Here is a 57,671-nt window from a genome sequence, read left to right on the forward strand (position 1 = left end):
TTTCCTGGAGAGTGCCTGGGATTATATGTCAGGTAATTATCTGGATCAGGAGTACTGGCTACGCAAGAGTTACCTGCGCCGTGGATATATGGCTCTTGAGTTAATTCTGCAACGCCTGTTAGTTGAAACGGCAAAAGAACTTAAAGCTCAGAATCGATATTTTCGCAGAAATAGTGAAGGTTTCTTTGAGTCCGGTGCCGATCACTATAAGTACTTTGTATATTTAATGGGAACCCAAGGCCGGGATGGTTGGCGAATCGATCTGCGGGTAAAACTTTGGGTTGAAGTTTTCCTGAGCGTTGTTCAGGCGCGACTCGACCTCCCTAAACTGGCAAACCGGATGGTTGTTCAGCAGGCTATTACCCTGCCTGATCTTTTACAAAAGCCAAATATGAATGGGGCTGACCTCAATTGGCTGCTTGAGAAGTTATCTATCAAGCTTACAGATCTAGTCAATGAGGATATGGCAGATCCAGTGAGCGTTATTGTATCGGAAGAGTCCTTCCACACAGATACGATTGAAGTTATGGATCTTGCGGGTAGCTACTCCAATAAAGAACTTGCTGAGGTTAACAAGAAAGCAAAATCTATCTGGGTGCAGACTCAGGAGTATATTGCGATCCCTAGTATGGTTCCTGTATTTCTTGCTTTTGCACGCAGTCAGCCGGATAACATAATGGATTCGGTCATTGACCAGCGTGAAGTTATGCGCACAGCTGAATTAGACTCTGCTCATGCGGATTCGGAGGTCGTGTGATTCAGGAGTTCTTTCAGGCGCGGGATGGAAAAAACCTTTCCTTTCGCTGGTTGCCTTGCGATGAATCTGACTTGGTGCTTGTCTGCATGCACGGGAGCACGTTCAGTAGCCAGTGGTATTTAATGTTCGGACGAATGGTACACCGGAACGGCATTAGTGTGTGTCTGCCGGACTGGCGAGGCCATGGCAAGAGCGAAGGTGTTCCGGGAGATCTCGATTATTCCGACCAACTGCAAGACGATCTTGCCGACCTATTAAAACACCTCAAAAAAAGAGGGGCTAAAGCCTTTGTACTTGGGGGGCACAGCGCGGGATCATTGGTTGCACTTAAATATCTGCACCTATATGGCAGTAAAGATATTGTAGGTTTTTTTGCGATAGCACCGCCGCTGACTCAGTCAGAGGAAACAAGAAAATACGATATTCCAGCATCTGGCTTTGAGTATTACATTCGTTACGGAAGGAAGCGTCACTATACGCGGCCTAGGGCATCGGCTGGTGATCAGAATCTGCCAAAAATAAAAATGCTGAAATATTGGCTGGCACTTTTGTTCCCCCCATTGAGAAAGCTATCAGTGCTTAGTTTTCCCCCGGTGGGATCAGCAGCGGGGAATCAGGGGAGAGTTCTGGACTGTACGTTTAACTTACTCAGCGCCTATAACGTAAAGAGATACGCAGATCTCTTTGCAAGTTTAAATGTACCCTGCCACTTTTTTGTTGGAGAGAAGGACGAAGTGCTTGATACCCACGTGCTCCACACCGTATTGAGCTGGTATCTCTCTCCCAATATTAGGGCTGGACTCACCGAGCTGCCCAGAGCTACTCATATGTCAGCTATTTCTGCTTCGGCGAAGCCTATTTCCAGCTGGTTGACAACTTTGGTGCGGCAACCTGAGGGAGCTGTTGCATGAGACCTAGCAAAGGCAAAACTCCCCTGATGAGAGAAAAAATGTTGCCCGTCGGTGGAGAGGTTTCACTGAGTTCATTTTTAAATGATGCCGATTGGGGGGCAGGGCATAGCGAAAATTGGACATCTTTAGGAACTATAAAGAGAAGTGATAAAAACACTTTTCACTTGCAAGTTGGCAATGCATTTCGATTTCCCCTTTATTATTACCTGAAGGACGATCGTCTATTTGTTGGTCAGGATTTATCACTATTTCCTGCTGTTGGTGCCGATACGGTAGATTGCCACTACTTAATTGAAATTGAGTATTTTGGTTTCTCCATAGAAAGAAAGAGCCTTTTGCAGAATGTTAAAATGCTCTTTCCAGAAGATGATGTTGTTATATCAGCCAGAGAACTGATTTGGCTCTCAGCTGAACATCATCAATCTGGGTCATTTGATGCCGCTCTGGTAATTCCTGAAGAAGCTACCGATAAACTCTACAACAGTTTACCTGAAGTAACCTCTAAGCTTTTCTCGCCTGTTGATACCACTTTTTATGCTCATATTGCCAATCGTTTGGCGGAGTCAAGCGGCACCAAATTAAAAGTGGGTAGACAAAGCCTGCCTTTAACGGTTGGCTATCAGGAGAAGCGGGCAAAGATCTTTAATAAGGCTCATAAAAATAGAGTCGTAGAAGGGATCGATCTACAAAGTTACACCGACATGGTGCAGGAAGAGTTGGATCGGGCTTGGCAGGACTCCGAATCAAGTCTCGATAGGGAAGATTATATCTTCCAAACTTTCTATCTGCCTTTTGCCCAGTTTTTACTCAATATACTGGCAATGAATACCAGCAAGATGGTGGAGATTGTTGAAGATTCGGGAGATGAGGGTGTAACTCCCCCGGCACTGTCAATAAGTGATAAACCTATCTGTAATATTTACGAATCTTTTCAGCGGGTGTTTTTTTATGGACACCATTGGCTTGCAAAAGTCTGGTTCTATATACCGCCCATGATCAGTTCTGCTGCCATAAAACAGCAGCAAAAATACTCAGAACGAGAGCAGCATGTTTGTGTTTTTACTTTAACATTGGACTACTTGCTGCGATTTAATAACTTAAAAACAGGAAATGTTACTGGAGAGTAATTATGTCTACAGCAGTTGTAGAGAACAAGGTACAAGAGCTTTGTGAGCAAATAGCTCTTATGCTGAATGTTGATGCTGTCGATGCAGATACACCCATTGCAGAACTCGGGGTGGATTCCCTGAATATTGTCGAGGTGATTCTAATTTGCGAGCAGTTATACCCGGGGGTGATGAGCCCTGAAAATCTTGTTTTCGACGAACACACCACCCTTAGGGAAATGGATGGTCAACTACTTGAAAACTCGGAAGAAGTCTAGCGTACTTCGGGAGCAGTCAATGTTTAAAAAAGTACTTACCATTCTTATCAGTAGTTTTTTTATTGGAAATGTTGTTGCCTGGTTTTCAGGTGCTGCTCCCATCGAGTTTGGCAAGATTGCCTATTCAGAAGGCGAGATGGAGCAGGTGGAGTTTCTCCAGCAGGAGATTGGTGAAAATAGTACAGACCCCGACTTGATGTTGGAGCTTGGGCAGTTATTTAGTCACCATAACGAGCTTGAAAAGGCTGCACACTTGCTGGAAGCCGCGTATCAACAGCGTCCAGACGACATGTTGATACGTGCAGCGTATTACTCTAATGAGGGCAAGCGCGCAGGTGCAATGTTTGATCCTGCGATGGGTCTTTACAAGCTCTACCGTCTACGCCATGCGATGGATGAGGTGGATCAGGCAGGTCTCAGTGCCGATTCAGACTTTAATGTGCGCTTGATACGGCTGATTACTTTTTCTTATGTAGGAGAAGTAAGCGGCCACTTTGAGCGGGTGTTCGAAGATGAAGCCTGGTTTAAGAATCTGATGGATTCAGAGCCCGATCTATTGCCGGCTGCTATGCAGCAGGTGGTGTATTTGTCTTTGGCTAATGCCTACTGGGTGAAAGCTGGAGAGGGCACTGAGGATTTGGCAGTGGCCAGGGATTACTACCAAAAAGCAATAGCAATGGCTCCTTGTCCTGCCACGATGCAAACCTCTTGTGAGCAACTGGGGCAAATGGCAGTCACCCTGGGTAAAAGTTAATGTTGGTTGAGCTTAAGCGTGTTTCAAAGCGCTATCGATTGGGCGATCTCTGGGTCGACGCCTTGCGGGATATAGATCTTGCCATCGATCGGGGTGAGTTTCTGGCTGTGAAAGGGCCCAGCGGTAGTGGTAAGAGCACATTATTGAATCTTCTATCCGCATTGGATCAGTGTGATTCCGGATCAGTTCATATTGATGGCGTTAATCTTGGGAGTTTGGGAGAGCATCAGCGCTCCCTGTTCCGAGGTCGTCATATTGGGATTGTTTTCCAGTCTTTTAACCTGATTCCCGTGCTTACAGCACTTGAGAATGTGATGTACCCGCTGACACTGCGGGGGGCTAACAATGCCAGGCAACTAGCGTTAGACGCTCTGGAAGCAGTAGGGCTTGCCAAGTTGGTTAATCAGCGTCCTACCCAGCTTTCGGGGGGGCAGATGCAGCGAGTGGCGATTGCCAGGGCAATTGTCAGTAAGCCGGATCTGGTGCTTGCGGACGAACCCACAGCCAATCTGGATTCGCGCACGTCGGAGAGCATTATGAGCCTTATGAAGCAGCTCAACCGGGAGCAGGGTGTCACTTTTATCGTAGCCACCCATGATGATTATGTAACCAGCTTGGCATCCCGTGTTATCACGGTACGAGATGGTCATTTGGTAGAGGATACAGCTTCGCCTCAAGGTATTGTTCAGGAGGCTATTGCATGACAGCAATCATAAAAATGTTGCTGGCTAGGGGCCCGCTAACTAGAGCGGCTTTGGCTATTTCAGTTGTATTCTTAATTTCTGCACCAGCTTTGGCTGAAGACTTCGTCTATCCAACTCCGATTCCATTCACCAATAGCGAAAGGGAAGCGCTGTTTGCTGCTGTCAATGGAGAAACGACCAGTGAGCAGAGAAAGCAGGCCTACTTGGCTCAGCTTGCGCGCCTTACGTCGATGGAAGATGCAGAGTTGCAGGATGTTGAGGAGTTAGAGGCTCTGATGCAGTCACTGGTGGAGAGTCTCCCGGATGACCCCGAACTCAATGCTGCATTGGGATCGACAACTTCCTTTAAATCCAGCTTCTACCTTGATCGATTGGCAAAACTATCGCTGTTCTCCAGACGAGGCAATCGCATGATGGATCGGGCTGTTAAACAATCTCCATTCAATCTGGGCGCCCGCCTTCAGCGGGGAATCAGCTGTGCCAATATGCCGGCCTTTCTAAAAAGAGCGCGCTACGCTGTTGAAGACCTGGAGCTGGTGAGGGAACAGGTGGGCTATCGGTTCGGTAAAGAATTTCTTGGCTTTGTAGAGTTCTACCTTGCCCAGGCTTACGAGCGCAATAAACAGCCCGATGATGCCCGGGTTCTTTGGGGAAAGGTGGCCGAGTCGGATACCGACTGGTCCGCTAAAGCCAAGCTGGCGCTTCGGAGTATTTAGTCATGGGCTTGGGTTGGAAAGTTGCACTGCTGAATATTATGCGTAACGGGCGCCGCAGCCTGATTACCTTGGCTGCGATCGTTTTCGGTTGTACCAGCCTGATTATTTTTGGCGGTTTTGTACAGTCGATGTATGAGGGGATGCGGGAGAGTATGATCCGCTCGCAGCTTGGTCATATACAAATCTATGCCAAAGGCTACAACCAGTTTGGCAAAGCGGAACCGGAAAAATACCTGATTGCTGATGGGGATCTACAAAAGATTTCCGAGCTGGTAGAAAACGAAACCGATACACTGGTGGTAGCACCACGCCTTAATTTCAATGGCCTGCTTAGTGATGGCAAGCAATCGATAGCCATCACTGGAATTGGTATCGATGCGGAGAAAGAAGTGATGCTTTCCTCTGCAATTCAGATTGTTCAAGGGGACGATCTATTTCCAGAGGATATTTCTGCTGCCCACCTTGGAGAAGGCTTGTTCAATGCTCTGGATGTTCAGATTGGGGACTACTTGACCCTGTTGGCAAGCACCCAGGATGGGGCAATCAATGCTGTCGATGTACAGGTGATGGGGGTAATCACAACCGGTGTTAAGGAACTGGATGATCGCTTGCTCAGGGTGAATTTGCCTCTGGCCCAGGAATTACTCTATACGTCAGATATTACACGGCTAGTGGTTTTACTGGAGGAGACCGAACTTACATCTACCTCAATTGCGACTCTGGCCAGTGTCTTTGAGCAGAACGATTTGAACCTAGAAATAAAAAGCTGGGAAGAACTGGCGGGTTACTATCATCAGGTTGTTGGCCTGTTTAACGGAGTTTTTGGTTTTATTACCGTAATTGTGTTGGTAATCGTCGCGTTGAGTATTTCCAATACCATGTTGATGGCAGTAATGGAGCGTACCCGTGAGCTGGGTACTATCCGAGCCATGGGCGGTACTCCCCGGCAGGTTGTAAACCTGATTTTACTAGAGTCGGTATTTCTCGGTTTGATCGGAAGTTTGCTGGGGCTACTGATTGGTGCACTGGCAGCCAAGGGAATTACCTATGCCGAATGGATGATGCCTCGGCCACCGGGCAGTACCCAGGATTATCCTATCCGTGTGTTTGTCGTGCCGGATATCTTATTGAAAACATTCCTGTTGGGTTTTTGTATTTCACTTGTTTCCAGCCTTTATCCAGCGATAAAAGCATCCCGGCTGCCGGTAGTAAAAGCACTTAGGTTTACTTGATTTGGGTCTTCTATGTATAAGTTGAATTCTTTTTATGGGTGGGTGTTGGCGATAGCCTGCTTGTTGTTTAGCTACTCAAGTTATGCATCGGTTTCGGCTGAGTCACTGGTTAATAAGCTGGATGACTTTCGCGGGTTCAGGGATCAGGGTTTTAGCTTTGATATCACCAATATCAGCTATAAAAAGGACAAGGAGCCCCGCACCAATAAGCTCAGTGTCAAAGTATTTAATGAGCAATCACTGATCCAATTTTTGGCGCCCGCCCGGGAAAAGGGCAGGGCAATGCTAAAAGAGAGCGCCAATATGTGGCTCTATATTCCCGGTACGCGCAGGGTTATCCGGATTGCGCCCTCACAGCGATTAATAGGCGAGACCAGTAACGGTGATGTAGTGGGGGCAAATTTTTCCCGGGATTACACGGCAGAGCTGCAAGGGCAGGAAACTGTTGATGGGGAAGATTACTGGGTGCTGTATTTATCGGCAAAATCCTCTGGAGTTGCCTATGACAAAGTAAAAATTTGGATGGCACAGGCTGAGGGAAACCTGCCTTTAAAGGGGGAGTTTTATACCCGATCCGGGCGCCTCCTTAAAACAGCGCACTATAAAGAGTTCAAGCAGTTTGAAGGCGAGCTGAAACTGCATAAATTACTCTTGGTGGATGCACTCATTGACGAGAGTTATACCTGGATGAAATTCGATGACTATCGTCTTGAGAGCCTGGACCCGGCAATTTTCCAAAAAGGCTCCCTTGGCAGGCTGAATTGAGGTGAGTCGGTAATGGTTATCAGAATCAGGACAATTCTCCCATTTATACTCCTTCCTCTCGCTTTTGCTGAAAAAGTTGCCGGTGCCGAAGGCTATCAAGATCCTTTCGAGACCAACTCGGAACTTTTCGATGAAGTGAGCACTGAGGAAGGGGTTTCTCGAGTTGTTTGGGATGTTGATGCTTCGCTACTCGGGTATCACCAGCAGAATGAAGTTAGGGATGATCCCTATTTCGATCCGGGTCTGTTTGTCTTTGATGAACAAGAGTCTTTACTTGCTCTGGATCTCAGTGGCCAGTTTTCCCTGGGAGCACACTTCTCAGTTTACTCGCGGTTTGCGGCGATAGAGCACTATCGGTCTAATGAGGCTGGAACATCTGAAAAAGAGACAGAATCCCATCTGCTAGAGGGGTATTTCTCTTCTTACACTGACAACCGAAGGTTTGGTATTAACGTCGGTCGGATAAAACCTCAGTGGAGCAACGGTTACAACTGGTCTCCAGCAAATCTATTAAAAGCCACTTTTGACCGCCCCAATCTGGATGCCGATGAACTTACCCAGCAACTGGGCTGGGATATGGCCCATCTCGATTTCCGCTATGGTCGCTGGAACACCGGCATTTATATGGCTCAGGTTGAGGACGATCTGGATGGTCACTTTGACACTAGCGTAAATGACCATGAGTTTCAGTACGCACTCGTGGTGAATCGTGAAGGTGACTTGGATACCCGCTTGGTACTACATCAGATAGAGGGGGAGGCAACCAATGTCGCTTTCGGGTTGAGTACTTTGGCTGGAGACAGTGCCACACTCAGGTTGGAGGGGGCTTGGGAACATCAGCGGGAGTTACCGCAGCCGGGCGAACTCTCCTATTTTCCAGCAGAGGACGATGGTTATTTGAAGCTGGTACTTGGTACTCAGCTCAGCTTCAACCAGGGATGGGATGTTACTGCGGAGTATCTGTATAACCAGCATGGATTCGATGATGACGAGTGGGGTTTGGTTCAAACGCAGGTAGATAGTGCAAAGAACGGATTGAACAGCGCGCAGATTTATGAGGCGATTTCTTTTCTGTCTGACAGTTTTAACCTTTTATCTACCGGACAACTACGGCAGGAGTATTTGTTCTTGATGTGGGGTAACACCCGGCTGGATAAGAAGTTTCAATATCGCCAGAGTGTGCAATACAACCTGGATGACAAGAGTCAGTACCACAACCTGGAATTGATTCAGAACTGGACTGAGCATTTTAGTACTCGACTGCAAGCCCAGTTTTTCCGGGGTTGTGAGTCCTGTGAATTTGGTCTGCTGCCTACTGAAAGGCTTCTTAGGTTAAGTCTCTATTATGATTTTTAGCGCTTGCTGGCTAAAAGTGCTTCATATTTTTGTGCGATTTCCCGCTTGCCGGATTCCCTGCTAATAGAAATTAATGCCCGCAAAATATCCAGGTCCTGCGGAAACTGGTGATAGCCGTCTTCTAGAATATCCAGGGCGAGTTCGCTGTTGCCTTCTGAGTGAACGGCTATGGCGTATACGTAAAGATACCGGCTCTGGGTTTGCTCATGCTCAGCCGCCGCCTTTAGAAAACCCATTGCCTCCTGGTGGCGGTTCTGACGAACCAGGGAAAGTCCTAAGGCATGCTGGATTACGGCGATATCCTCACTCTTCGAAAGTGCCCCTCTGAGTAATAATTCCGCATCGGTTTCACGTCCACTTGCCCGGTAAAGGTCGGCCAAGTTGATATAGGCGGGTGTGTAGTAGGAGGCCTTGGTTATTGCTCGGCGATAGAAGGCTTCCGCTTGTTGCGTATTTCCTCTCTGGAAATGGAGGTTGCCCAGGTTTACCAGGGATTCCGGTCGGTCGCTGTTGAATAATTCTGAGGTGGTATAGGTTTTAAGGGCCTTTGAGTATTGCTGATGTACTTGCGCGGGCATAGTCCCGATCTGAGCATCGGTAACGCCATTGGCAGCCAGCGACCTGGTCACGGCCATTTTACTGAAAAGCAGCGGTACACCGATCATCAGTCGTAATTGCTCCGGTAGTTCATCCAGAGACTGCGCAAGGGCCAGGTTTAATAATGGTTCTTCGCTCTGGGCAATTTGTTGGAGTAACTGAGCGGAATTTATCGTCAGGTAGCGCGGTAACAAACGGATTGCGCTGGCCCGAACAATCTCCGGTTGACTGCTGTCCTGAATAAGGTCCATTAACATCTTATCGGCCTCGCTATCCCCGCGCATAGCTGCGTGCAATGTCTGCCCGTAGTGAGGGGGAGGTGAGCCGTATTTGTCTTCCAATATCTTCGCTGCCCACTGGCTCGATTTATCTTGATGGCAGCTGTTGCAAGTATTGGGGGTGTCCAGCGCCTCGGAAAGGTCAGGTCGGGGAACGCGGAAACTGTGATCCCGGCGCCCATCCACCTGCATAAAATTTTTCGTCGGCATATGGCAGTTTGTGCAGCGGGCACCGGGGCTTTGAGTTGGGTGCAGATGGTGATCAGTACGGGCGAATCGCTCCGGCATATGGCACTGGGCACAAACTGCATCACCAGCTGCTCTCAGTTGTAGACTGTGGGGGTTATGACAGTGGCTACAGGTAACACCTGCAGCGTACATTTTGCTTTGCAGAAAAGATCCGTACACGAATACCTCGCCATCGGCCTGGCCATCTGCGTGGTAGAGAGGCTCTTGCAGAAGTGTGAGGTTGAAATGATCCAGTAATTCGCTGTTAGCCTGCGCTCCCGGTAAATGGGTACTCCGCCGAGAATGGCACTGGGCGCAAGTTGTTATTTCACGCTGGATGGCTGCCGATGGCGCAAGCTTGGCTATCCCCGTTTGCAGATCCATTCCCCGGAGCTGTTGGGTTGGGTCAATAAGATGGGGATCAAGCCCTTTATTCGGCAATGCCTCATTCTGTGTTTTTGCCCACTGAAGGTGTCTCGATCCCGGGCCATGACAGGATTCGCAACCGACACTGATTTCTGACCAGGATGTCTGGTAGCTATCGGTTTGTAGGTTATAGGCCTTTTGCAGATTGGTGGAATGGCAGTCGGAACACATAAAGTTCCAATTCTGGTTTATGCCGGTCCAGTGCAGGGGATGTTGATGGTCTATCGCTTGATCGGGATAGAGATGGAACCAGCGCTGGCCACCGATAGATTTGTCCCGGCTATCCCAAGCGATACTCAGTGCCTGAAGACGACCGCCTCCCAAATCAATCAAGTATTGCTGTAAAGGGTGGACACCAAATGTATAGGCAAGGGGATAGTCCTGGAGGTCTTCACTGGGCCCATCAGTGCGTACGTAATAGCGTCCTTCCTTTTGATAGAAGTGAGATTTCTGCCCCTGATATTCAAATGCCACCCCGGAGAAATCACCGAGAACGCTGTTGCTATTGGCGGCCTGCATTGCCAGCTGGTGGTGGGAACCTTGCCAGGCACTGGCCTCATCTTTGTGGCATAGGGCGCATTGCGCGGAGCCCACGAAAGTGGCTTCTGAGCTAACTGCTTCGTCCTGGCGCTTGAGAGGTTGGGTATCAACCGGCTCTTCGTTACCACAAGCCACCAGAACGAGACAGATAAGGCTGATTTGGAGGAGGCTAGTGCCAGCTATATTTATCACGGTTTTTTTATTGTGATGAGTTCTTATCTTAGGGAGTTATTCAGAGGCCCCCTAGGCCAAAAGATTAGTTCATGTGCCGTAAATGTCATTTTGTGAGAGGGCCAGAATGCTGGATTGGAAATTTAGGGTTGCCCTGAGCCGAGGGTGTCTATTGCTGGTTTTGGCAATCAGCTTACCGGCACTCAGTTCTCCCTTGCCATCCTGGCAAGATGGCGTTAAAGCCCAAATTGTGGACTTTGTTGACAAGGTTACCCGAAAGGACAGCGCCGACTTTATACCTGTCGGTGAACGTATCGCGGTATTTGATAATGATGGCACCCTCTGGTCCGAGAAGCCCGTGTATTTCCAGCTGCTCTATGCCGCCGATGAAGTTAAAAGGCTAGCGCCCCAACACCCAGAGTGGAAAACCCAAGAGCCCTTCGCTTCGATCCTAAAGGGCGATTTATCAAACCTGCTGGGGCAAGGCAGGGAAGGTTTGGAAGTAATGCTTACTGCGACTCATGCGGGATTGAGTACGGATGCCTTCCAGCGCTCTGTTGCCCAATGGCTCAGGAGCGCTAAGAACCCGGAAACTGGCAAGCACTACAGTGCGATGGTGTTCCAGCCCATGCTGGAGTTGCTGGAATACTTAAGAGCAAATGGTTTTAAAACCTACATTGTTTCGGGGGGCGGCACTGATTTTATTCGAGTGTTTTCCCAGGAGTTATATGGAATCCCCCCAGAGCAGGTTATCGGCAGTCGCCTAAAGTCCCGCTATGAAAATGGGGGTGGTCACCCCTATATCGTGAAATTAGATGAACTGGCCTTCCTCACTGATAAACAGGGGAAGCCTATCGCAATCAATGACGTGATTGGCCGGAGGCCGGTTTTTGCCGCAGGCAATTCCGATGGTGATTTACAAATGCTGGAATGGACCACCGCCGCCAAGGGGTCGCGTTTTGCCATGCTGATTCACCATACCGATGCCAAAAGAGAATGGGCATACGATAAGAACTCCTCAGAGGGGCGCCTGGACAAAGCGCTACAAGCCGCTAAGGCAAATAGCTGGTTAGTGGTAGATATGGCGAAGGATTGGCGGACGGTGTTTCCGCCAGAAGAGAAGGATCAATCAAGCCAGGGGCCGGTGATTCCTCAAGTTCCCGCCTACCAGGACTAGTCTTAAAGCGGTGTATTGAGCCTGCCAATATTGAGGTGTGTAATGCTCCTGATCTCCCAATCCCGTCTCCGACAGTTCCTTTTGGTTGTACTGGCTGCTGTATTCCTTTCCCCTGGTAGCCTCTTCGCGCAGACCAAACCCAATATTTTGGTGATCTGGGGAGATGATATTGGCATCTGGAATATCAGCTTCAACAGTCGCGGCATGATGGGCTACACCACGCCCAACATTGATCGGCTGGCGGTAGAAGGGCTCTCTTTTACCGATTACTACGGCCAGCAATCATGCACAGCAGGCCGCGCGGCTTTTTTAGCGGGTAATGTCCCAGTGCGCACTGGCATGACTAAAGTGGGGCTTCCAGGTGCCAAAGAGGGGTGGCAGAAGAGTGATGCCACTATCGCCACGGTAATGAAAAGCCTGGGTTATGCCACCGGCCAGTTTGGTAAAAACCACCAAGGGGATAGGGACGAACACCTGCCCATCAACCATGGCTTTGATGAATTTTTTGGCAATCTCTATCACTTGAATGCGGAGGAAGAGCCTGAGAACCGGGACTATCCCAAAGACCCTGAATTCCGCAAGAAGTTTGGCCCCAGAGGAGTGATTAAAGCCAAGGCCGGCGGACCAATCGAAGATACCGGCCCCCTTACCAAGAAACGGATGGAAACCATCGATGATGAAACCCTAGCGGCAGCTATCGACTTTATCGAACGTGCACACGCGGCTAAGACCCCATTCTTTGTCTGGTGGAACGCCACCCGGATGCACTTTCGCACTCATGTCAGAGAGGAGCACACAAACCTTGCGGGCCCCAACAGCAATGAGTATATGGATGGCATGGTTGAGCATGACATTCTGGTAGGAAAGCTGCTAAGTGTGCTCGATCGCCTGGATATCACTGACAATACCATTGTGTTTTACTCCACGGATAACGGTCCCCACTTCAACACCTGGCCTGATGCTGCAACTACGCCATTTCGCAGTGAGAAAAATTCCAATTGGGAAGGAGCTTATAGGGTGCCAGCCTTTGTACGCTGGCCGGGCAAATTTCCAGCGGGTACTACGCTGACAGGTATTGTCTCCCATGAGGACTGGCTGCCGACCCTCGCTGCGGCCGGGGGGAATCCGAATATCAAGGAACAGCTCAAGGACGGGGTCGAGCTCAATGGGCGCGAGTACAGAAATTATGTTGATGGCTACAACATGATGGATTACTTCACCGGCAAAGCAAAACTTTCACCAAGAAAAGAATTTATCTACGTAAATGATGACGGCCAAATTGTAGCTATGCGCTACGAACCCTGGAAGGCTATTTTCCTGGAAAATCGCGGGCGGGGTTTTGAAGTCTGGCGAGAGCCCTTTACTGAATTACGAGTGCCACTATTGTTCAATTTGAGGCAAGATCCTTTTGAAAAAGCCCAACACAACTCGAATACCTATAACGACTGGTTTATAGACAGGGCTTTTGTCCTGGTTCCCATGCAGCAACTCGCATCAAAATTTTTGCAAACTATGAAAGAATATCCACCCAGCCAGGTACCTGGGTCTTTTAATTTGGATAAGGTACAGGAGCAGCTGGAAGCTGGAGCGAGTGGTAGTAACTAAAAATGTAGATACCAACACAAGTATCAATAAAGGTAGGGCCCATGGATAAAATTCATATCGCACTGTCGACTAATCAGATAGAAGAGTCAGTTGCCGACTACAGTAGAAGATTAAATACTGCTCCCTGCGTGCATGTGCCCAATGAATATGCTTTATGGCGAACTGCCACTGTTAACTTATCGATTCGCCATGATCCAAATTGTGAAAGCGGCACGCTAAGGCATCTAGGGTGGGAATCGGATGGTGCCGATACATTTACCGCAGAAACTGACATTAATGGCATTACCTGGGAACACTTTAATGCTGAGCTTCAGGCAGATGAAATCAACAAGGCTTGGCCCAAAGCCAGCTACCACCCAAAGACATAGCTGCCGGGGGACCGAAATCAGTCAAGAGGGCTGGTAACACCGCGCTCATGTACGCCTATAACATGGGTGTAAATCATGGTTGTACTGATATCGCTGTGGCCAAGCAGCTCCTGAATATTGCGTATATCAGTACCAGCACGTAAGAGGTTGGTAGCAAAAGAGTGGCGAAATGTGTGGCAACTCGCCTTCTTACGGATATTGAGGGCTGAAACGGCCTTGGAAACCGCCCGTCTTACTTGTTGCTCACCAATATGGTGCCGTCGCATCATATCGCTGCGAGGGTCTTGCGATCGAAATCGAGCAGGGAACACATATTGCCAAGCGGCACTTGTAGCCGCGTGTGGGTACTTTTTTGACAGTGCGAAAGGTAAATAGACATACCCATAGCCTTCTGCCAAATCCTGCTGATGTAGAGAGAGCGCATGTGCAATCTGCACCTTGAGGGGCTTAATCAGAGACCGAGGCAGCAGTGTTCTTCGCCACTTCTCCCCCTTGGATTCCCGTACTATCAAGCATTGATCACTAAAATCAATGTCCTGCACCCTGAGCCGCACAGCTTCCATAACTCTAAGGCCTGAGCCATACATTAATGAAGCGGCAAGCTTATATGGGCCACTAAGGTACTCTAATACTGAAGTTGCCTCTTCATGGCTAAAGGTAACAGGCAATCGCTTAGGCCGATGGCTTTGTTCGAACTGTAGTTGCCCTAACTCAATATCCAGAAACTGCTTATAGAGAAAGACAACCGCATTCAAAGCCGTTCTCTGAGTGTTTGCTGATACATTGCGATTAGCGGCAAGGTGACTTAACCACTGATCTATTTCAGACTTTCCAAGGTCCTGCGGATGTTGCATCCCATGAAAGCGTATAAAGTCTTTCACCCAGAAACAGTATGTCTTCTCTGTTTTGTATGCCAAATATCGAGACCGAATAAACGTCCTAAAGCGGTCCATAAAGCGGGATGGCCGCTTGGGAAGCGGAATAGGGATGTCGTCCATCTCCACAGTCTCAATACTGTATGGATTAACAGTTTACTGAACATTTGGCTGGGAGTCAGCAGGATTTTCGATCAGTTTGACTGTTATTTTTGGCTAGAGGCAAAAATGATTGAAAACCTGATGTATTACAATAGGTTAGAGAGATCGTATAAAATGGGGATAGTAGGCAAAGTGATCGTTTTTACATTTGGAACAGTGGTTCTGAAAGTTGGATAACTTGCTGATTCTCCTTGGATTTTGAGTATTTTTTCGCTAGATTGATTCCAGGATAGTAATCAGGATAATAGTGATCAGAATGATTACTATATAACTGTTAAATACAGGGAATTAAATGAAGAAAGGAAACAAGACTACAAGACTACAGGAATACAATTGCTGATCTTATTGGGCTTGTTTGTTGCTTCTATCGTTTGGTGGAGGCTTTGGTTTTACCAAGGCTTTGTTGGTCCCATTCCTTTCTTACATTGGTTTATCCACGTGGATGGTGAGGCCTCGTATGACTTAACCTATTGTGAAATGTTTATTCAACTCATACTGGTTTGGTTATCATCTAATGTGTTTTACTATGTTAAAAAACGTTATGGTAAAAGCATTTAACCAGCTCAGGCACGCGACCCACTTTTCGTTCCGCCTTTCGGCTCCACAAAAAGCGCTCGCATGCTAAAGACGTTATTGTGGCGGTCATTTTTTAGATGGTTTGTAGTTGCTGCAAGTAACAATCTCTACCTGAACACGCTTCGCCAGAGAGTTCTCCTTCAAACTGGTACCGCAGTTTCGTTCAAGTGCCTTCGTTTAAAGCCAACAAGTTCTGCAAGCCAGCTGCACCATTGTGGAGTGCTAATCAGCTAGTTAACTGGTGGGAAAAGTATGGTATTTTTCCCTGTAAATTTATCTGGCAGTGGCCAGCCAAAGTTGGCTGGCAGAGAGCAAGTAGGTTGTTCAGTGCGCGCCAGCTATAACCAGGCCAAGCAGGCTCACCCAGCCCCTGTGGGGCTAGGCTGGACAGCCTACGCAGCGCGCTTCGCACGCAAACGCTCCGACTGCCCCTGTTGGCAACGTTATGTGAATAGCATGATCAAATATACCGTTATTTGCCTTGGCCTTTTTTGCTCAATGGTGCATGCCAAGGACATCGAAATTGAAGTAGACGATTGCGGCCCTCTTGCAAGAGGCGAGCTTGGTGTCGTTTTCAGCTTAAAGCCGCATGGCTCTGGTATTTCATATTTTGCGAAAGGCCCAGCCATGGAAGTTTGCACGAACTTAACTAAAGCAAAGAGGGTTATTGGCTACGTAGAACCTTATTGCAAGAACTTCGAGCCTATTCACCCTAAAGAATGTGACCATAGAAAGGTATTTGTAATTAAGGAGTATATTTTTGAGTAAATCACATAACAAGTTGCTCAAGTACACTCCGGTCGCAAAAAGCGCGGCCTCCGCGGGACAGCCTACACTACGTTTCGGCAGCCCCTTAGCAAGGCGTTATTGTGGCGGTCGGTTTTATTGATTTTTCGTGGTAACTGAAGATTTCGTGCCACTAAATAGCATCTGGTATTGAGCAATTTTACTGATTGCTATTCAGGCAGTTTCGCTACAAGAGTGTTCGCTCGGGTGTTGTAAAAAGAGGCAGTCCGCTGCAATTTCGCGGATTGCCAGTAAGATAGGAATTGGTTAGGGAAAGTGCGGTATTCTTCCCTCGTAAATATTGGGCAGCGGCCAGCCAAACTATGGCTGGCAAAGTGCTAGTAGCCGGTCCCGAGCGCGCCAGCCATAACCAGGCTAGTCAAGCTCGCCCAACCCCTTCGGGGCTGGGCTGGACAGCCTACGCGTTGCTTCGGCTGCCCTTGCTAGCGGCGTTAGGTTTAAGACTTACCCACGTTTAGTAGACACCCTGTATAGTTAGGTTTAGGCCTAACACGGAGGTGTATCATGGGTAAGAAAAGAACTCAGGCGTATACGGAGGAGTTCCGCAGAGAAGCAGTTAAGAGAGCGGAAAAGCCTGGAGCAACAACGGCTTCTGTGGCGCGAGAGCTAGGCGTCAGCGCACAGCAGATCTACAACTGGCGTCGTCAATTTAATCGACTGTCTGATAAGCAGTTCAATAGTTTAGACGGTGTCGACTATTCCAAACAGGAAAGCGCTGAAGTTCGCAAACTCAAGAAGGAGCTGCATGAAGCTCGTCAGGAGGTTGAGTTTCTAAAAAAGGCAGCTGCGTACTTTGCGAACCACCAAGAGTAAAGTACGCATTGATACAAGAGCATGTAGGGTCATTCCCGGTTAGCTTGATGTGTCGGTGTTTAGAAGTCTCAAGATCGGGTTATTATCGATGGCGGGGGCGATTGCCATCTGCTCGCACGATTAGAGAGATACGAACAATCGAGAAAATCCGAGAGACGTTTGCTGAGTTTAAAGGTCGTTATGGCGCGCCTAGAATTGCTTGCGAGCTTCAAGGGTTAGGTGAGCCACGCTCGCGGAACTACGTCGCTAAGCTTATGCAACAGGAACATATTAAAGCGAGAAACGGCAAAGGCTTTCGATATAGTCAGCCCGTGGAGGGGAGCATTAACGTCTCCGCCAACTTACTTAAGCGTTGCTTTGATGTGGATCGACCAAATTGCCGCTGGACCAGTGACATTACGTATATCTGGGTTCTGGATAGGTGGCTATACCTCGCGGTAGTTATGGATCTGTACTCTCGACGTATTGTAGGTTGGGCATTCGACTCGCAGATGACCGATGAATTGACACGTCGAGCATTGAAAATGGCCCTAGAGCGACGACCAATAAAGCCTGGACTGCTAGTTCACTCTGACAGGGGTGTGCAATATCGATCGCAGAAATACCAGGATCTCTTGTCCGAAAGCAAGTGCAAGCCGAGTATGAGTCGCCAGGCTAACTGTTGGGATAATGCGGCAATGGAATCATTCTTTAGCAGGCTAAAAGTCGAGCTGGTCTATGCCGGAACATTCGAAAGCGAAGAGCAAGCAAAATCTGAGGTGTTTGAATACATTGAGATTTTCTACAATAGGGTTCGTAGGCACTCTGCATTGGGCTATGTAAGTCCAGCAGAGTATGAGCGAAAATACGCATAGTTAGAGTGTCTACTTTTTGTGGGCAAGACCAGTGTCAATGAGTAGGAAATATGATTGATGTCATTGATGGGTTTAAAACAGGTGGTTGCGGTAAAATTTTTATCAGACACTTACTTAAGCTTATTTTTACATTGTGTGCCTCAATAGTTCTTGTAGGATTGATTCGCTTCTTACTTGGGAAAGATGAGATAATACCTCTTGGTGCTGAATTCATAGGCGTTTTAATAGCTTTGGTATTAGTGCACTTAGTTGATTTCATGCGTGCGGTAATTAAAAATGGCGAGCATTCTGATATACCTCCAACCACATAACCAGGCCAAGCAGGCTCGCCCAGCCCCTGTGGGGCTAGGCTGGACAGCCTACGCAGCGCGCTTCGCACGCAAACGCTCCGGCTGCCCCTGTTGGCAACGTTATATTTATTTATGACCAAAGTGCCAAGTGTTGGAATATTAGTCTTTGCTGACAACGGAAGTTGTTCAATGTATCTCGTTGAGCATTTTTTAGGAGATTTAAATTATCTTGAGATTGCCGAAGGTGTATTTAAAAAAGATTGCATACCAGAAAATGTAAAAATATTTGTCGAAGGAAAACCATGTGACTACGTAGGTAACCCATTGAGTTGGCATATTTGCTCAAATCGGCTTGCAAAGCATTTGGAGACTCATGCGTCCGCTTGTGTGCGTTTAATCGATATACCTTTGTACTACAAAAGTGGTGCTAGAATTGACGGCTACAGTTTGGTAATACCAACAAAAAATGTCGATTGCTTAAATTACGATAAATCGGAATTCCTCGATGGACAGGGTGGCCCTACATGTATGGAGCCAGTAATTAAGCGATCGTCGGTGAAAGATTTGCCGCCGCTATTTCTAGTAGAAGGTTGTCCCTGGACTGTCCTTTTTAGTCAAGGGCTAATCGCTTCATTGGTTGGCAAGGGGTTTACTGGTATTGGGTTTTTAGAGTGTGAAGTATCATAAATATAACAATGCAATCGTAGGGACTTTTGTTGCTACGCTCCGTTTTGGGGTGGCTTCGCCACTGTACCCCAAAACTCCACTACACAACAAAAGCCCCACATAGCGGCGTTATGATTAAGAAAGTTTCTAGATTCACGCTCTTAACTTACTTGGATTTCGGGGGGCTGATTGATTACATTTTTATACGTTGTCCTAATTATCATACTGGCTGTCGGTCTTGAGATGGTCTATGAAAAAACCAGTGGAGTTGATCGAATATATAAAGCAGATGATACAATGGAGGCTATGGCTAATAGCGGTATTAAAACTTCTCTCAGGCTAATTGGCTTTGGTTTGTTATCCATTATGATTGTTGTTGGTCTTACCCAAAGGTTTAACTAAGTGCAAAACATAACAAATACAAGCAGGTTGCTGCGGGTCTTTGACCCTTCGCGGGACGGCCTACGCTACGCTCCAGTCGTCCCTGTTGTAGTCGTTAGAAGGCTTTGAGAATGTCGAGAAAACTCAAAATCACGATCGTTATAGCGTGCGTAGTGGCAGCACTACTTACTGCCACATACTGGTTCCTGATTAAAGCGCTAGAACCTAAAATACCTGAACCAAAATCTGATGTACCCATAACGTATAAAATTGGGTGGTGGGGCTACCAAGACGACCTAGTAATCGACGTATTAGAAACCAAAGAAATATACTCCAACTTGTACTTATTTAATTCCAAGGCTGTTATCGAGTACAGATTGAGAGGAACTATCAAAAACAAACCAATGTGGAAACCTTATATAAAATCAGTATTCCTTAGTGAGCGCTGGCTTGGTAATCCTGAAAGCTTCAAAGGAAATACTGGGGAAGTTATTTTGACTCCTGTTGTAGGCGTGAAGGAAGATCAAGCGTATAGGGGAGAAAGAGTTTCTTTCGATCTTAAAGTACAAGACTATTTACAGGCCGGAGGATGGGGTACAAATACTTATCTGGTAAAAGCACAAGACAAGGAACAAAAAATTGTACTCCAGCAGCGTAAGTAGCCTTCTAACCAGGCCAAGCAACAGGACCCGCGCAAGCGCGGGCTTCTGTTGGCGGCGTGTGTGCCAGGCATGGCATTTAACTAGAGAGGTGAAAGTCCTCTTACCAGGTATTCGTGGAGCCGAAGGTTAGCGAAAGGGCAAGGTTAATGTCGCGAGGTATTGGCTGGAGGAAGCTCAACGCAAATTCACGGGGTGATGAACAAGAACTGGATATGAGGTGTGACGTAGGCGGAGCCAGTGGGCACGTGACCATAAAGCTCTCCATCCACAATTGGCCTACGTTTTATAAATCCAGCATCTACGTGAAGAAAGTTAAATGTCTTACCCTGGGAGGTCTATGGGTTGTTAATGGAGTAACTGAAAACTGAGAGATTGGTTTTGACCGACCCATAGAAGTCAGCAGAGGGCATAGTAGGTAGATTTCGTGCTACTGAAGGCCTGAACAATTCTGGACAGTATTATTAATGCAGAGCTTGATGACTGCATCTGACAAGTAACTGAGTTGCCAGGAAAAAAAAATATTTTTTTTCTGGGTGAACATCAAACTGGAAACTTAATCATACATTGTCCAATTTCCCATCTCTTTTAATGCAGCGAATTCTAGATAGGAATAATCTGTTTCGAGCATTACAACAAGTTTCTCGTAACCAGGGTGCGCCAGGTCTCGATGGTATGACGGTAAAACAGTTGCCGGAACATCTTAAGCAGACTTGGATTGCTACCCGACAAAAGGTGTTAAGTAGTATCTATCGTCCTCAACCGGTGAAACGCGTCTTTATACCAAAAGGCAATGGAGGCCTGCGTCCATTGGGTATACCCACTGTGCAAGATAGGTTGATCCAACAAGCTATCGCACAGATACTCAGTGAGCAATGGGAGCCGAAGTTTCATGCTCTTAGTTTTGGTTTTAGACCAAATCGATCGGCACACCAGGCGATTAGACAGGTCCAAAACTTTGTCCGGCAAGGAAAGCGCTGGACGATCGATATGGACTTGAAATCCTTCTTTGATGAAGTGAATCATGACAGGCTCATGCTAACACTGAAGCAAAGCGGAATACCGGCTGATGTGCTGGGGTTGATAAACCGATACCTAAAAGCGCCAACGGTAGTCGATGGCAAGGTAATAGCTACAACAAAAGGCGTCCCGCAAGGTGGGCCGTTATCTCCGCTTCTAGCGAATATTGTGCTTAATGAACTGGACTGGGAGCTGCACAAGCGGCAACTCAGTTTTGTACGATATGCCGATGATTTCCAAATACTGGTGGGAAGTCATCGGTCTGCAGAGCGGATAAAAGTAAGCCTTACGCACTTCATCAAATGTAAGCTGAAGCTCACAGTAAATACTGAGAAGAGTGCAGAGGATCACTTCTGGAAGCGGAGCTTTCTAGGATTTAGATTGCTGAAGAAGGATGCCCGGATAAAGGTATCAGAATCATCGATTAATAAATTGAAGGCAAAGATCAGAATGATCACCCGCCGAACACGAGGCCGTAAGTTTACTGAGATCATAGAAGAGTTAAAGAAGTCCCTGCTTGGTTGGAAAGCGTACTTTGACATCAGTGAAGTACTGAGCCCTCTGAAAGATCTGGACAAGTGGATAAGGCGGAAGTTGCGATGTTATTTATGGAAGCAATGGGGACGTAGTGGTTACCGCAGATTAAGAAGGCTGGGCGTTGATCGTTTTTTAGCGTGGAACACGGCCAAATCAGCACATGGACCATGGAGGCTAAGCAAAAGTCCTGCCCTTTACAGAGCATTGCCAAATAGATACTTTAGGAACTTGGGGCTGCCGGAATTGGCAGATAGGAAGGGGAATAGAATTGAACCGCCATGGTACGTGACCCGTATGCCTGGTGGTGTGGGAGGAGGGGCATCGTGAGGTGCCTCCCTATCCCGATTAGTTGCTCTTAATGAAGATAATGAAACATAAATGCCCACACTGTAATAAAAAGGTGATTTCGAATTGGGATAAATTCAATTCCAGCGCGTTGCACCCCGCCATTTGTCCAAATTGCGGTGGTTACTCTAAGCAGCACTACGCTGGTACAGCACTTGAGAGCTTACTGGTAACTTTTGGTGTTCCCGTAGTCTTGCTATGGTCTCTCCTCGCTAAAACCTGGTGGCCAGTCTTTGCCTCTGTGTTGATTGTTATATCTAGCGGTATTCTTAAATTCTTATACGTCCCGATGGTTGCGGTTGACCTACAGGCAGCCAAAAACTATCACTGGTTTGCTTTTGGGTGCTTAGTTATAGTTCTAGCCTGGGTCTCCTATGAGGCACTTGGAAGTTAAGCAACTAACAAATCAATTAACTACGCGCCTTCGGCGCCCGACAGCTTACGAAACCTTCCCCCATTGAGTAGACGCCTATCTTTTAAATAGGATAGGAAAAAATGCCGAAAATACTGAGTGAAGAGCGGGTTGTTGAATATTCAACAGAGTTCAAAGTTAGAGTGGTAGCTCTCACTAATCAACTGAAAGTAGATACGACTACTATCGCCAACATTATTGGTTTGCATCCAGTAATGGTGTATAGATGGCGACAGGAAAGTAGAGAAGGCAAGCTGGTCGAGAAGCCCAGTCGTAGAATAAGTATGACAAAAGCAACGAAAAATCGGTCTCAAACCGATGATAAAGAGATAAGACGTCTAAAAAAGAAAGTCGAGAAATTGCAAAAGGAGAATGATTTCCTAAAAAAGTGGGAAATGTACCTGAAAGATCCAAAGCCGAAAGATTCTCATTCATAGCTCTTAATCGATCAGACTTTGGTGTCAGGTACTTATGTAGATACTTGAATGTTTCACCCCAAGGGTTTTATAAATGGCTCAATCGAGATGAGAGCACTCGTGACATAGAGAATAGGCGAATTCTAAGGCGTATCGAAGCTATCTATACACAGCATGATGGTAATTATGGAAGTCCAAGAATTAGCGCAGAGCTGAAAGCTAATGGTGAAAGAATAAATCACAAACGCGTTGAACGCCTTATGAGAGAGGCTGGAATCGTGGGGAAAGCTGGAAGGATCTATCGTCGACGCCCTTTGCCTGGAAATCCTTGTATTAAGGTTGAAAATTTACAAAGAGAGCATGGTATGCCGAGTAAACCAGACTCTCAATGGGCTGGTGATGTAACCTATCTGAAGATCAATGGGCAATGGCAATATTTAGCTGTGATTATTGATCTTTACTCCCGGAAAGTGTTGGGTTGGGAGCTGTCGGATACTCGAACTGTTGAGCTAACACTGTCAGCGCTAAATAAAGCTGTCCGTCGCAGAAATATAGAATCAAATCTAATATTTCACAGCGACAGAGGTTCTGAGTACGGTGCTTATGCATACCAAAACCGACTCAGAGAGCTGGATATTGAGCCGAGCATGAACCGTCCAGGGTTTATGAATGATAATGTGTATGTGGAATCATTTTTTCAAACACTGACAACTGAGAGTTTCAAAGGATTTAATTTTAAATCCGTTGAGGAGCTAAGAACCAACTTAGCTTGGTATCTTGATAGGTACTATAACTTTAAAAGAAGACATGGTTCACTTGGGTTCAAAAGCCCAGATGAATATGAAAGAATGGCCGCATAAGATGAATATAAGGTGGCGTCTACTTTAAGGGGGGAGGCTTCGCCTGTTTGAGGGTTTAAATATTGAACTGCATAGTGGCCATTCTTACGCCATTGTGGGGCCCTCTGGAGTTGGCAAATCAAGCTTATTGCTGTTAATGGCGGGCCTTGAACGTCCGGTTTCTGGCGAGGTGCAGTTTCAGAAAAACGGTGAACCACAATTATTAAAGAACCTGCGTCAAAACTCAGGTTTTATTTTTCAACAGTTTCATTTGTTACCCGAACTTGATGCCTTAAACAACGTCGCTCTGCCTTTAAAACTAAAAGGTGACAAACACGCATTGTCCACAACTGAATTATGGCTCGACAAGGTAGGGTTATCTGAGCGAATGTATCATAAACCACAGCAACTGAGTGGTGGTGAGCAACAACGGGTGGCCATTGCCCGTGCTTTTGTAATGCAGCCGCAATTTATTTTTGCCGATGAGCCTACGGGCAATCTAGATGAGAAAACCGCAGAGCATGTCGCGAAATTGATGTTTGATTGCTGTCAGCAAAACGGCGTGGGGCTGGTACTGGTCACTCACTCGATGGAATTAGCACAGCAGGCCGATACTTTACTGCAATTGAGCCAAGGCAAATTAGTGGTCAAGGCGCGCAACAAAGCTGCGGCTATGGCAGGCCCATTATGCTGATTCTATTAGTGTGGCAATTATTCCGCCAGCAATATCACCAAGCGGATGTGCGCTTAATTCGCTGGACCCAAGCAACTTTGATGTTTTTCATTTTAACGCTCAGCTTAAGCAGCAGTTCCATTCAAACTTATTTAGCCAATAACTTGCAGCAAATGCTCGGTAGCGATTTGGTGATTTCTCAGAATCAAGCGCTAACCGATGCACAACTAAGCAAGTTGCACCAGTATGCACAGCAGTTGAGCGTGAGCCAGCTGGTGAATGTAACCTTGACCAATGATCATCATTGGCAAGCGATTCAATTAAAAGCAGTGGATGATCTTTATCCAGTGCAAGGCACAGTGCAAGTGGCATTTGAGACGGATGGACAAGGGCAATCCCTGAGCCATGGGCCTAAATCCGGTGAAATCTGGGTCGATAGCCGATTGTTTGCTTCGCTGCAGCTCACCCTTGGCCAATCCTTAGAAATAGGACATGGACAATTGAAGCTCACAGGTTTGGTACAACATGAACCCGACCGTCTGCTCGAAGGCCATTCCGTAGCGATGCGTGCATTGGTGCACCTGGATGATCTTTCACTGATACAGGCAGACAATGCCCGCTTTCGCTATTTACTTACGGGGGATGAAAGCGAACTGAACACCCTCAAACAGTGGGCCACTACTGAGCTAGTAACTGCACAGTTTTATGATAAACACAGTGGCCATCCGCTGGCGATGTTTTGGCAACGGGTTGAGAATTTTGTGGGTTTAGCATCGGTACTGTTGTTTTTGATGGCTGCCATTGCTATCGACCAAGCCGGTCGACGTCAGTTGTTATCCCAGCAGCGCTTTGCTGCGGTGTGTTTAGCCATGGGCAGCAATAAACCCCAAGTGTTTGCTTTATCATTTGGTCAATGGCTACTAACGGTCATTGCAGGGCTAATTCCGGCAACCGCCTTGGCATGGGGGGCGGAATACCTAATTTTGCAGCAAATGCAGATACAGTTTACGGACCTATCCGCCACCCGGGTATGGACGGATTTATTCAGCAATTACGCGCTGTTATTAGCCCTATTGGCGATATTCCAAATTCCCAATTGGCTAGTGATGGCCAAAGTAACCCAGGCACAGTTGATTCGCCAAATGGCGAGTCCGAATCACTTATTGCCACGATATGGATTTGCGTTAATCGGTGTGGCTGTGGTGGCCTTTGTTTACTCCGATAACGGTCTGCTCACGGCCATGACTCTAGCCGCTATGGCGGCCACCTTGATATTGATGGTGGTATTGACTTGGTTGGTATTGAGGTTGGGCTTTATGGTGACGAGCCGTACAACGGGCATCGTGGCTTTTGGTTTCTATATGATGAAACAGCGTTTGCTCAGCAAATCCATTCAAATTCTGGGTGTTGGCATGTGTGCCACTTTGTTGCTGTTCACCTTAAGTTTGATGAAAGACATTGGTCAAACCATGGAAGGCTATACCCGTGAGCACGATGGTAATCTGATGATCACCCAGGCCAATGAACAACAGGTGCAAGACATTCGCCAATGGAGTGCGCAAACTGGCAGTAAGATTCGCCAATTAAAGCCATTTTGGTACGGGCAATTAAGCCATATCAATGGTCAGTCCTTGGTGGAATTCGCCACCGGCCCCAGCGAAAGTTTGACTAGCTTACAAAAGCCTATCCGCTTGCATTTCAGTATTAAGCAAGCAAACAACAACCAAACCGTGATTGGCCAACGCTGGCAAGATCGGGATGCTGACTGGCAACAAGTATCGGTGGAGCAAGAAGTTATGACTGATATGGGGTTGAAGCTCGGCGACCAATTGCGGTTTGAAGTTGCGGGGCAATCTTTGAACTTTGAAATCATAGCTAGTCATAAATATGTACCAGGCAAAGGTTCTATCACCTTTTGGTTTAATGTGCCGCAAAGCACCATGAACCAGCTTCAAATATCGCCTCTTTATATGGGTAGCCTTGAGCTTGCTGACACTGCTTGGGTGCAGTTGGCAGAGCTTTGGCTGCGTCATCCAACTTTGCGGTTAATCTCGGTGCGCGAATTAACGCAACGCTTTGATGATACTTTGTCGATGGTCATTAAGTTGGTATCTGGATTTAGTTTGATGATTATTGTGCTGGCACTGTTGGTGATCAGTGCATCGGTCAAAGGCTATGAAGCTGATGAGCGTAAAAAGAACGCTTTACTGATCAGCTTTGGTCAATCACGCCTTGCATGCTGTAAACTAAGCCTGTTTGAGTGGTTGTTGACTTCTTTAATTGCTAGCGTGGGGGCCATTTTAGGTACTCACCTTACGGCTCAATTGATCTATCAGTCTCAATTTGGCATCAATTACAAGCCTGATTGGTTATGGATCATTGCTACTTTACTCGTCAGTGCATTGGTGGTGTGCAGCGCTGGTATGATTGCCAATCGCAGCAGTTTAAAGTTTTCCGTTGGGACCTTGTTAAGGAGCGCAGGGTGAATAACATTTCAATTTGGTGGTGGAGGACCAACAGGATTTGGCCATTAATATCACAGAATATTTTGAGCCAAAAGGTCCGTCGGTAGATCGCGCTAACTGTCTCAGGGGAAGACATGAACTTTGATCATCCGGGGGGCAGCATGGTCTTCTGAACAATACAGGCGAAGATATAGAGTTGCTTAACGATGGAGGTTGCATATTAATGGTGTGTAAATTGCAAAAATGTGAGTTGCGATACCTATAAAGAGTGTTCCATGCCTCTGGGCGCACTGTGTTCGGCATAGTGTGCTTCGCCGTTTACGGTGATATTAGCGAGTAAAAAAGGTGAAGATAATTATCGCTATAGTTAAATCTGCACATGATTTTAGTATTTACTAAGAGAATTACTCATGAAAAAGAGCCTTGATCAGCTAATAGATAATAGAGAAGACTGGCGAACAATAGCATTTGCTTTTTACTCCCTGGTTCACAATGATCCAAGTGATTGGGATAAGCTTTCAGACGAATTGAAAAATAGTGAAATAGGCAATATTTGTCAGAAATATATAGATACTAAAGATGTTCAGTACCTAATGGAGGCGGGTAAGATGCTTGCAGGTAAAAATTGGTACACAGCTCTTGGAAGAGCATTTTAAATGTTTATTATTTTAATTAATACATGGGTAAACCACCGCCTCTGGCGGTGAGACTTGACAAGGCTCTGCCGTTCCGGCGTGCAGAGTAAAAATATGGCCTCCATGAACCGGCAAGTTCTTTAAGGAGGCCATATGCGAGATTGGCAGTGCCAAGCTCACGTGAAACATTATTGCAGGTACCATGTGGTATTTGTGCCCAAGTATCGAAAGAAAGCGTTATTTGGGGCATTGAGACGTGAGATTGGAGCAATATTCCGAGACTTGTGTCGTCAAAAAGGCATTGAGTTGGTCGAGGGGTACGCAATGAGGGATCACATTCATATGTTGTTAATGATTCCTCCCAGGTTAAGTGTTTCCAATACGGTTGGGTTTCTGAAAGGGAAATCTGCGATCCGGATATTTCGGAAGTACAAGCATGTACAGAGAAATTTCACAGGAAGACATTTTTGGGCTCGGGGCTACTGCGTGAGTACAGTAGGGCTTGATGAGCAGATGATTCGAGAGTACATCAAGAATCAAGAGGTTGAAGAACGCCGGCAAGAGCAGATGCAATTGGCGGGATTGTAACAAGCCCCCTCTGGGGGCTTTCACCATACCACCCGCTATGCGGGTGGTTGCTGATTTGGTATAAAAGTTGTGGTGTGTCGAAAAGATGTTAAGTATTGCAAATTAGAGTGAAATTATTTTTCCTAGATTTAACGCTGCCCGCACTCGAAAGATAATATTTCTTGATTAAGCTGAATCCAATCCACTGTTGGTTGGCTTATTTCTGGAAATTGCTATAAGCGATTCTTCCAGAGCTTTTCAGATGTGTATGTAATATTTTCACCTTTATGGTTTCTTTTAACATTACATTGTGCTGCCAGGAATGACACTAAAGTATGAGGCTGTCGTTCATAAAGCTCTTCTCGCTAATTATTTTTACTCCCTTTGAGGGGATAGTTTGTTGTTCAGATCGACTCAGTGTGCTTGTTCAAGAAATGTCAGGTAAGTGCCTGTAATTTTCTAGTGAATACAATTCTAGTAGAATAAAATCAAATAGCTGGTGCTGTTATATATGGCAATGATGGCAGCTCCACGCTATCTGTATTTGGGTTAAGTGGGCTTTAATTATTTGGGTGCTCATAAAATAAGACAAATAAATTCGATATCAGTAGAAAGTGTAATTTAGGTAATTGAATGGAAATGTGTTGGATTTATAGTATTAAGTATTGCCGCATTAGTACTTTTATCACTATCTGTGTTGGACTAGCTCGTGTTTATAGAAAATATATGCTGAGATGACGCCCCTTTTAATCCAAAAAATATTCGCTAAAGTGTAACTTTTTTGACTTTGCAGTTTGTTAAAAGAAAAAATGGATTGTTGTCTTTTTAAAAGGGCTCGCCAATAATTTGAATCTCAAAAAATTACTGTTTCTGTGAGCTGGTATCTTTACAAGTAATTACTTTGCAAGTAATTTCATTAGCTTGCCTTAATTGTTGGTTTTGAATTTTAGGTTCTGATAATACAAGTGCTGTCGGCACTAAAAGAATGTCAGGAATTATGGTCATTTACAATTGAAATGGGGGGAGGAGCAGTCTGTTTTAAAGTGTTTTTAGGTGTTTATCATTAGAAAGTGATCGGTAGTTAGGATGCTACATTGGTCACATGGATATAGCAAAAAGGAAAATCCAATGCTAAAAGATGTAACTTATAAAAAAGCTTTAAAAAGTATTATAGGATTAGTATTTGTGTCAGCAAGTTGGCAAGCGCAGGCCATCAGTTGTCCTCAGTTAGAGGACGTTTCATTGCCTCCAAAATGTAGCTCTGAAGAGCTAGGAACTTGTAATGTTGCGGTACAAAATATAATCCCAGCTGCAGCCTGTGCAATCTTCGAAGTGTCTCCGGCTGCAAATGATGCGACGTTGGTACTCCGTTTTACAACGCTTATCACTAACTCCTGGTTTGATGCAACAGCACCTTATCATCCGACAGCAAAGGGCGTTTACTCAGATATTAGTCGAATGACAGAGCCGACAGATAATGCTGAGTTAAATATTGCATTGACCTATGCTTCCCACAAAGTACTAAGTGGTTTATTTCCCCATTTGGTATCTGAATGGGATGATATGCTAATTGAGCTAGGGTTAGATCCTGAAAATATTTCAGAAGATACGACGACACCAATTGGTATAGGAAATTATGCTGGTAGAAAAGTTCTGGAAGGACGTGTCAATGATGGGATGAATCAGTTAGGTAATGAAGGTAACCAGCTTTATCATCGCTTGCCTTATGCCGATTATACTGACTTTAAACCTGCTAATTCTGCCTACAAGCTGCGTTTTCCATCAAAATGGCAGCCGGCAGTTTTAATGGAGCGACCAGGCGTATTTCGGGTTCAGCAGTTCGTAACTCCTCAAATTGCATTGACTACGCCCTACAGCTACGAATCTCCTGATGAGTTTACTTCACCGATACCAATTAAATCCAAAATTTGGAACTACCCCAGTTACGTAGCGCAAGTAAATGATGTATTGGCTACATCGGCGAATTTAACTGATGAGCAGAAGATGAAAGCTGAGCTATTTGATATGAAGATATTCAGCTTAGGCTTCGCTGCCGTTTTTGCATCTGAATCTCAAGGTTTATCCCTGATGGATTTCATACACTATGACTTCCTAACTAATATGGCAGCTTTTGATACTGCAATTGCTATTTGGAAGGAAAAGCGTCGCCATAACTCAGTAAGACCTTTTTCTGCTGTTCGGTATATCTATAAGGATGAACCTGTAACGGCTTGGGGGGGCGCTGGAAAGGGAACTGTGGATGATTTACCCGCCAGTCAGTGGACTAGCTATCTGCCTGTAGCTGATCATCCCGAGTATCCCTCCGCATCAGCTAGCTTTTGTGCTGCGCATGCCGAGACAAGCCGCTTGTTTTTACCTCAAGGCGATACTTTGGGATATTCTGTAACTGCGCTGTCTGGCAGCTCCCAGATTGAGCCTGGTGTAACACCACAAACTGACTTGAATCTATATTTCCCTACCTGGACTTCATTTGAAGAGGACTGTGGTAACAGTCGTGTATGGGGAGGTGTACACTTTGAGCCTTCAGTACCTGCAGGGCAGGCGATAGGTCATCAAGTGGCACATCGTGCTTTTCAGTTTTACCTCTCAAAATTAGAAGGTAACTAAGAGAGATGACGTGGGGCAGAAGCATCACTAATTGATAAGCTCTGATCCAATTAGTATCTTCTGCCTCATTTATAAGTTAGATGTTTCTATTCTGGGACCTCTGTTCATCAATGTTTAAAATGTGAGCTAAGTTGTCATTAGATAATCTTTTATCTCGATACTTGGGAAATCTAGAGTGGCTTCCGGTCACAAGAAATGTGAACCTAAGAACCCAATAATAAGTTCACTCAAGTGACTGAAAAAGCCATATAGATAATGCAGCCTATTGTACCATAAGTTAAGAAGTGGAATACTTGACAATCATTTTTGACAGAGGAGCCTGAATCTCAGTAGGGAACAATATCCCGTTGATGTGTTTCTGCAGTTTTTAGATGTTTTACAGGACTTAACTTTAATTAAAATATAATTCAGTCCTGTTTCTCTTATGCTAATTACTTTACTTATAATAATTGGATTGTTATTGCCTGCAGTATGGCAGGTATTGTTAGGATAATTGTGATGAAGCGAATCCCTGAACCCTTCCGTATAAAAATGGTTGAGCCGATCAAGATGACAACCTATAAAGATAGGGAGGTTGCACTCAATAAGGCTGGATTAAATCCGTTTTTACTGCGCAGTGATGATGTCTATATTGACCTATTGACAGATTCAGGCACTGGTGCAATGAGTGATAATCAATGGGCGGGTTTGATGCTTGGTGATGAGTCCTATGCCGGTAGCCGAAACTACTACAATTTGTGCAATGCAGTAGAGCATTTTTTTGGGTATAAATTGGTTGTTCCTACACATCAGGGGCGAGGGGCAGAACAAATTTTGTTTCCTGCTCTGATTGAGCGTATGCGTCAAGTGCGTGGAGGGACGGAGCCTGTATTTATTTCAAATTATCATTTTGATACTACTGCAGGGCATATAGAGTTAAATGGAGGAAAAGCAATTAATGTGGTGGATAAACGTGCTTTTGATACCACGACAGCATACGACTGGAAAGGTAACTTTGATTTACAACGCCTGGTTTCCACTATTGAGGAGCACGGAAGCCACAATATCTGTGCGATTATAACTACTGTGACCTGTAACAGTTCTGGTGGTCAGCCTGTGTCCATGAAAAATATGCAGGCAGTTTATGAAATTGCTACTAAGTATGATATCCCAGTGGTAATTGATTCAGCTCGATATTGCGAGAATGCTTACTTTATAAAGCAGAGGGAAGAGGGGTATCAAGAAAAATCGATTTTAGAAATTATTCGCGAGATGTATCAATATGGGGACATGTTAACAATGTCCGCAAAAAAAGACCCTATGGTAAATATTGGTGGCCTTTGTTGTATTCGAAACAATGAGGAACTGTTTCAAGCCGTACAAACCCGCTGTGTCCCTATGGAGGGTTTTGTGACCTATGGAGGGATGGCTGGTCGCGATATGGAAGCGCTGGCCCGGGGGCTCTATGAGGCTGCCGATGAGAGCTATTTGAACTACCGAATTGGCCAAGTGGCCTATCTGGGAGAGCGATTGAGATCTGCTGGAGTACCCATTCAATATCCCACAGGTGGGCATGCGGTTTTTGTAGATGCATCGAAGATTCTTCCCCATATTCCATCAGAGCAGTTTCCGGCACAGGTGTTAACCAATGCGCTGTATCTAGAAGCGGGAATCAGGGCTGTGGAAATTGGCTCTTTACTTCTTGGGCGGGACCCGAATACCGGTGAACAAAAGAAAGCAGATCTAGAATTAATGCGGCTTACTATTCCACGTAGAGTCTATACAAATGATCATATGGATTATGTAGCAGATGCGATTATCGAACTTAGCTCGCGGGCCAATGAATTGCGGGGGTTAGCTTTCGAGTATGAGCCACAAGTTCTACGGCATTTTACTGCAAGATTTACAGAGATTTGAGCTATAAATAACTATTTTTTCTATTGTAGTGAGACCATTCTTTAGTAGATTTTATAGCCAAAATAAGGTGGATACATTGGATGTTTGTATCCACCTGATTTTTTCTAGAAATTATCTTGTTGTCTTACCTGGTTCCAACTGGCCCCTAAGTCTGTCGATTCATAGAAATCACCATTGGCACCATCGCAGGAAACTAATAAACGATCGGCAACCAGAGGAACTATAGAGGTACAATAGTCTGTAGGTGGTTTATTGTCTGTAGATATCCAGCTTTTTCCGCCATCCGTTGTTGTTAAGATTCTGGTTTCTGTTTCACGATTCCTACCGGAAAAGTTACTTTGTGAAAAACCAACAATCGCAACGGCTTCATTGTCAGTTGAGAACCAGGGAACGGATCGAAATGTGAAATTTCTATTTATACAGCGATTTCTGGAAGATTTACTCTCTTTACATTCTTTAATATATGTAGTTATTTTATCCTGGTTGCCATTTTTATCAATTTTGTAATAGGTTGGCTTTCCTGTCCAGGACCAGAAGCCAGCTTCCTCGACACCTAACTGAACTGCGCCTGCGTCAACAATTGCATTTAGGTCAAAATCATCTACTGTTTTTTCGATCATCCAACTTTCAGGATCATAGATGAAGATTTCGCTGTTGATTGGCGAAAATATAATACTTCCATACGTTGATTGCTCACGGACAGTTATGTAATTCTGGCCGTTGAATTCAAAAATAGTTGTATTGTATATATGTTGGTCACTTTTGGTGTGGGCTTTCATTTCCCCTATTTTTACTTCTGCAATATGCTCCCATCCTTGACCTGATCTTGAGGAGTATTGATTCAAAAGTTTCCACTTTACTTGTGAATTTGATACTACTCCCCTAAAAATATTCACTTCAAAGTCGCGAGTAACTAGAAGTTCTATCTCTCCTGTATCTAGAAGTCTCAGGTTTTCAATGTGAGTATCATGCTCCAATGATATGTCTAGCCAATCCCCTTTAGCAGAGCGCCAGAATAGAGCGCCTTCACTCCCCCCGACAACTAGATCACCATGATTGTTTTGGGCGATAGCCGTTAGTTCATGATTGGTGTCAACAGCATCAAGCTCCCATCCCCCGTCGGGAGTACGTTTCATAAATACGCCGACCTTTCCAAGAAAGTAGATGGAATTATCAGGAGAAATATACTCTTCGCTGTATGTCAGAGGATTCTGTGCAATGGATATATAAGCTGACTCACGCTCTTCATCATTTTCATCGATATGCCACCCGTTGATTGATTGAGGATCGTATTTTATGAATGGAAAGTGCTTTGCAATTACCTCCCCTTCTTTTGATTCAGGCGCGCGAATCAAAAGGTCAAGGTATCTGTCACCTTGTGGCTTTGGATAATAGATCAAAGTACCAAGATCAGTGACCTCACCCTGCGTAACTGAAAAGGTCCCCAGCTTCTCATCTGCACTTACGAAACGGCTGTACCATCCATTACCGTTTGAATAGAACGCCCGAATACTACTAATAGAGTAATTCCCTGGTTTGACAGAAGAGGCAAATACCGTTGTACCATTTAGCTTTGGTCGATCCGCAAGGAGACGTTCCGGTTTTATGGATTTAGACTCGTTCAAGTTTTCCGGGTTAATTGTGAGTTGATTAAACGGCAGGGCAACTCCAGAGGCGTTAATGATTCGAGCGACAACAATTCCATCTTGTTCGCTAATAGGGACGTCTTCTTTCAATGTTGGTAGCATATTAACTTGCCCCGCACAACCTTGTAGAAATAATAAACAGACTGCTAAAAGAAGTGGGCAAGACTTAACGTACCTGAGAGGGTTCATCCCTGACATATTATTCTCCATAATTTGGACCAAAGCTTGCCAATTGTATTGCATTTGGCTCTGAGATAGTATTCAAAACGTTGTCACTCATTTATAAATAAACATATGGAAGTGTTATTTTGACACTAAATTTTAGAAGCGTGATGCCGGTAGGCTATCAGGTAAGTGGAGTAGATACTCTTCTTAAAGGCATAATATTTGCGGCAATCCTTGTGTCTGAATCAGTAATTGCTCGGACGCTATCATTGGTACCCTATGATAGTCCACCTGAGTTAGAGGGCGGGCGTGGGTATGTTTTGGTTAAGCTAGATGTAGGAGGTACTGCGCCCTCAATTGAGTTTGCTAAGATGTACGCTAATGGAAATAAATACCTGCTGAGTGGGCAAAAATATAAACTGCGAAAGAAAGGTCGTTATAAAGTCAGCCTCAAGGATAAGTCCGAAGGTTTTTACCTGATGACAGTCCCAGCTGGCCTGTACCAAATTACCCAAATAAATGCACCTTACTTCAATCTCCCCTACAAACTAGATACTGCTAAGCAGCGTACTTGGCGTTTTCATGTGGAAGCTAAAAAAACAAATTATATTGGTAGCTTGTTTATAGGTAAGCAAAGAAAGTCAGATACAGTAGAAGTCTATTTCAAAAATCGAATAGCAACAGATTTAGATGGAATTCAAGAAGCTATAAATTCATTAACTGAGTTGTATCCTCTAGTATCTGGTGCGGGAGTGCAAGATGAATTCTTGCAAAGTTGGTTAAGTCCTTTGGAGATAAACCAATGATTGTTTTTTTTCGAGGGACTTTATTGGTTTTGTTGTGCATTCTGGTGAAAATTGGTCCAGTAGTAGCAATGCCAGCAGAAAGCTACTTTAAATCGATTGATACTATAACAGCACAAGTCAGTCCAGATGGAAGATTGGTAGCGTCCATTAAGCAGAGTGATGCTAGTCAAAAGTTAGATATTTGGAGTCGTGAAGATGGGTCTAGTCATACCCTGATTGATCTCGAAACATTGACATCCAGGGATGCATCAATTCAATTTATCCGTTGGGTTGGCCCAAAGTATCTTGTTGCCCAGTTTAAGGAAGTCAAGAAGGGTGTTAAAAATTTATTAGATACCAAGCCTGCTTATCGACTATTAGTGCTTGATGTCTCAGGCTCCGAAGGCCAGCCTCCAGAAATATTTGAGGTAAAAACACCAGGATGGTTGGTCCATGCGTTGCCAAACAGGCCGGGCCATTTTCTGTATGCAAAAAGTGGGATTTACTCCAAGGTATACAGTATTGACGTATCTAAGCTGAACCGATTTAAGCAGAAAGCAAGTAAACTTTTACGAAAAGATGGAGGCCAGTTTACAGTTCAGAATGAAGTGGCTTCAGTTGAAGGGTATGCGATACGCTGGTTTTTTGATCCATCAGGGCAGCCAAAGTCAGTTTTGTTTTTCAATGACAGCAAGCTTCATTTGAGTAAAATTGTTGATGGACACTCTACCGCCCCAATAAAGAGTTGGTCTGAAGAAGAGTTGGAAGAGGAGCCCGCCCCCGGAGCAGAGCATGGAATCCTTATACCGGTATCTATAAGTTCGGAGTCTGGAACTTACTTTTGTTTAGATACTAATTCGGAGAAAGATCGGGTAGTTTACCGCTGCAATTTCACTAGTGGAGAACAGAGCATAGTTTATCGATCTGATAGCTACGATATTATCGATCTGATAATAGAGCAATCGACAGGGGAGTTGATTGGTGTAAAAGTCGTTCATAATGGACGGTTAGAATATCAATATATTGATGAGGATAGACAAGAAAAAAATGGCATGGAGAGTCTACTGAAAACAACAGTAGGAAGAAGCCTCGATAGTACTATAGAGCTTTACTATAGTGAGAGCCACGGCCAGCCAGGACGTTATTTCCTTAGCAGGAAAAATCAGAAAATTGACCAGCTAGTGGCTTCAAAATTTCCACATTTAAATGATCAACTTGAGAGTCGCCAATACCACGACCAGGTTAAAGTGGAGGGATTGGATATTCCCTATATATTGACCATGCCAAAAGGTAACGGGCCATTCCCTCTTATAGTTATGCCACATGGTGGTCCTCTTGGCGTTTTTGACCATCAGTATTTTGACTACTATACACAGTTCTTTGTGGCGAATAATTATGCCGTTTTAAGGGTAAATTATCGAGGATCGAGTGGTTATTCAACTGAGCTGGAAGAAGCGGGTGTTCAGCAGTGGGGTAACTTAATGCTTGAAGATATATTTCAAGCAACAAAGGTGGTAAGTGACCGAAGCGATATTTTGTCTTCGGAAATTTGTTCTGTTGGAATGAGTTATGGTGGATATGCTGCACTAATGATGGCTATCAAACACCAGCAATTGTTCCGCTGTGCAGTCAGTGTGGCCGGTATCACAGATGTTAACCTCTACCTGAACTCACCCTATGCAACTGAGGCTCAAAGTAAGTGGTTGCTGGAGAATGTTGGAGATACTGTTAAAGACTATGGCAAACTGAAGGACATTTCACCGGTATATCTGGCACAAAACCTTCAAAGGCCTGTATTTATTATTCATGGTGAGAAGGATGAAACTGTTGATGTTGAACATATGTACCGCATGAATATGATGTTAAGTAAGTTTGATAAGGACTATGAGTGGAAACTATATCCAGAAATGGCTCATGGTCCTACTGATAGTGAGCACCGTAGAGCTATTTTTGGATCGATCATCAGCTTCCTTGAAAAGAACATGTAGGTTTCTGGGGTTATGGAGGCTCGGAGTAATTTCATAGCTGTATTTGTGGGATTACTTAGAGCCATCTATTACCCAATTAGAGAGCTAGCTGAGACTTTAATGCTCTCCTTTAAGATGGATAGAAAACTGCGAGATACTGGGATAAGTGTATCTGTTCCGGAAAGCCGGACAAAATGGCGTCGTGACTGCAACTTTAATTCAAGGATTCTATGGCTGTTAATGATGTAGCTTCGATGTAATCGGTAAAAAGTTTCCTTAGGTAGCTGCTCACTGAAACTGTCAAGAGTCATATCTGAAATAATGGTATTTGTATTGTGAGATTTAACTCCTGTCTCGGTAAGGTGGATGCGACGATAACGACCGATACTATCGATATAGTTAATTTGGTCATATTCAAATATCTTCATTTGATTGTAATCACTCAAAACCAATCGGTTTCCGCTTGTCGAAGACGTCTGTTGCCCTAAGGCATACATTTCTTGCCGTAATATCTTGCGAATGCTTTTCTTTATTAATTCTGGATGAGCAGGCTTTGTCAAATAGTCAATTGCATTTGTGTCGAACGCACGCAGGGCATAGTGCTGATAGGCTGTTAGGAAGACAAGTTGATAGTTTATATGTTGAGTTGCATTGGCCACATCAAAGCCATTCACCTCTGGCATTTCAATGTCAAGGAATACGATATCAGGGCTTTTGGTTATGATCTGCTTTATTGCTGACTTCCCATCAGTTACTTGCGCCACAACTTTCAATTCATCGAAGGTGTTGATTACTTCTATTAGATTGGATCTTGCTGCAGGTTCATCATCGACAATAATTACTTTTTTAGTATTCATTTTCGCCATTTTCAACCTGCGGGGTTATGGATGAATTTACTTGTGGGAAGCGAATTTTCAAACTTGCTCCTTCACCGCTTGAATTTAGCTTAAGGGCGTGGTTGTCACTGAAGTTGACTCTTAATGTTTGAGTTAGAATACGTAATCCTTCACCATAAGTGATGTTCTTGTCATCAAAGCATGCCCCTGTATCCTGAACTTCCACTTCTATGTAGCTATTATTTAGTTCCACATTTACACTCACATGCCCACTTTTGGCGTAGGGTGCAATACCGTACTTTATGGCATTTTCCACAGCTGGCATTAATAGTAATGAAGGTATATTCATTCCATTCAAATTTTGTGGGCAGTCAATATCAAAGGTGAATCGATCCTCAAAGCGCTTTTGCTGCAGCAAGAGGTATAACTCGATTAATCTTAGTTCTTCCTCAATAGTTATCCATTGGGTTTTGGTTAAGTTGATTGTGTCGCGCAATAAATCGGAAAGGCTGTAAATGAGCTCTTTAGCTTTTGATGGGCGCTGAATGACTTCTGATGCAATCAAATTTAGAGTGTTAAATAGAAAGTGAGGATTTGATTGCATTTTAAGTATTTGTAGCTCTGCCTGTTGTGCATGAATCTGCGAGCGATAGAAGAAACTTTGCTGTTGAAATATATATATGGCAAAAATATAAACTGTCGATTCAAGTAGCATTATCGCCAATGGTAATATTTTAATGTCAGGTACTTTGAAAGTTAATGGGGGTTCTACGATCGGTGCAATGCTTATAAATAGAAAAATAACTACAATTGGTCTAAGTAAGTAAATGTGTTTTTCTTTTAACAGTCGTAGAGGGCTGTTGGGAAGGTTTTCAATAAAAATGAAAAGAAGGTGACATAAAATAAATATTCCCCATATTTTAGCTGTAGCCAACAGGAAGAAGTGGGGGGTTAGTGACTCAAGTGAATAAAGTGTAGCAGAGACGATAAAGATATTCACCCATGGCCATATTAGAAGAAATATCCATGCTTGGATCTTATTTATTTTGCGAAATTCAAACAAGGTTCCTTGCCTATATTGCATTCAATATCGATTTTATATATCAAAATATCAACAGTGAATGATATAGGTAATCTCATATGAAAGAAACTTGCCATTTGCTCCATTGAGCTTGAAATATGCACCGCTCATACAAAACATTCTCGATTGCAAGCAAATTTTTAAGTATCTAAGCATAAGTTTATGTATCTCTGGTTTTTAAATTGGCGGAAGTTAGTCATGTACTTTTTTATAGAGTTTTCCCTGTTTAATTAATGATAAAACTTCCAACAGTTCTGGTCGTGCGGAGATTTTCACCATCCGCACAATTCTGTCATAGGTGGATGCTCTGATGGTGATATGAATATCCTCTCCAGTTAAAGGAATTTTTATTTAATGTAAAAGGAAGGTTTATATTATGAATTATTCTTTTGTCTCTATATCTAAAACTCCCCAATATATCTCTCTATTCCGGTGTCTGTTCGGTATCTGCTTTTTGGGTTCCCTATTGGTTGCTTGTGACTCGGATGACTCTGAAGATGTCTCAGGGACAGAGATTCCCTTAGTTACAGGCCCAAATAGCGATGCTTGTAAATTGTCTGAAAGTGAAATACATGCAACCGCTACGGGTTTGGAATACATTGTTACTCCCGATGCCTGTTTTGACTCCCTCTCAGGATATGAGTTTGAGCCAAGTTACGTAGAAATTGACGGCTTAAATATGCATTACGTGGATGTTGGGCCTGATAATGGTGAAGTTATACTGTTACTACATGGTCAACCCAGCTGGTCCTATTTATACCGAAAAATGATCCCGATCCTTGCTGATGCCGGTTACCGAGTGATTGCACCAGATCATATTGGAATGGGAAGGTCAGACAAGCCGATCGACGTCACAGTACATCAATATGAACAACATGTTGCTTGGACTAAGGCGTTTATTGATAAGTTAAATTTAACTGATATTAATCTGTTTGTACAAGATTGGGGAAGTGTTATTGGTCTTCGTATTGCAGGTGATATGCCACAAGTTATCGGAAGGCTAGTTGTCGCGAATGGTGACCTTCCGGTGATTCCATTGGGGGGAAATCCTTATATATACCCGACTTTTGAGATTGATGAATCACTGGGTGATGCAGAAACATTCTTTACTTCAAAATCGACTGACAGGGTGGAGGGATTCCAACAATGGATTAACTATGCCTCTAGTGTACCGGAATTAATTGCTGGAGATGTGGTACAAACATTGACTATTAACCTGCTAAGTGATGAGGAAGTAATTGCGTATAACGCCCCCTACCCAAATATTGAGTATAAAGCGGCAATACGAGCATTTCCTGCGATGATGGTAGGTATTGAAATGCAGAATTTTTCTGCCTGGAAAACACTTGGAGCTTTTCACAACCCTTTTATGTTTAATGCCGGTGAGTATGATATCAACTTGGGGAGTATTGAAACGCAACAGAAGTGGGTGGAGCATGTACCCGGTTCGGATGATGGTGATCATAGGCGCTTTGCTGCAGGCCACTTTATTCAAGACGATGTAGGCGAGGAATTGGCCATACACTTTTTAGATTTCTTGCGAAATACTACGGTTGAGGAACCATTGCAAGCTGGCGGTCCACTCTTTAATTTTCGCTATTGTGAGATATTACTGTCTTATCTAGACGGAGCTGAGGAGTCAACAGAGATTTGGGGTACCCCGGGTGTTAATTTTTGTCCCCAAAATCAGTGGGATGCTATCAACTTCAGCGATATAGAAATTGAGTATGGTGCGCTTTTTGCAATCCCTAATGGGCCGCGTTTTTTTGTGGTGGATGAAATTTTAGGTGGCGATATTGTCTCACCTAGTCCGGATGATGAACACCGTTTTTTCGGTGACTTAGAAATGCGCTTATTGACTACCATGAATTATAGTTCTGATCTCGGAGAGAGTGTTTCCTATATTCCTGGACAAGTACTAAGGAATAATACTTGGTTGTTTTATGAAGGCCGTCGTGTTTATGAGCTAACTGATATCAATGGGCAGGTGTATATTATGCAATCATTTAGTCGTATTGAGGTCTCTGATCTTCAGTTTGACGATTTAAAAGACCTGGGAAGTCGCCTCAATCTGCCAGAAGGCTGGACATTTAGAAGTCGCATTCTAAGTGAGCCATTAGAAGTCTCCGCCATCGATGGTATTGCTGAGGTGGTACAAGACGACTTAGGTAATAGCTACCAGTTAGTGCCGTAATATAAATGAAGTAACATTCATCGGTGTTATAAGGAATTACTGTTCTTTAAGAAGCCCATTTTTATTAAAGTGGGCTTCTTATGCATCGCCATACCCTTCAAGTGCATAGGTTAATGGAGGCTTAGGTGGTCTCTATGTCAAGTTGCTAGCGCTTGTTACTTGTGACTCTGTCAATTAAACGAGTTCCGCGCTCTATCTCTGGGATTTATCTATAAATATCCTCGCTTCGCCGATATTCCGCATTTGAGGTGTTGATACTCATTTTGTTACAGTGCCTACTATAAAACAGGAAGTTGAAGTTTTCTTTGTAGAAACCTTTTTAATGAGTTTTATGTTGCGGTCTTATAAGAATGATTAATGTAAAAAGAGCGGGTTTAGGTGTATTGGTAGTTTCATCGGTCCTAATGGGATGCTCAGTTGCTGATAACCAAACTGATGTGGCCGGTAGGGAAGCTATTGACAACTCGGCGCTACTCCATGATCTAGCGGATCAATATGCCGAAGCTTATTTAGAAAACTTCCAGCCGTACGCTTACTTCTCAGATATGGAGCTGGACAGGCACAACCTTTTTTTAAGTAACTCCCCCAGTAACGCTGCCTCTCTAGCGGCATCTGAGGACAGAATACTCAATAAACTGGCAGAAATAGATATTAATGGTCTAAAAAGTGATCAAGAGAAGGTATTCTACTTCAAACTGAAAGAGCGATTAGAGTCCAATGTTGGCCTAAGGGTGTGTAAGACTGAACTCTGGTCTGTTGATCATATGTTTGGGCCTCATATCATTCTTGGCTTTTTGACCGAGGTTCAGCCGGTTGAAACAGCCCAAGAAAAGGCAGATGCGATTGAACGTTGGCTTGACTCGGCTCGTTACTATGAGCAAGAAATAGCCAATCTCCGCCGGGGGTTAGAGCAAGGTTACTCCGCACCTCAGAGTGTGGTTAAGCGAGTCATTCAGCAAGTTGATGGCTTGACCCAAGTACCTATCGATGAGCACCCCTTCTTGGGTTTAGCGAAGAAAGCTGGGGACCCTGAGTTTGAAGCTGCATTTAAACAGGTGCTTTCAGATCACGTTATCCCCTCAATGGAGAATTACAAGAATTTTCTAGAGTCTGCCTATTTACCTGAAGCCAGAGCCGAGCTTGGTATCCATGCGATTCCTAATGGCCGTGAATGTTATATGGCTCAGTATCGTTCTTATACGACATTGCAGAGAACACCTGAAGAAGTTTTTGAACTAGGCTTAAGCACTGTAAACGCTAATAAGAGTGAAGTGGTTCGTTTAGGTAAGGAACTTTACCAGGTCGATTCCTATTCTGAGTCGGTGGCAAAGGCCAGTGAGGATAAAACTCAGAAATTTAATAGCGCTGATGAAATGCATCAGTTTTATGAGCGCCTGGTAGATAAGTCTAGAGATTTAACTGTTGATTTCTTCCATGAAATGCCTTTGATCGAAATGGAAGTAAAAGCCATCCCTGAGCATGAACAGGGCTCAGGTCGCAGCGCACACTATATTCCGGGCACCAAGGAGCGCAAGGCGAGATTTGGATATGACCCGACAACTTACAAGGATGAGTCTTACGCTTCTGCAGAGAAAGTTACTATCCATGAAGGGTACCCGGGCCATCATATGCAAATTGCCCTCGTACAAGAGCAAGAGAAGTTTCACAAAATAGAAGATGCTTTGTCTAACTCTGCTTTTGCTGAAGGTTGGGGTAGGTACTCTGAGCATCTAGCGGAAGAAGCGGGAATGTACCAGTATGGGTCAACCAAGATCCTAAGGAGAGCATGGCCTGCGCGAGGAATGGTAGCGGATACCGCAATGCATGTACTTGGTTGGAGTGATGAAAAAGTTGCGGAATTTTTGCAGGATTCTGGAGCTTCATTTGCTAAAGGCCCGAGGACTCTGATGGACCGAATGGCAGTAATGCCGGCCCAGCTTACCTCTTATGATTCTGGTGCCCTCGAGATTTTCGCCTTGCGAGAACTGATGCAAAATGAACTGGGCGAGGACTTCGATATTAAGGACTTCCATGAAATCATTCTTAGAAATGGCAATGTTCCTATGGCCGTACTAAGTGAGCAGGTAAGGGATTTCATTCAGGATAAGAAGCAAGGGTAGCTGCGTTTAAGTCTGATCTCGGGCTCGTGTTATTGCGAGCCTGAGCTACAAAGTTGGGTGCCAATTAATTTTTGACTAAGTGTCAGCGCTATATAAGTTGGGTTCCCGAATTGGGCTATGTTTAATTTTTTTACTATAGTGGTTTTTTCCTTCCCAGTTACGATTTTAATCAGTCACCTAAAGTTATCTGATCTGATTAAGTACCAATTTGAGAGGTACCATGAAAAATGGCTTAGGGATGGAAGTCCGATGGCTTTGTTTTTCAAACCGAGGGGTTCTTCCTCGTATGCCTTTCATGCTGTATGTAACAGGTTGGCTCGAGGGGAGAGGCCGGATTGGATCTTTGGTGATCCTTATGCAGAAATACTCTTTGGGAAAGTGAATTTTTGGGATGAATTTTCTAAATATCACACAATTCTCTTCGCTATCTCTATATTTTTATTCCTCTGGTAGTTATTAAGGTGGTTATAAAGTGGGTAGTTAATTGTTCTCTTAAGAAGTTGCTGCTGCCTGAGTCAAAGTAACTACCCCAAATAAAGCTTCGTAATTATTAATATGAATGTTTTCAGGGGGCCTTACACTTACTAAATCCCCATTTGCCTGGAAGCCAGATCCCGCATAATTTCTTCAGATCCGCCACCAATCGCATTCACCCGCACTTCACGATAGATACGCTCAATACGGCTGCCGCGCATATAGCCTGCGCCGCCCAACACCTGCATAGCCTCCCGAGCGCAGAACTCAAGGGTTTCTGTGGCTTGGACTTTGAGTAGTGCGATATCCGCTACTTTGAGCTGATGTTGTTGCTCTGCCCAGGCACAGAGGTCCAGATAGGCTTGGGTGGCATTGATGCGTTGAAGCATCTGGGCAAATTTGTGTCGAATCACCTGGTGATTGGCGAGACGCTTTCCGAAAGTCTGGCGCTCCTGGGCCCACTCAATGGCGTCCTGCAAACAGACCCGGCTGAATTCTACACAGGAAGCGGCAATGCCCAGGCGCTCGCGATTGAAGTTGTGCACTATGGGCAAGAAACCTTGGTTCTCACCGCCAATTAGATTATTCGCGGGGACGCGCACCTGATCAAAAAAGATACTGGCCGTATCAGAGCACCACCAGCCCTGCTTTTTATCGAGTAGCTGCCGGCTAACGCCTTCGGCATCCGCCGGGATTAAGAGCAGGGAGATACCGCCGAAGCCTTCCTCGCCAGTGCGCACGGCAGTAGTAAACCAGTTAGCGCGCATACCGCCGGTGATATAGGTCTTTTCGCCGGTAACGATATAGTCATCCCCATCACGGTCTGCGCGGCACTGGAGATTGGCTACATCGGAGCCTGCGCCTGGCTCGGTAACAGCCAGGGAAATATGCTTTTCGCCACGTAATACCGAGGGAATAACCTGATCTTTTAGGGCCTCACTGCCATAGTGCAGTAATGGGGGCAGGGCAATGCCGTGAACCATTAGGCTGGCGTAGAGGCCACCAGCGCCGGGGCGGGCTAACTCCTCTGCGGCAACAATCATATGGAAGACATCGGTTTCGATGCCGCCGTAGTTTTCCGGATAACTCATCTGCAGAAGGCCAACTTCTGCGGCTTTTTTCCAAAGCTCGGCGGGTAGCTGGCCGTCTTCGTCCCATTCAGTAATGTAGGGAGTAATCTCACGTTCGACAAAGCGGCGCAACTGGGTGCGCCATTCCTGATGGCCTTCGTCATAAAAGGGGCTTGCCATACGGGAGGCATCAATATCGTACATGCTGATCTCCTTTAGGAGGTGGCGTCGCTGGGGATTTTGGCGGTTTCCGTGGGAGCGGCTTCGATCTGAACTAACAGCTGGCCACCGCGTACCTGGTCTCCTTCACAGGCGCCCAGTTTAATTACGGTACCGTCGCGGTCTGCGCGCAGGGCGTGCTCCATTTTCATGGCTTCCATTAAGGCGATAGTGTCTCCCCGCTGAACTCTTTGATTGGGCTCAACCAATACCTGCACCAGGCAACCGTCCATAGGAGCCGTGATGCGGCCACTGCCTTCGTTAAGGCTCGATTTGGTCGGGGCGTGGGTGATATCGACAAAATGAAATTGCCTGCCGTCTAACAGGAGGTGCAGATTGCTTTGGTTGGCTAGAAACAGTCTCTTTTGGCTAACGCCATCCAGCAGAATTTCAGCGCTATAAACTCCAGTTTCTTTTTGTGATTTCTCAAAATGGACCCACTGAATCAGGAACTGCTGGTCGCCTACTGAGATTTGATAAGAATTATCTACTAACGCCAGCAGCTCACAGTTTAGGGTTTGTCCTGCAATTTCCAGTCGGTAGTTGATCGGCACGCTGTTGTCACCACTGCGCCAGTCACTGCGGCCGCTACGCCGATCCTGAGGGTTGGCTTGGTGCAAGTGATTAAGTAATGTGGCTTGGGCTGCGATTACTGCTGGAACTGGTTCTGCGGATGTCAGCGTGCTGTTTTGGTCGAGAAAGCTGGTATCGGCATCGCCAGCGATAAACTGTGATTCGGCCAGGATCTTCTGCAGGAAATGGATATTGTTTTTGGGGCCGATAAATTCCAGCCGGGTTAGGGCCTGAGTTAGCTTGCGCCGAGCTTCTTCTCGATCCTGCCCCCAAGCAATTAATTTGCCGAGCATGGGGTCGTAAAATGGCGTAATTTCGCAACCATTTTTCAAAGCGTGGTCGATACGGATTCCTTGCCCCTTTGGCGCTACCCAGTGGAGTACTTTTCCGGCTTGGGGCAGGAATTGTTGTTCCGGGTCTTCGGCATACAGGCGGACTTCAATGGCGTGCCCCTGCTGGGAGACTTGCTGCTGGGAAACGCATAGGGCTTCGCCGCGTGCTACTGCCAGTTGCCAAGCTACCAGGTCAAAACCGGTTACCATTTCTGTTACCGGGTGCTCTACTTGCAACCGGGTGTTCATTTCCAGGAAATAGAATTCGCCGTTGGGGCAGAGTAGAAACTCTACGGTGCCCGCGCCTAGATAACCGCAGGCTCGCGCGGCGTCGACTGCGGCTTGCCCCATTCTTTCCCGTAGCTGGGTGTCGACCGCTGGGGAAGGGCACTCTTCGACCACTTTTTGATGGCGTCGCTGTACGGAGCAATCCCGCTCCCCCAGGTGAATACAGTTGCCATGACGATCCGCAAATACCTGGATTTCGATATGGCGAGCGTTGACCAGTGCCTTTTCCAGAATTAACTCGTCGCTGCCAAATGCACTCATGGATTCACTGCGGGCGGCGCGTAACTGGGAGGCCAGCTCGTTGTCTCCGTGAGCCAGGCGCATGCCGCGCCCACCACCGCCTGCGGCGGCTTTGATCATTAATGGGAAGCCAATGCGCCGCGCCTCGGCGATCAGGGTGTCGTCGTCCTGGGCACCCTGGAAGCCGGGAATACAGGGTACGCCGGCTGCGGCAACAAACTCCTTGGCTTTGCGTTTGTTGCCCATCAGTTCTATGACTTCGGCACTCGGGCCAACAAAACTCAGTCCACTCTCTTCGCAAGCGCTGGCAAATTCCGCATTCTCAGCGAGAAAGCCGTAGCCGGGGTGGATGGCGGTGGCTCCGGATTTTTTAGCCGCGTCGAGAATTTTTTGGATATCCAGATAGGACTCCGCCGAAGTCTGCCCGCCAATGGCTACGGCGATATCGGCAGCTTGTGGGTGAAGTGCATCGCAGTCCGCATCGCTGTAGACGGCGACTGTGCGATAGCCTTCCGCCTGAGCAGTACGCATAATTCGCAGTGCGATCTCGCCGCGATTGGCGATTAACAGGGTCTCTGTTGTCGACATCAGTGCTGCCACTCCGGTGATCGTTTTTCCAGAAATGCACGGGCGCCTTCGCGCCCTTCATGGCCTTGAATTGCGCGGGAAAACTGTTGCGCAGCGCCGTCGAGCAGTTGGCTGAGGGCAGTCTCATCACTCACCCGCGCCGCATCCAGCAAGATTTGCTTGGTCGTTGCCAGAGCGCCGGGAGCGCAGGCATTGATCGCGCCCAGGTGTTCCTGCAGCGCGCCTTCAAGGGCTTCGGAATTATCGAGTAACTGATGGATTAACCCAATTTCCAAAGCCTGCTGTGCATTGACCTTTGCTCCGCTGAGGGCCAGGCGCCGGGCCTGGGAGAGACCGACCCGTGCCACGACAAAGGGAGCAATTTGTGCAGGCGGTAAACCCAGGCGGGTTTCCGGAAGGGCGAAGCGGCAACTGCGATCGGCAATGGCAATATCGGCACTGCAAGCGAGCCCGAAACCACCGCCCATTACGGCACCTTCCAATACGGCAATGACTATTAAAGGGGTGCGATTAAAGCGTTCCATCAGTTCACCGAAACGACGGTTTAGGTGAAAAAACACATCACTATTTCCATCGCTCGCGCCCTGCTGAGCATTGAGCATATCGGCAATATCGCCACCGGCGCAGAAGTTGTGTTCTGCACCCCGCAGTACCAACGCTCGCACCTGCGGATCTTCTTCCGCTTCTGCGAGTTTTTGCAGAAGCTCATCTACCATTTGCAAACTGATGGCGTTGCGCTGCTGCGGGCGATTTAGCGTGAGATAGCGGGCGATGCCGATGGTTTCATCAATAATTGTCTCCATGGCCTGACCTCACGCGGTGGGTTTGCGTTTGCTGGGCAGTATGCCCATCAGCTTACAGATAATGCCGAGCATTACTTCATCTGCACCGCCGCCGATAGCGGTGAGACGGCTATCCCGGTAAGCGCGGTTGATTACAGTCTCCTCGATATAGCCCATGCCACCCCAGAACTGCAGGCACTGATCGGGAATAGAGCGGGACAGGCGACCAGCCTTGAGCTTGGCCATTGAAGCAAGGGTAGTGACATCTTCACCTGCCACATAAGCTTCCACCGCGCGCCAGGTTAGAGAGCGCAGGCATTCCACTTCGGTCTGCATTTCTGCGAGGGCAAAGTGGATAGTTTGATTGTCGATCAATGGTGCTTTAAAGGCATGGCGTTCGCGCACATAGTCGATGGTGCTGGTTACACAGTGCTCCAGGCCTTTTAAGTTCAGCGCGGCGCCGGCGAGGCGTTCTTCCTGGAACTGAAGCATCTGCAATAGGAATCCGGCACCTTCATCGCCGATACGGAAATGTTTGGGCACCCGTACATTGTCAAAAAAGATGGGAGCGGTTTCCGATGAGCGCATACCTAATTTGTCGAGTTTTTCGCCGATGCGTACACCAGGCGTTTTCGCCGGAATAATGACCAGGGATTTGTTGCTATGGGCTTTGCCCTCACTGGTATTGACCAGGGTGCAGAAAAAATCGGCGCAGGGGGCGTTGGTGATCCACATCTTGCTGCCGTTAATCACATAGTCGTCGCCATCGCTCTTGGCGGTAGTCTTAATCGAAGCAACATCGGAACCGGCGCCGGGTTCGGAAACGGCAATTGCACCGATCATCTCGCCACTCACAGCGGGAATCAGGAACTGTTCTTTCAAATCCTGGCTGCCAAAATTAGCCAGGGCCGGGGTGCACATGGAGGTTTGTACTGAAATTGACAGGGGTACACCACCACAGTGAGCGCTGCCCAGCTCTTCCAGGAAAACGGTTTCGTAACTGAAGTCGAGACCCAGGCCACCGAAGTCCGTGGACTTACTGATTCCCAGCAGGCCCAGGTTGGCCAGTTGTTGGAAAATTTCGTGGATAGGAAAGCGGCCGGCCTTTTCCCATTCCGCCACATTGGGATTGATTTCCTGCTGTACAAAGTTTTGTACAGTGCGCTGCAGTTCCCGGTGTTGATCGCTAAATATCATTATTGTTTTCCCTGCCTTGAAGTGTGAACCCGGTGATTGTGTTAATGGGCAACCGCACTTCCTTGTTGCCCCGGTTTTTCGTTAGAACCTAGCTACGCCAAAGGTATTTTTATTGAGTTTTCTCTGCTCGGCCTCATTGCAAATTTCTAGCAACATGCCTAAAAGTTTGCGTGTATCGCGGGGATCGATAATGCCGTCATCCCAGAGGCGTGCACTGCAGGCGAGAGCATCGGAATTGCCATCCATAAATGCGCTGGTGTCATTTTCCAATTTGTCCAATACAGTCTCATCCACATTGCCACTGCGTTGCATTTTTTGCTCGGTGACGATGCGCATTACCTTGCCGGCCTGGGCTGCGCCCATAACTGCGGTGCGGGAATTGGGCCAGGCAAAAATAAAGCGGGGATCGAATCCGCGACCGCACATGGCGTAGTTGCCGGCCCCGTAGGAACCGCCCACGACAATACTGAGTTTTGGTACGCTGGCATTGGCCACGGCCTGAATCATTTTGGCCCCGTGCTTGATGATGCCGTTGCGCTCCACCTCGGTACCCACCATAAAGCCGGTGGTGTTATGTAAAAACAGCAGTGGCGTGCCACTCTGTTCGCACAACTGAATAAACTGCGCGGCCTTGTTGGCCCCCTTGGGGGTGATCGGGCCGTTATTCCCAATAATTCCTACAGGAAAGCCTTCAATACGAATATGGCCACATACGGTTTGTCGATCGAATTCCGGCTTGAAATCCAGCATGGCAGAGCCGTCGGCTAGACGAGCGAGAATTTCGCGCACGTCGTAGGGCTTTTTACTATCTGCTGGAATCAGGCCGAGCAGGTCGTCGATAGGATGCAATGGGTCTCGGTAGTCTTTTTGTACTGAGCTTTTAATGGGTGAGGGTAGGGTGGCAATAATTTCCCTTGCTATGCGGATACCATCGGCGTCGTTCTCAGCTAAGTAATCGCCACTGCCGGATTCGGTACAGTGCATTTCCGCTCCACCGAGGCTTTCCGCATCGGCAATTTCACCGGTGGCTGCTTTCAGTAGCGGCGGCCCAGCCAGATACATACCGGTTTGCCCGCGTACCATGACCACATAATCTGACAGGCCTGGCTGGTAAGCACCGCCAGCAGTAGCGCCGCCATGTACCACGGTTACTTGCGGAATACCGGCAGCGGACATTCGAGCCTGGTTAGCAAATCCGCGTCCACCGGGAGCGAAAGTGTCGCTGGCATACATCAGGTTGGCACCACCACTTTGTGCCAGGGCGACAATCGGCAAATGATTCTCCAGAGCGATCCTCTGCATTCGCAGGGCTTTATCCATCCCGGCTGGTGAGATGGTGCCACCTTTTACGGCATAGTTATCCACCCGAACCATGCAGCGTTGTCCGCTGACCTGGCCAATGCCACAAATGGCTCCGCCACCCGCACCGGTACCATCCTGGTCGTCAAAAAGTTTATAGCCGGCAAGGGAGCACAACTCTACAAAAGGCGCGCCGGGGTCGAGCAATAAATTAAGGCGCTCCCTTGGCAGCAGCCAGCCCCTGTCACGATAGCGCGCAGCCTTACTTTTCTCTGCCTGTACCGGACGTTGCTCAGCTTCACGAAAATGGTTGATCTGTTCCAGCATGGCAGCTTGGTTGTCATTGAACTCTGCCGAGCGGTTGTCGAGCTGGGAATCAATCGGCTGCATTAGAGCTTGCCCTCCGCTTCCAATTCTTCCACTACCTGCGGCCGGCGTTTGCGATGGAATCCGTTGAAGCGTTTAGAGTTACGGGCCGCCTGTGGCTGCCAAAGGGGAGAGTGATGTTTGAGACTCGAGCCACCATCGATACGCAGCGTTTGTCCGGTGATATAGCTGGCGGCATCGGAAAGCAGGAAGCACACGGCCCCACTAATTTCCGCTTCCTCTCCCAATCGATAGAGGGGAATACTGTCTCGGAAGCCCGGTAATAGCTCGCGCAGGAATTTGGGGTCGTAAGTATCAAAACCGCTGGAGAGAATATAACCTGGCGCCACGGCGTTGACTCGAACCCCAAAAGGCGCCCACTCTAAGGCGGAGGTTTCGGTAATATTTTCCATGCCTGCTCGAGCGGCACCGGAATGGCCCATCATTGGCATACCGCCGGCGTTATCTGCGGTGATATTTACGATACTGCCGCCGTGCTGTTTCATAGATTGAACAAAAACTTCTCGGGACATTAAAAAGCCACCGAGCAGGTTGCTGCGTACAACAGCATCAAAACCTTTTGTGTTGATCTGCTCAAGGGGGGAGGGGAACTGGCCACCGGCATTGTTCACTAATCCGTGAATTTGGCCCCGGGCCTGGACTATTTGCCCCACTGTCTCCTGCACGCCTTCTTCATCGCGGATGTCCAGGCTGAATAAGCTGCACTCGCCAGCATCGTTGTTGATCTCGCCGGCAACCCTTTCCAGCTTGTCCAGTTTGCGCCCGATCAATACTACATGGGCGCCGAGGCTGGCCAGTTCGTGGGCGATGCAGCGTCCAATACCGCTGCCGCCGCCGGTGACGATATAGGTTTGCTCGCTAAAGCTGCCGGAGCGCAGCTGGCTTTGATAGCGCATGAAAGTTTCCTTTTTTACGGCCTTACGGCTTATTCAGTTTTTATTGTTCTTGTCGGCGCTTGCGCCTGCGTGTGGGAAAACGCAGAATAGCTTAACGCTACCAAGCAAGCGCTTGGTATTCAATACTTGGCGCCTATTTGATTAAAAATTCTCAGGGCCGTTAAGATGCTTGACTCAAATTGATCAATACGGGGAGTGGTTCGTGATTGAAAGTGGGCAGGATTTAGTGAGAGTTCCCGAAGAGTTATCGCCGCAGCAGCTGGTAGGTGCTTTGGTGGCAGAGGGAGTGCTAACAGATCCTGAATCTGCCCGTGGACGTTTGCTGAATGCTGCAGCGCGGTTGTTTGAGCAAAAAGGGTTCGCCCGGACAACAGTGCGGGATCTCGCTGCTGAAGTGGGTATTTTGTCTGGCAGTATTTTTCATCATTTCTCTAGTAAGGAGCAGATTCTCTGCGAAGTAATGCGGGAGGTGACGATATTTGCCGGTGCGCGAATGCGAACCGCAGCGGAACAGAGTCGAACACCGCAAGAGAGGCTTCAGGCCTGTATTCAGTGTGAATTAGAGGCTATTCATGGGTTGGCAGTACCGGGTTTTTCTATCCTGGTGGTGGAATGGAGAAGCCTATCCGAAGAGAGTCAGCAGGAGGTTTTACGCCTAAGGGAGGAGTATGAGCAGATATGGCTGGACGCTATTGAGGCCGCCGAGTGTCCCGGTGGTGATCCCGCTCTGGTAAGGCGTTTGCTGGTCGGTGCCTTGAGTCACACATACAGTTGGTATAAGCCGAGAGATAAGGGGTTGTCTATTCCAGACCTGGCGGCGCGTGTTCTAGCGATATTCACTCCCTGAATTCTTCCTAAATTGGCAAAGCGTGCCATAAAAACTGTGAACTTTGCCTTCTTTCCTGCCATTTTTGTTTTTGAACTGGCTTGGTGAGAACTGGTGCGCAACTGATTTTCTCTGAATCTTTTACTCTCCGCGCAAGATGTAATAAATGTGACAATTTGCGTCACTTGGTGACAGGAGAGGGAGATGGCGGGCCAGGATTTGTACCAGGTGGTTTCCACGGGAAGGACACTTCACGCCAAAGAACCGGGTCCGGTTATCCGGGATGTGGCGAAGTTGTTCTCTATCTCGGAGCCCCAGGCGCGCAGGCTGCTACTAAAAGGCTGGGTAATTAAAGATCGGTTGGTTTCTGACCAGGCGCTGGAGTTTCGCACCAGTCTGCAGAAAATTGGCCTGCGAGTGGAGGTTTGTCCGGCGGGACGGTTTGATAACCGCGAGTTGATTGCAAAGATAAAAGTCGCCCAGCGGCGCAAGGCCCAGGTCAATGCTGCATCGGTGGATGCGCCGGATAAGGCGCGCGCTGGTACTGACCCTTTTGTTCCTGTTAGCCAGAAAACTCTCGAAGCAGACGAGCCCCAGAAAGTCGTTTCATCCACTCCTGCCGCAGGCAATCCAGCAATAAAGCCGGAAGGCTCCCAGGATTCGGTTGAGTGGTATTTATCTGATGCAGGCCGATTACAGGCTGACAGTGTCACCAGTCAGGGCAAGGCAGTTTGGGGAGTGGTCAAAGCAGTAATCGTGCCTTCAATATTCTGGTTGGTACTGTTCGCTTGTGTTTTCTTCAGTGGATATGCCCTATGGCAAATCCCTATGGCTGTTTGGCAGGGAGAACTTACTTGGGTGGGGGTGTCGCTGAGTATTTTAACCGTACTTCTCGCCCTGCTTGTTGGTCTGCTGTTTGTCTGGCCATTTTTCTGCTTATCCTCCCGTTTGCGAGATTCATCGGAGCCCCGTCAGCTGTTGCCCTCTGAAGGTAAGGAGGCCTTGAAGCTAATTAATTCACTGGTCGATAAGCTGGGGCTGCCAAAGATCAGCCAGGTCTTTGTAAGTGCAGACTCCCATATTCTGTCCCAACCGGGATTTCTCCAGGTTTTTAGGCAGAATTTACCACTTACGGTAGGGCTTGCCAGCGTTGCCTCATTGGACGGAAAGGAGGTCCTGGCACTCGTGGGCCGGGGACTCGCCTTCTATCGCGGCCGTTTGCTCGGCGCACTTGGTTGGTTGACTTACGGCACCGTGCAGCGATTGGAACTGATGCAGTGGGCTTTTGAAAATGAGCGCAGTATTGTTAGCCCGGATAATGCTTCGGGAGCATTGGCCGCGCCTTTTCACCGTATGTTAGTGACTGGTGGATATATTTTGCTCCCTATCTTGCAGCGCCTGGAGGCACTGCATTGCCGCTTAACCGCAGGCAGTGCCGTAATGCTACAGGAGAGGGCTGACGGTGTTGCGGCGCAGATAATAGGTAGTGATGCGTTGGCAGACTTCGCCTGGAAGTGGCACCGGTTAGTGCACGCAGATCTCTTAGTGACAGAAATTAATCGCGAAGCCCAGGCGCTGGGACGCAGTTGTGCAAATATTCCCGATGCCGTCCGCTGGATGCAGGAGAACCTGGATGTTGATACCTGCGATGTGGTTGAGGCTGCTATGACGCAGGCCAGGGACCCCTGGGATATTCAGCAGGCGATCGACAGTGAATGTGTAACGGTATTGATTGAGCGGGAATTTGTGGGGCAGGTTAGATCTGCGATACCCCTGCAATCCATGTTTGTGGACTTTGCCGGGCTGGCAACCGCTGTGACATCTGAAGTTGCAGGCAAAGACTGTGAGATGGTCGAAAACCGACTTTTACTGAGTTCAAGTAAGGAGTCAGAGGAGTCTGCTGAGGTACTGGACGAGTATTTCAATCGCCTGGCGCCCTTGACCCTGATGCCTCTGCGCAGGCCATCCTCTGCGGAAATGCAGGCGCTGGATCTGCAGGGCACTATCGATTGGCTGCGCAGTAAACTGGTGGAGTTGCGTGATTTGCGTGGACGCCGGGAGGACTTGCAGATCAGGGTTTTTACAATGCAGCTGGGAGCGGCGCTGATACGCGGCAAAATCCCTTTTACCGCTGAAGACTTTTGCTTGAAGGGGGCCAGCCTTGCAGGAGCTCAAGAGCAGATCGCTGTTAAGCGCGCTGAACTGGAGGAGTCACACAAGCAATTACAGCAGATTTATGGTGTTTTCTATCAGCGCCTGTGTCTATCCCTGGTAACTATGCCCACGGATCAGCGCCAGACAGCCAGGAACCAGCTGCGCCATTTGGCCGCCTACGATAGCTTGGCACCACATCTGGATCGGCTCGCTGGTTATAGCCACTCGCTGGCAATATTTGCCCAGCACCTATCACCAGAGTTGAATGAAAGGGAACTGCTGCAAAAATATACGGCGCTGTCTTTGCGAGAGATGGATGCCATAGTAGCGGCAGTGGAGAGTTCGGCTCTATTAAAAGAGCAAGGCGTGGCGGCGGCAATAAATTTGAAAGCTCAGGGGGAGCCTTTCAGGCAGCTGCCACAAGGGCGACAGGAAGTGCTGGATTCTCTGCAGGTTATGGAATCGCGTTGCAAACACATTCGCGCTGCGATTCTGGAGCACTATCATATCCAGCTAGCCGCCTTGCTGAGTCAGTGTTTGGAGCGGGAAAAGCAGTTGCAGTTAAAGCCACTGCGACTGCTTAAGGCCGGCTAACCGCCGGCCAGTTTTACCGTGTGGTTGCGAGATTCCAGGAATGTTTTGATCTCAGTACGCTTGTCACCCTGAATCTCAATCACCCCATCTTTGAGAGCGCCACCGCAGCCACAGCGCTTCTTGAGCTCTGCCAGGAGCAGCTTGAGTTCGCTGTCAGTGCCTGGCAGCCCGCGCACGCAAGTCACCCCTTTTCCTTTGCGGCCCTTGGTTTCCCTTTGGATTCGAACTATGCCATCTCCATCACGGCGCTTCTCTGTCTTGGATTCCTCTTTAATTCGACCGAGGTCAGTTGAATAGACGAGACGATTCTCCTTAGCCATGGCTGGGAATACTCCGTTGGTATTTGCTGAAAATGCCGGGAATTGTGCCCGAGGTGCGCAGGATGTTAAAGCCGCTGTAACCGATGTTGAAAATGGGGCGACCCCTGGGGCTTGAGAGGTTAGAATTTTGCCGCAATATGAAACAGCAGCGTAGTTGAGGTGATAGATGGCGTTGACGGGACGTCGCAAACTGCTCAATGAGGTAATTTTCGGAACCGAGACCCGGGCAGGGCGGAATTTTGATGTTTTTTTGATCTGGGCGATCCTGATCAGCGTGGGTTTGGTGCTCCTGGCCTCCATAGGTACGGTGCGCGACCGCTATGAGCACATACTCATCGGTCTGGAATGGGTATTTACTGGTCTCTTCACCATTGAATATATCGCCCGGATATATTGCACGGTGAATCGCCGCAAATATATTTTCAGTTTCTATGGGATTGTGGACCTTCTCGCAATTCTCCCCAGTTACTTGGCACTTCTCTATACTGGCGCCACCTATCTTTTGGTGATTCGCCTGTTGCGGGTGCTGCGGATCTTCCGAATTCTGAAGCTGGTTCGCTACTTACGCGATGCCAATGTCTTGTTGCGAGCCCTCGGGCTGGCCCGGCGCAAAATCCTGGTGTTTTACTCCAGTGTTTTGGTTATGTGCATTATTTTTGGTTCCCTGATGTTTGTCGTGGAGGGGCCAGGCCACGGATTTACCAGTATTCCCACGAGTGTTTACTGGGCCATTGTGACCATCACAACCGTTGGTTATGGCGATATCTCTCCGCAAACGCCTTTGGGACAGGGCATTGCTGCAATGACCATGCTGATTGGTTACTCAATTATTGCAGTGCCTACCGGCATTCTAACGGCGGAATTGGCTGGAGAAATGCATCGGGAGCGAGTGCAACAGCGCTGTGATAACTGCAGCCGTAGTGCCCATGACCCAGATGCGGAATACTGCAAATTCTGTGGCCATCGCCTGGAGGATATGGAAGAGAGCGAAGCGCTGTAAGTTATTCGCACTTTGTCACTGCCGGCCAAAACAGGGCCGGCAGCCATTTATTAGCTTATGGTTTTACCATTCATCAGGGACGCGGACTGCTATGACTTCTGCCTTGGCGCAGAGGCGTCCATTGCTGGTGAGATTGCAGTGCAGAACAGTTTTCTTGGAGGAGCGCTGAACAATAGTGGCTTCGAGAATGACCGGCTTATCGATGGCAGCCGGTGCCAGATAGCTAATATCCAGTTTGCCGGTGGCATACCAGATCTTGTCACCAGTGCCGACAGCTCGTCCGGCTTGCAGGTAGCCATCGGCGATGGCTGTGCATACGGTATGGCAGTCGATAACCGTAGCGATAATTCCACCGTTTAAATATTGAGCAGGTCCGGCATTGTGATGGGAGCTGGGAAGGAACTCGCAGCGGGTTTGATCCTTCTCTGTCCAGTAGCTTTTAATACGCAGGCCCTGGTCATTGTCTGGGCCACAGCCGAAGCAATGATTGCCCTGGATCTGATCTTGAATTGCGCTTTCCTGAGTCATATTTATCCCTCGCTATGAGCGCGCAATACTACCGATTTGCGCCGCAGAGTGGAAGAAACTACCCTTGCGGGCTTGCAACAGAGTTATTCGAATTATCTGGACGTAAATACATGGACATATACGGCTTTTGTGCCCCTGGTTTAGAGGCTCTTTACGATGCTTTTGCCAGAAATTTTCGCGAGTGCGGTGATACAGGAGCGGCCTTTGCCGTGCGCCAGCATGGAGAATTAATCTGTTCCTTATGGGCGGGAAGTGCGGATCGGGGTGCAGAGAGGCCATTTACTGAAGACACATTGGCCAATGTCTTCTCGTCTTCCAAAGGCGTTCTTGCAGTTTTGGCGATGCAGCAAGTTGCCGCAGGCAAACTGGATTTGGATCGCCCGGTAGCGGATTACTGGCCTGAATTTGCCCCAGGCAAAGAAACTGTCACCGCACGCCAATTGCTGTGCCACCGCAGCGGACTTGTCGCTTTCCGTGAGCGAGTAAAAGACAGTTTGATTTACGATTGGCAGGCCGCTTGCGACCAGGTGGCTGGCAGCGAGCCTTGGTGGAAGCCCGGAAGTGCACAGGGTTACGCCCCATTTTTATACGGCTGGAGCTTGGGTGGATTAATTGAAAGGGTTGC

General features: G+C 46.9%; 51 protein-coding genes (2 of these 51 only partly in view). 38 read left to right on the plus strand and 13 right to left on the minus strand.

The genetic code is table 11. The features are described 5' to 3' along the window. The 10 genes in view from ACJJI1_RS17245 to ACJJI1_RS17290 are tightly spaced (at most 19 nt apart) and all read left to right on the plus strand, a layout consistent with a single transcriptional unit that may run on beyond the window. On the plus strand, nt 1-757 hold the 3' end of the coding sequence (locus ACJJI1_RS17245; protein ID WP_444957410.1) for an NAD(P)/FAD-dependent oxidoreductase. The gene continues 1,211 nt to the left of window position 1, outside the view; only the last 757 of its 1,968 coding nucleotides appear in the window; its start codon lies beyond the left edge, outside the window; its stop codon occupies nt 755-757. Continuing rightward, nucleotides 754-1,668, plus strand: a complete 915-nt coding sequence (locus tag ACJJI1_RS17250) for an alpha/beta fold hydrolase (protein ID WP_444957411.1) — start codon at nt 754-756, stop codon at nt 1,666-1,668. The genes ACJJI1_RS17245 and ACJJI1_RS17250 overlap by 4 nt, the downstream gene beginning before the upstream one ends. After that, on the plus strand, nt 1,665-2,795 hold the full coding sequence (locus ACJJI1_RS17255) for a hypothetical protein (RefSeq protein ID WP_444957412.1): 1,131 nt from the start codon (nt 1,665-1,667) through the stop codon (nt 2,793-2,795). The genes ACJJI1_RS17250 and ACJJI1_RS17255 overlap by 4 nt, the downstream gene beginning before the upstream one ends. A 2-nt stretch (nt 2,796-2,797) precedes the next feature. Further along, nucleotides 2,798-3,052: an acyl carrier protein gene (locus ACJJI1_RS17260; RefSeq protein WP_282933202.1), complete on the plus strand. Its 255-nt coding sequence runs from the start codon at nt 2,798-2,800 to the stop codon at nt 3,050-3,052. Between the two features lie 19 nt (nt 3,053-3,071). Further along, nucleotides 3,072-3,806, plus strand: coding sequence for a tetratricopeptide repeat protein (locus tag ACJJI1_RS17265; RefSeq protein WP_444896900.1), 735 nt, complete (start codon nt 3,072-3,074; stop codon nt 3,804-3,806). Further along, nucleotides 3,806-4,510 carry an ABC transporter ATP-binding protein gene (locus tag ACJJI1_RS17270; RefSeq protein ID WP_444896901.1) on the plus strand — a complete coding sequence of 235 codons (705 nt, stop codon included), beginning with the start codon at nt 3,806-3,808 and terminating at the stop codon, nt 4,508-4,510. Before ACJJI1_RS17265 ends, ACJJI1_RS17270 begins: the two co-directional genes overlap by 1 nt. Next, nucleotides 4,507-5,226 (plus strand): hypothetical protein, encoded by a 720-nt coding sequence (locus ACJJI1_RS17275; RefSeq protein WP_444957413.1) that lies wholly within the window; start codon nt 4,507-4,509, stop codon nt 5,224-5,226. Before ACJJI1_RS17270 ends, ACJJI1_RS17275 begins: the two co-directional genes overlap by 4 nt. A 2-nt stretch (nt 5,227-5,228) precedes the next feature. Next, nucleotides 5,229-6,458 (plus strand): ABC transporter permease, encoded by a 1,230-nt coding sequence (locus tag ACJJI1_RS17280; protein WP_444957414.1) that lies wholly within the window; start codon nt 5,229-5,231, stop codon nt 6,456-6,458. Between the two features lie 12 nt (nt 6,459-6,470). Then, complete coding sequence (locus ACJJI1_RS17285) at nt 6,471-7,223, plus strand: outer membrane lipoprotein-sorting protein (protein WP_444905588.1); 753 nt, start codon at nt 6,471-6,473, stop codon at nt 7,221-7,223. 12 nt (nt 7,224-7,235) lie between these two features. Then, nucleotides 7,236-8,579, plus strand: a complete 1,344-nt coding sequence (locus ACJJI1_RS17290) for a hypothetical protein (RefSeq protein ID WP_444932923.1) — start codon at nt 7,236-7,238, stop codon at nt 8,577-8,579. Here ACJJI1_RS17290 and ACJJI1_RS17295 read toward each other — a convergent pair. After that, on the minus strand, nt 8,576-10,840 hold the full coding sequence (locus ACJJI1_RS17295) for a tetratricopeptide repeat protein (RefSeq protein ID WP_444957415.1): 2,265 nt from the start codon (nt 10,838-10,840) through the stop codon (nt 8,576-8,578). The genes ACJJI1_RS17290 and ACJJI1_RS17295 overlap by 4 nt on opposite strands. 106 nt (nt 10,841-10,946) lie before the next feature. On the opposite strand from ACJJI1_RS17295, the gene ACJJI1_RS17300 reads away from it, so the two are divergent. Genes ACJJI1_RS17300 through ACJJI1_RS17310 form a run of 3 tightly spaced genes read left to right on the plus strand, consistent with a single transcriptional unit; the run spans nt 10,947 to nt 13,969 of the window. After that, a complete protein-coding gene (locus ACJJI1_RS17300) occupies nt 10,947-11,996 on the plus strand; it encodes an HAD family hydrolase (protein ID WP_444894150.1) in 1,050 nt (349 codons plus the stop codon). Between the two features lie 42 nt (nt 11,997-12,038). Then, on the plus strand, nt 12,039-13,601 hold the full coding sequence (locus tag ACJJI1_RS17305; protein WP_444957416.1) for an arylsulfatase: 1,563 nt from the start codon (nt 12,039-12,041) through the stop codon (nt 13,599-13,601). A 41-nt stretch (nt 13,602-13,642) separates the two neighbouring features. Beyond that, the gene (locus ACJJI1_RS17310; protein ID WP_444905583.1) at nt 13,643-13,969 is read left to right on the plus strand and encodes a VOC family protein; all 327 of its coding nucleotides are present in this window, start codon (nt 13,643-13,645) and stop codon (nt 13,967-13,969) included. Between the two features lie 17 nt (nt 13,970-13,986). Here ACJJI1_RS17310 and ACJJI1_RS17315 read toward each other — a convergent pair whose 3' ends face one another. After that, nucleotides 13,987-14,967 carry an integron integrase gene (locus tag ACJJI1_RS17315; RefSeq protein ID WP_444957417.1) on the minus strand — a complete coding sequence of 327 codons (981 nt, stop codon included), beginning with the start codon at nt 14,965-14,967 and terminating at the stop codon, nt 13,987-13,989. Between the two features lie 942 nt (nt 14,968-15,909). Here ACJJI1_RS17315 and ACJJI1_RS17320 point away from each other — a divergent pair. The 17 genes from ACJJI1_RS17320 (at nt 15,910) to ACJJI1_RS17400 (ending at nt 32,485) form a co-directional block, all read left to right on the plus strand. Further along, nucleotides 15,910-16,350: a hypothetical protein gene (locus tag ACJJI1_RS17320; protein ID WP_444957418.1), complete on the plus strand. Its 441-nt coding sequence runs from the start codon at nt 15,910-15,912 to the stop codon at nt 16,348-16,350. Between the two features lie 543 nt (nt 16,351-16,893). Continuing rightward, complete coding sequence (locus ACJJI1_RS17325; RefSeq protein WP_444895975.1) at nt 16,894-17,202, plus strand: transposase; 309 nt, start codon at nt 16,894-16,896, stop codon at nt 17,200-17,202. 8 nt (nt 17,203-17,210) lie between these two features. After that, nucleotides 17,211-18,056: an IS3 family transposase gene (locus tag ACJJI1_RS17330; RefSeq protein WP_444957419.1), complete on the plus strand. Its 846-nt coding sequence runs from the start codon at nt 17,211-17,213 to the stop codon at nt 18,054-18,056. A 50-nt stretch (nt 18,057-18,106) separates the two neighbouring features. After that, nucleotides 18,107-18,367 carry a hypothetical protein gene (locus ACJJI1_RS17335; RefSeq protein WP_444932929.1) on the plus strand — a complete coding sequence of 87 codons (261 nt, stop codon included), beginning with the start codon at nt 18,107-18,109 and terminating at the stop codon, nt 18,365-18,367. Nucleotides 18,368-18,535: 168 nt separating this feature from the next. Further along, nucleotides 18,536-19,033, plus strand: coding sequence for a hypothetical protein (locus ACJJI1_RS17340; protein ID WP_444957420.1), 498 nt, complete (start codon nt 18,536-18,538; stop codon nt 19,031-19,033). A gap of 168 nt (nt 19,034-19,201) precedes the next feature. Then, nucleotides 19,202-19,414, plus strand: coding sequence for a hypothetical protein (locus tag ACJJI1_RS17345; RefSeq protein ID WP_444957421.1), 213 nt, complete (start codon nt 19,202-19,204; stop codon nt 19,412-19,414). A gap of 110 nt (nt 19,415-19,524) precedes the next feature. Beyond that, nucleotides 19,525-20,055, plus strand: a complete 531-nt coding sequence (locus ACJJI1_RS17350; RefSeq protein WP_444932931.1) for a hypothetical protein — start codon at nt 19,525-19,527, stop codon at nt 20,053-20,055. 146 nt (nt 20,056-20,201) lie between these two features. Then, complete coding sequence (locus tag ACJJI1_RS17355; protein WP_444941031.1) at nt 20,202-20,423, plus strand: hypothetical protein; 222 nt, start codon at nt 20,202-20,204, stop codon at nt 20,421-20,423. A gap of 220 nt (nt 20,424-20,643) precedes the next feature. After that, a complete protein-coding gene (ltrA, locus tag ACJJI1_RS17360) occupies nt 20,644-21,936 on the plus strand; it encodes a group II intron reverse transcriptase/maturase (RefSeq protein ID WP_444942540.1) in 1,293 nt (430 codons plus the stop codon). Between the two features lie 513 nt (nt 21,937-22,449). Further along, nucleotides 22,450-22,803, plus strand: coding sequence for a transposase (locus ACJJI1_RS17365; RefSeq protein ID WP_413662302.1), 354 nt, complete (start codon nt 22,450-22,452; stop codon nt 22,801-22,803). Beyond that, nucleotides 22,755-23,642: an IS3 family transposase gene (locus ACJJI1_RS17370; protein WP_444957422.1), complete on the plus strand. Its 888-nt coding sequence runs from the start codon at nt 22,755-22,757 to the stop codon at nt 23,640-23,642. The genes ACJJI1_RS17365 and ACJJI1_RS17370 overlap by 49 nt, the downstream gene beginning before the upstream one ends. 43 nt (nt 23,643-23,685) lie before the next feature. After that, nucleotides 23,686-24,315 carry an ABC transporter ATP-binding protein gene (locus ACJJI1_RS17375; RefSeq protein WP_444959397.1) on the plus strand — a complete coding sequence of 210 codons (630 nt, stop codon included), beginning with the start codon at nt 23,686-23,688 and terminating at the stop codon, nt 24,313-24,315. Continuing rightward, the gene (locus ACJJI1_RS17380) at nt 24,309-26,780 is read left to right on the plus strand and encodes an ABC transporter permease (RefSeq protein WP_444957423.1); all 2,472 of its coding nucleotides are present in this window, start codon (nt 24,309-24,311) and stop codon (nt 26,778-26,780) included. Before ACJJI1_RS17375 ends, ACJJI1_RS17380 begins: the two co-directional genes overlap by 7 nt. Before the next feature lie 389 nt (nt 26,781-27,169). Continuing rightward, on the plus strand, nt 27,170-27,415 hold the full coding sequence (locus tag ACJJI1_RS17385; protein WP_444957424.1) for a hypothetical protein: 246 nt from the start codon (nt 27,170-27,172) through the stop codon (nt 27,413-27,415). Between the two features lie 132 nt (nt 27,416-27,547). Continuing rightward, entirely contained in the window at nt 27,548-27,982 is a 435-nt protein-coding gene (gene tnpA / locus ACJJI1_RS17390; RefSeq protein ID WP_444933710.1) for an IS200/IS605 family transposase, read from the plus strand. A gap of 1,107 nt (nt 27,983-29,089) precedes the next feature. Continuing rightward, nucleotides 29,090-30,589, plus strand: a complete 1,500-nt coding sequence (locus tag ACJJI1_RS17395) for a vanadium-dependent haloperoxidase (RefSeq protein WP_444957425.1) — start codon at nt 29,090-29,092, stop codon at nt 30,587-30,589. Nucleotides 30,590-31,087: 498 nt separating this feature from the next. Next, a complete protein-coding gene (locus tag ACJJI1_RS17400; protein ID WP_413665463.1) occupies nt 31,088-32,485 on the plus strand; it encodes a tryptophanase in 1,398 nt (465 codons plus the stop codon). Nucleotides 32,486-32,589: 104 nt separating this feature from the next. Here ACJJI1_RS17400 and ACJJI1_RS17405 read toward each other — a convergent pair whose 3' ends face one another. Next, a complete protein-coding gene (locus ACJJI1_RS17405; protein ID WP_413665464.1) occupies nt 32,590-34,329 on the minus strand; it encodes a WD40/YVTN/BNR-like repeat-containing protein in 1,740 nt (579 codons plus the stop codon). Between the two features lie 110 nt (nt 34,330-34,439). Between ACJJI1_RS17405 and ACJJI1_RS17410 the strand changes: the two genes are divergently transcribed. Beyond that, nucleotides 34,440-35,102, plus strand: a complete 663-nt coding sequence (locus ACJJI1_RS17410; RefSeq protein WP_413665465.1) for a hypothetical protein — start codon at nt 34,440-34,442, stop codon at nt 35,100-35,102. Continuing rightward, nucleotides 35,099-37,069, plus strand: coding sequence for an alpha/beta hydrolase family protein (locus ACJJI1_RS17415; RefSeq protein ID WP_444957426.1), 1,971 nt, complete (start codon nt 35,099-35,101; stop codon nt 37,067-37,069). Before ACJJI1_RS17410 ends, ACJJI1_RS17415 begins: the two co-directional genes overlap by 4 nt. A gap of 68 nt (nt 37,070-37,137) precedes the next feature. Here the strand turns inward: ACJJI1_RS17415 and ACJJI1_RS17420 are convergent, their stop codons facing one another. Together ACJJI1_RS17420 and ACJJI1_RS17425 are read right to left on the minus strand one after the other, a co-directional pair. Then, nucleotides 37,138-37,914: a LytR/AlgR family response regulator transcription factor gene (locus ACJJI1_RS17420; protein ID WP_444935656.1), complete on the minus strand. Its 777-nt coding sequence runs from the start codon at nt 37,912-37,914 to the stop codon at nt 37,138-37,140. After that, nucleotides 37,895-38,947, minus strand: coding sequence for a sensor histidine kinase (locus ACJJI1_RS17425; RefSeq protein ID WP_444957427.1), 1,053 nt, complete (start codon nt 38,945-38,947; stop codon nt 37,895-37,897). Before ACJJI1_RS17425 ends, ACJJI1_RS17420 begins: the two co-directional genes overlap by 20 nt. A 394-nt stretch (nt 38,948-39,341) precedes the next feature. Between ACJJI1_RS17425 and ACJJI1_RS17430 the strand changes: the two genes are divergently transcribed. Together ACJJI1_RS17430 and ACJJI1_RS17435 are read left to right on the plus strand one after the other, a co-directional pair. Beyond that, nucleotides 39,342-41,159 (plus strand): haloalkane dehalogenase, encoded by a 1,818-nt coding sequence (locus tag ACJJI1_RS17430; protein ID WP_444957428.1) that lies wholly within the window; start codon nt 39,342-39,344, stop codon nt 41,157-41,159. A 350-nt stretch (nt 41,160-41,509) separates the two neighbouring features. Continuing rightward, complete coding sequence (locus ACJJI1_RS17435; RefSeq protein WP_444957429.1) at nt 41,510-43,279, plus strand: DUF885 domain-containing protein; 1,770 nt, start codon at nt 41,510-41,512, stop codon at nt 43,277-43,279. 584 nt (nt 43,280-43,863) lie between these two features. Here the strand turns inward: ACJJI1_RS17435 and ACJJI1_RS17440 are convergent. From ACJJI1_RS17440 to ACJJI1_RS17465, 6 genes are all read right to left on the minus strand, one after another. Continuing rightward, nucleotides 43,864-45,027 carry an acyl-CoA dehydrogenase family protein gene (locus ACJJI1_RS17440; protein WP_444957430.1) on the minus strand — a complete coding sequence of 388 codons (1,164 nt, stop codon included), beginning with the start codon at nt 45,025-45,027 and terminating at the stop codon, nt 43,864-43,866. 11 nt (nt 45,028-45,038) lie between these two features. Then, complete coding sequence (locus ACJJI1_RS17445; protein ID WP_444957431.1) at nt 45,039-47,063, minus strand: acetyl/propionyl/methylcrotonyl-CoA carboxylase subunit alpha; 2,025 nt, start codon at nt 47,061-47,063, stop codon at nt 45,039-45,041. Next, on the minus strand, nt 47,063-47,866 hold the full coding sequence (locus ACJJI1_RS17450; protein WP_413665473.1) for an enoyl-CoA hydratase/isomerase family protein: 804 nt from the start codon (nt 47,864-47,866) through the stop codon (nt 47,063-47,065). Before ACJJI1_RS17450 ends, ACJJI1_RS17445 begins: the two co-directional genes overlap by 1 nt. Nucleotides 47,867-47,875: 9 nt before the next feature. Further along, the gene (locus ACJJI1_RS17455) at nt 47,876-49,042 is read right to left on the minus strand and encodes an acyl-CoA dehydrogenase family protein (RefSeq protein WP_413665474.1); all 1,167 of its coding nucleotides are present in this window, start codon (nt 49,040-49,042) and stop codon (nt 47,876-47,878) included. Nucleotides 49,043-49,123: 81 nt separating this feature from the next. After that, nucleotides 49,124-50,731, minus strand: coding sequence for an acyl-CoA carboxylase subunit beta (locus tag ACJJI1_RS17460; RefSeq protein ID WP_444932958.1), 1,608 nt, complete (start codon nt 50,729-50,731; stop codon nt 49,124-49,126). Further along, nucleotides 50,731-51,624, minus strand: coding sequence for an SDR family oxidoreductase (locus ACJJI1_RS17465; RefSeq protein ID WP_444894137.1), 894 nt, complete (start codon nt 51,622-51,624; stop codon nt 50,731-50,733). The genes ACJJI1_RS17460 and ACJJI1_RS17465 overlap by 1 nt, the downstream gene beginning before the upstream one ends. A 202-nt stretch (nt 51,625-51,826) precedes the next feature. Here ACJJI1_RS17465 and ACJJI1_RS17470 point away from each other — a divergent pair, with 202 nt between their 5' ends. Together ACJJI1_RS17470 and ACJJI1_RS17475 are read left to right on the plus strand one after the other, a co-directional pair. Then, nucleotides 51,827-52,471 carry a TetR/AcrR family transcriptional regulator gene (locus tag ACJJI1_RS17470; protein ID WP_444897600.1) on the plus strand — a complete coding sequence of 215 codons (645 nt, stop codon included), beginning with the start codon at nt 51,827-51,829 and terminating at the stop codon, nt 52,469-52,471. 183 nt (nt 52,472-52,654) lie between these two features. Next, complete coding sequence (locus ACJJI1_RS17475) at nt 52,655-55,198, plus strand: mevalonate kinase (RefSeq protein ID WP_444957432.1); 2,544 nt, start codon at nt 52,655-52,657, stop codon at nt 55,196-55,198. Here the strand turns inward: ACJJI1_RS17475 and yciH are convergent. Continuing rightward, the gene (gene yciH / locus ACJJI1_RS17480) at nt 55,195-55,518 is read right to left on the minus strand and encodes a stress response translation initiation inhibitor YciH (protein ID WP_282933173.1); all 324 of its coding nucleotides are present in this window, start codon (nt 55,516-55,518) and stop codon (nt 55,195-55,197) included. The two genes, ACJJI1_RS17475 and yciH, sit on opposite strands and share 4 nt — an antisense overlap. 166 nt (nt 55,519-55,684) lie before the next feature. On the opposite strand from yciH, the gene ACJJI1_RS17485 reads away from it, so the two are divergent. After that, a complete protein-coding gene (locus ACJJI1_RS17485; RefSeq protein WP_444957433.1) occupies nt 55,685-56,518 on the plus strand; it encodes an ion transporter in 834 nt (277 codons plus the stop codon). 63 nt (nt 56,519-56,581) lie between these two features. Here ACJJI1_RS17485 and ACJJI1_RS17490 read toward each other — a convergent pair whose 3' ends face one another. Next, nucleotides 56,582-57,046, minus strand: coding sequence for a PaaI family thioesterase (locus ACJJI1_RS17490; protein WP_282933171.1), 465 nt, complete (start codon nt 57,044-57,046; stop codon nt 56,582-56,584). A 110-nt stretch (nt 57,047-57,156) separates the two neighbouring features. Here ACJJI1_RS17490 and ACJJI1_RS17495 point away from each other — a divergent pair, with 110 nt between their 5' ends. Beyond that, nucleotides 57,157-57,671 carry the 5' portion of a serine hydrolase domain-containing protein gene (locus tag ACJJI1_RS17495; protein ID WP_444932962.1) on the plus strand. 628 nt of this gene lie beyond the right edge of the window, so 515 of the gene's 1,143 nt are visible here — the first part of the coding sequence; its start codon is at nt 57,157-57,159; its stop codon lies off the right edge, out of view.

This window comes from Microbulbifer maximicatervae (SeqCode) (assembly GCF_052467065.1).

Excerpts from the sequence above, each read along its gene's own strand:
- ACJJI1_RS17255 (WP_444957412.1), top strand. The coding sequence starts at position 1,665 with ATGAGACCTAGCAAAGGCAAAACTCCCCTGATGAGAGAAAAAATGTTG.
- ACJJI1_RS17260 (WP_282933202.1), top strand. The coding sequence starts at position 2,798 with ATGTCTACAGCAGTTGTAGAGAACAAGGTACAAGAGCTTTGTGAGCAA.
- ACJJI1_RS17265 (WP_444896900.1), top strand. The coding sequence starts at position 3,072 with ATGTTTAAAAAAGTACTTACCATTCTTATCAGTAGTTTTTTTATTGGA.
- ACJJI1_RS17270 (WP_444896901.1), top strand. The coding sequence starts at position 3,806 with ATGTTGGTTGAGCTTAAGCGTGTTTCAAAGCGCTATCGATTGGGCGAT.
- ACJJI1_RS17275 (WP_444957413.1), top strand. The coding sequence starts at position 4,507 with ATGACAGCAATCATAAAAATGTTGCTGGCTAGGGGCCCGCTAACTAGA.
- ACJJI1_RS17280 (WP_444957414.1), top strand. The coding sequence starts at position 5,229 with ATGGGCTTGGGTTGGAAAGTTGCACTGCTGAATATTATGCGTAACGGG.
- ACJJI1_RS17285 (WP_444905588.1), top strand. The coding sequence starts at position 6,471 with ATGTATAAGTTGAATTCTTTTTATGGGTGGGTGTTGGCGATAGCCTGC.
- ACJJI1_RS17290 (WP_444932923.1), top strand. The coding sequence starts at position 7,236 with ATGGTTATCAGAATCAGGACAATTCTCCCATTTATACTCCTTCCTCTC.
- ACJJI1_RS17300 (WP_444894150.1), top strand. The coding sequence starts at position 10,947 with ATGCTGGATTGGAAATTTAGGGTTGCCCTGAGCCGAGGGTGTCTATTG.
- ACJJI1_RS17305 (WP_444957416.1), top strand. The coding sequence starts at position 12,039 with ATGCTCCTGATCTCCCAATCCCGTCTCCGACAGTTCCTTTTGGTTGTA.
- ACJJI1_RS17310 (WP_444905583.1), top strand. The coding sequence starts at position 13,643 with ATGGATAAAATTCATATCGCACTGTCGACTAATCAGATAGAAGAGTCA.
- ACJJI1_RS17315 (WP_444957417.1), bottom strand. The coding sequence starts at position 14,967 with ATGGACGACATCCCTATTCCGCTTCCCAAGCGGCCATCCCGCTTTATG.
- ACJJI1_RS17325 (WP_444895975.1), top strand. The coding sequence starts at position 16,894 with ATGGGTAAGAAAAGAACTCAGGCGTATACGGAGGAGTTCCGCAGAGAA.
- ACJJI1_RS17335 (WP_444932929.1), top strand. The coding sequence starts at position 18,107 with ATGATTGATGTCATTGATGGGTTTAAAACAGGTGGTTGCGGTAAAATT.
- ACJJI1_RS17340 (WP_444957420.1), top strand. The coding sequence starts at position 18,536 with ATGTATCTCGTTGAGCATTTTTTAGGAGATTTAAATTATCTTGAGATT.
- ACJJI1_RS17350 (WP_444932931.1), top strand. The coding sequence starts at position 19,525 with ATGTCGAGAAAACTCAAAATCACGATCGTTATAGCGTGCGTAGTGGCA.
- ACJJI1_RS17355 (WP_444941031.1), top strand. The coding sequence starts at position 20,202 with ATGTCGCGAGGTATTGGCTGGAGGAAGCTCAACGCAAATTCACGGGGT.
- ltrA (WP_444942540.1), top strand. The coding sequence starts at position 20,644 with ATGCAGCGAATTCTAGATAGGAATAATCTGTTTCGAGCATTACAACAA.
- ACJJI1_RS17365 (WP_413662302.1), top strand. The coding sequence starts at position 22,450 with ATGCCGAAAATACTGAGTGAAGAGCGGGTTGTTGAATATTCAACAGAG.
- ACJJI1_RS17380 (WP_444957423.1), top strand. The coding sequence starts at position 24,309 with ATGCTGATTCTATTAGTGTGGCAATTATTCCGCCAGCAATATCACCAA.
- ACJJI1_RS17385 (WP_444957424.1), top strand. The coding sequence starts at position 27,170 with ATGAAAAAGAGCCTTGATCAGCTAATAGATAATAGAGAAGACTGGCGA.
- tnpA (WP_444933710.1), top strand. The coding sequence starts at position 27,548 with ATGCGAGATTGGCAGTGCCAAGCTCACGTGAAACATTATTGCAGGTAC.
- ACJJI1_RS17395 (WP_444957425.1), top strand. The coding sequence starts at position 29,090 with ATGCTAAAAGATGTAACTTATAAAAAAGCTTTAAAAAGTATTATAGGA.
- ACJJI1_RS17400 (WP_413665463.1), top strand. The coding sequence starts at position 31,088 with ATGAAGCGAATCCCTGAACCCTTCCGTATAAAAATGGTTGAGCCGATC.
- ACJJI1_RS17405 (WP_413665464.1), bottom strand. The coding sequence starts at position 34,329 with ATGTCAGGGATGAACCCTCTCAGGTACGTTAAGTCTTGCCCACTTCTT.
- ACJJI1_RS17415 (WP_444957426.1), top strand. The coding sequence starts at position 35,099 with ATGATTGTTTTTTTTCGAGGGACTTTATTGGTTTTGTTGTGCATTCTG.
- ACJJI1_RS17420 (WP_444935656.1), bottom strand. The coding sequence starts at position 37,914 with ATGGCGAAAATGAATACTAAAAAAGTAATTATTGTCGATGATGAACCT.
- ACJJI1_RS17430 (WP_444957428.1), top strand. The coding sequence starts at position 39,342 with ATGAATTATTCTTTTGTCTCTATATCTAAAACTCCCCAATATATCTCT.
- ACJJI1_RS17435 (WP_444957429.1), top strand. The coding sequence starts at position 41,510 with ATGATTAATGTAAAAAGAGCGGGTTTAGGTGTATTGGTAGTTTCATCG.
- ACJJI1_RS17440 (WP_444957430.1), bottom strand. The coding sequence starts at position 45,027 with ATGTACGATATTGATGCCTCCCGTATGGCAAGCCCCTTTTATGACGAA.
- ACJJI1_RS17445 (WP_444957431.1), bottom strand. The coding sequence starts at position 47,063 with ATGTCGACAACAGAGACCCTGTTAATCGCCAATCGCGGCGAGATCGCA.
- ACJJI1_RS17450 (WP_413665473.1), bottom strand. The coding sequence starts at position 47,866 with ATGGAGACAATTATTGATGAAACCATCGGCATCGCCCGCTATCTCACG.
- ACJJI1_RS17455 (WP_413665474.1), bottom strand. The coding sequence starts at position 49,042 with ATGATATTTAGCGATCAACACCGGGAACTGCAGCGCACTGTACAAAAC.
- ACJJI1_RS17460 (WP_444932958.1), bottom strand. The coding sequence starts at position 50,731 with ATGCAGCCGATTGATTCCCAGCTCGACAACCGCTCGGCAGAGTTCAAT.
- ACJJI1_RS17465 (WP_444894137.1), bottom strand. The coding sequence starts at position 51,624 with ATGCGCTATCAAAGCCAGCTGCGCTCCGGCAGCTTTAGCGAGCAAACC.
- ACJJI1_RS17475 (WP_444957432.1), top strand. The coding sequence starts at position 52,655 with ATGGCGGGCCAGGATTTGTACCAGGTGGTTTCCACGGGAAGGACACTT.
- yciH (WP_282933173.1), bottom strand. The coding sequence starts at position 55,518 with ATGGCTAAGGAGAATCGTCTCGTCTATTCAACTGACCTCGGTCGAATT.
- ACJJI1_RS17485 (WP_444957433.1), top strand. The coding sequence starts at position 55,685 with ATGGCGTTGACGGGACGTCGCAAACTGCTCAATGAGGTAATTTTCGGA.
- ACJJI1_RS17490 (WP_282933171.1), bottom strand. The coding sequence starts at position 57,046 with ATGACTCAGGAAAGCGCAATTCAAGATCAGATCCAGGGCAATCATTGC.